Annotated in this window: 43 protein-coding genes and 1 tRNA gene (1 of these 44 running past the window's edge); 20 read left to right on the top strand and 24 right to left on the bottom strand. The window is 55.5% G+C overall.

Annotated elements, in window-relative coordinates:
* Positions 1 to 324 precede the first annotated feature (324 nt).
* Positions 325 to 792, bottom strand: a complete 468-nt coding sequence (locus SFX18_13970) for a hypothetical protein (protein ID MDX1964256.1) — start codon at positions 790 to 792, stop codon at positions 325 to 327.
* A gap of 229 nt (positions 793 to 1021) precedes the next feature.
* On the opposite strand from SFX18_13970, the gene SFX18_13975 reads away from it, so the two are divergent.
* From SFX18_13975 to SFX18_13990, 4 genes are all read left to right on the top strand, one after another.
* The gene (locus SFX18_13975) at positions 1022 to 1228 is read left to right on the top strand and encodes a hypothetical protein (GenBank protein ID MDX1964257.1); all 207 of its coding nucleotides are present in this window, start codon (positions 1022 to 1024) and stop codon (positions 1226 to 1228) included.
* Between the two features lie 395 nt (positions 1229 to 1623).
* Positions 1624 to 2718 (top strand): isocitrate/isopropylmalate dehydrogenase family protein, encoded by a 1095-nt coding sequence (locus SFX18_13980; protein MDX1964258.1) that lies wholly within the window; start codon positions 1624 to 1626, stop codon positions 2716 to 2718.
* Positions 2719 to 2835: 117 nt separating this feature from the next.
* Entirely contained in the window at positions 2836 to 3024 is a 189-nt protein-coding gene (locus SFX18_13985; protein MDX1964259.1) for a hypothetical protein, read from the top strand.
* 630 nt (positions 3025 to 3654) lie between these two features.
* Entirely contained in the window at positions 3655 to 3837 is a 183-nt protein-coding gene (locus SFX18_13990) for a hypothetical protein (GenBank protein ID MDX1964260.1), read from the top strand.
* On the opposite strand, the gene SFX18_13995 is transcribed toward SFX18_13990, so the two are convergent.
* Positions 3820 to 5526 carry a glycoside hydrolase family 30 beta sandwich domain-containing protein gene (locus SFX18_13995; GenBank protein ID MDX1964261.1) on the bottom strand — a complete coding sequence of 569 codons (1707 nt, stop codon included), beginning with the start codon at positions 5524 to 5526 and terminating at the stop codon, positions 3820 to 3822. The two genes, SFX18_13990 and SFX18_13995, sit on opposite strands and share 18 nt — an antisense overlap.
* A 438-nt stretch (positions 5527 to 5964) precedes the next feature.
* Between SFX18_13995 and SFX18_14000 the strand changes: the two genes are divergently transcribed.
* Positions 5965 to 7083: an alkaline phosphatase family protein gene (locus SFX18_14000; GenBank protein ID MDX1964262.1), complete on the top strand. Its 1119-nt coding sequence runs from the start codon at positions 5965 to 5967 to the stop codon at positions 7081 to 7083.
* 282 nt (positions 7084 to 7365) lie between these two features.
* Here the strand turns inward: SFX18_14000 and SFX18_14005 are convergent, their stop codons facing one another.
* From SFX18_14005 to SFX18_14015, 3 genes are all read right to left on the bottom strand, one after another.
* A complete protein-coding gene (locus SFX18_14005) occupies positions 7366 to 9924 on the bottom strand; it encodes a bifunctional YncE family protein/alkaline phosphatase family protein (GenBank protein MDX1964263.1) in 2559 nt (852 codons plus the stop codon).
* 116 nt (positions 9925 to 10040) lie between these two features.
* A complete protein-coding gene (locus tag SFX18_14010) occupies positions 10041 to 11189 on the bottom strand; it encodes an ABC transporter permease (protein MDX1964264.1) in 1149 nt (382 codons plus the stop codon).
* Positions 11190 to 11568: 379 nt separating this feature from the next.
* Positions 11569 to 12330, bottom strand: coding sequence for a helix-turn-helix transcriptional regulator (locus SFX18_14015; protein ID MDX1964265.1), 762 nt, complete (start codon positions 12328 to 12330; stop codon positions 11569 to 11571).
* Between the two features lie 1213 nt (positions 12331 to 13543).
* Between SFX18_14015 and SFX18_14020 the strand changes: the two genes are divergently transcribed.
* The gene (locus SFX18_14020) at positions 13544 to 14689 is read left to right on the top strand and encodes an aldose 1-epimerase family protein (protein ID MDX1964266.1); all 1146 of its coding nucleotides are present in this window, start codon (positions 13544 to 13546) and stop codon (positions 14687 to 14689) included.
* Positions 14690 to 15103: 414 nt separating this feature from the next.
* Positions 15104 to 15637, top strand: coding sequence for an NUDIX hydrolase (locus tag SFX18_14025; protein MDX1964267.1), 534 nt, complete (start codon positions 15104 to 15106; stop codon positions 15635 to 15637).
* A gap of 197 nt (positions 15638 to 15834) precedes the next feature.
* On the opposite strand, the gene SFX18_14030 is transcribed toward SFX18_14025, so the two are convergent.
* The 5 genes from SFX18_14030 to SFX18_14050 all read right to left on the bottom strand — a co-directional run bounded on the left by SFX18_14030 (position 15835) and on the right by SFX18_14050 (position 21798).
* Entirely contained in the window at positions 15835 to 16071 is a 237-nt protein-coding gene (locus SFX18_14030; GenBank protein ID MDX1964268.1) for an acyl carrier protein, read from the bottom strand.
* Positions 16072 to 16302: 231 nt separating this feature from the next.
* The gene (locus SFX18_14035; GenBank protein MDX1964269.1) at positions 16303 to 16773 is read right to left on the bottom strand and encodes a TspO/MBR family protein; all 471 of its coding nucleotides are present in this window, start codon (positions 16771 to 16773) and stop codon (positions 16303 to 16305) included.
* A 19-nt stretch (positions 16774 to 16792) separates the two neighbouring features.
* Complete coding sequence (locus tag SFX18_14040) at positions 16793 to 17413, bottom strand: GNAT family N-acetyltransferase (GenBank protein ID MDX1964270.1); 621 nt, start codon at positions 17411 to 17413, stop codon at positions 16793 to 16795.
* An 841-nt stretch (positions 17414 to 18254) separates the two neighbouring features.
* Positions 18255 to 20816 carry an ATP-dependent Clp protease ATP-binding subunit gene (locus SFX18_14045; GenBank protein ID MDX1964271.1) on the bottom strand — a complete coding sequence of 854 codons (2562 nt, stop codon included), beginning with the start codon at positions 20814 to 20816 and terminating at the stop codon, positions 18255 to 18257.
* Between the two features lie 337 nt (positions 20817 to 21153).
* Complete coding sequence (locus SFX18_14050) at positions 21154 to 21798, bottom strand: hypothetical protein (GenBank protein ID MDX1964272.1); 645 nt, start codon at positions 21796 to 21798, stop codon at positions 21154 to 21156.
* A gap of 312 nt (positions 21799 to 22110) precedes the next feature.
* Here SFX18_14050 and SFX18_14055 point away from each other — a divergent pair, with 312 nt between their 5' ends.
* Both SFX18_14055 and SFX18_14060 read left to right on the top strand, forming a co-directional pair.
* Complete coding sequence (locus SFX18_14055; protein MDX1964273.1) at positions 22111 to 23199, top strand: thiamine phosphate synthase; 1089 nt, start codon at positions 22111 to 22113, stop codon at positions 23197 to 23199.
* Between the two features lie 193 nt (positions 23200 to 23392).
* Positions 23393 to 26122: a hypothetical protein gene (locus tag SFX18_14060; protein ID MDX1964274.1), complete on the top strand. Its 2730-nt coding sequence runs from the start codon at positions 23393 to 23395 to the stop codon at positions 26120 to 26122.
* A 403-nt stretch (positions 26123 to 26525) separates the two neighbouring features.
* Here the strand turns inward: SFX18_14060 and gyrA are convergent, their stop codons facing one another.
* On the bottom strand, positions 26526 to 29231 hold the full coding sequence (gyrA, locus tag SFX18_14065; GenBank protein MDX1964275.1) for a DNA gyrase subunit A: 2706 nt from the start codon (positions 29229 to 29231) through the stop codon (positions 26526 to 26528).
* Between the two features lie 668 nt (positions 29232 to 29899).
* Between gyrA and SFX18_14070 the strand changes: the two genes are divergently transcribed.
* Entirely contained in the window at positions 29900 to 32845 is a 2946-nt protein-coding gene (locus SFX18_14070) for a hypothetical protein (GenBank protein MDX1964276.1), read from the top strand.
* A gap of 328 nt (positions 32846 to 33173) precedes the next feature.
* On the opposite strand, the gene SFX18_14075 is transcribed toward SFX18_14070, so the two are convergent.
* On the bottom strand, positions 33174 to 34502 hold the full coding sequence (locus SFX18_14075; protein MDX1964277.1) for a hypothetical protein: 1329 nt from the start codon (positions 34500 to 34502) through the stop codon (positions 33174 to 33176).
* 321 nt (positions 34503 to 34823) lie between these two features.
* On the bottom strand, positions 34824 to 35264 hold the full coding sequence (locus SFX18_14080) for a hypothetical protein (GenBank protein ID MDX1964278.1): 441 nt from the start codon (positions 35262 to 35264) through the stop codon (positions 34824 to 34826).
* A gap of 466 nt (positions 35265 to 35730) precedes the next feature.
* On the opposite strand from SFX18_14080, the gene SFX18_14085 reads away from it, so the two are divergent.
* From SFX18_14085 to SFX18_14110, 6 genes are all read left to right on the top strand, one after another.
* Complete coding sequence (locus SFX18_14085) at positions 35731 to 36042, top strand: hypothetical protein (protein ID MDX1964279.1); 312 nt, start codon at positions 35731 to 35733, stop codon at positions 36040 to 36042.
* A 61-nt stretch (positions 36043 to 36103) separates the two neighbouring features.
* On the top strand, positions 36104 to 37138 hold the full coding sequence (locus SFX18_14090; GenBank protein ID MDX1964280.1) for a hypothetical protein: 1035 nt from the start codon (positions 36104 to 36106) through the stop codon (positions 37136 to 37138).
* A 107-nt stretch (positions 37139 to 37245) separates the two neighbouring features.
* Positions 37246 to 38604 carry a PQQ-binding-like beta-propeller repeat protein gene (locus SFX18_14095; GenBank protein MDX1964281.1) on the top strand — a complete coding sequence of 453 codons (1359 nt, stop codon included), beginning with the start codon at positions 37246 to 37248 and terminating at the stop codon, positions 38602 to 38604.
* 376 nt (positions 38605 to 38980) lie between these two features.
* The gene (uvrA, locus tag SFX18_14100) at positions 38981 to 41890 is read left to right on the top strand and encodes an excinuclease ABC subunit UvrA (protein MDX1964282.1); all 2910 of its coding nucleotides are present in this window, start codon (positions 38981 to 38983) and stop codon (positions 41888 to 41890) included.
* A 126-nt stretch (positions 41891 to 42016) separates the two neighbouring features.
* Positions 42017 to 42397: a four helix bundle protein gene (locus SFX18_14105; protein ID MDX1964283.1), complete on the top strand. Its 381-nt coding sequence runs from the start codon at positions 42017 to 42019 to the stop codon at positions 42395 to 42397.
* A 69-nt stretch (positions 42398 to 42466) separates the two neighbouring features.
* Positions 42467 to 43534 (top strand): DNA polymerase III subunit, encoded by a 1068-nt coding sequence (locus tag SFX18_14110; protein ID MDX1964284.1) that lies wholly within the window; start codon positions 42467 to 42469, stop codon positions 43532 to 43534.
* Positions 43535 to 43903: 369 nt separating this feature from the next.
* Here SFX18_14110 and SFX18_14115 read toward each other — a convergent pair whose 3' ends face one another.
* Positions 43904 to 44764, bottom strand: coding sequence for a hypothetical protein (locus SFX18_14115; protein ID MDX1964285.1), 861 nt, complete (start codon positions 44762 to 44764; stop codon positions 43904 to 43906).
* Positions 44765 to 44787: 23 nt separating this feature from the next.
* Entirely contained in the window at positions 44788 to 45855 is a 1068-nt protein-coding gene (locus SFX18_14120) for a DUF1559 domain-containing protein (protein ID MDX1964286.1), read from the bottom strand.
* A 447-nt stretch (positions 45856 to 46302) separates the two neighbouring features.
* On the opposite strand from SFX18_14120, the gene SFX18_14125 reads away from it, so the two are divergent.
* Complete coding sequence (locus tag SFX18_14125; protein ID MDX1964287.1) at positions 46303 to 46887, top strand: DUF1579 domain-containing protein; 585 nt, start codon at positions 46303 to 46305, stop codon at positions 46885 to 46887.
* Between the two features lie 290 nt (positions 46888 to 47177).
* Here SFX18_14125 and SFX18_14130 read toward each other — a convergent pair.
* The 3 genes from SFX18_14130 to SFX18_14140 all read right to left on the bottom strand — a co-directional run bounded on the left by SFX18_14130 (position 47178) and on the right by SFX18_14140 (position 49178).
* Positions 47178 to 47251, bottom strand: a tRNA-Arg gene (locus SFX18_14130).
* Between the two features lie 212 nt (positions 47252 to 47463).
* Complete coding sequence (locus SFX18_14135) at positions 47464 to 48315, bottom strand: lipase family protein (protein ID MDX1964288.1); 852 nt, start codon at positions 48313 to 48315, stop codon at positions 47464 to 47466.
* Complete coding sequence (locus tag SFX18_14140; GenBank protein ID MDX1964289.1) at positions 48312 to 49178, bottom strand: class I SAM-dependent methyltransferase; 867 nt, start codon at positions 49176 to 49178, stop codon at positions 48312 to 48314. The genes SFX18_14135 and SFX18_14140 overlap by 4 nt, the downstream gene beginning before the upstream one ends.
* Before the next feature lie 138 nt (positions 49179 to 49316).
* On the opposite strand from SFX18_14140, the gene rnpA reads away from it, so the two are divergent.
* The 3 genes from rnpA to SFX18_14155 all read left to right on the top strand — a co-directional run bounded on the left by rnpA (position 49317) and on the right by SFX18_14155 (position 52533).
* On the top strand, positions 49317 to 49730 hold the full coding sequence (rnpA, locus tag SFX18_14145) for a ribonuclease P protein component (protein MDX1964290.1): 414 nt from the start codon (positions 49317 to 49319) through the stop codon (positions 49728 to 49730).
* A gap of 101 nt (positions 49731 to 49831) precedes the next feature.
* Positions 49832 to 50074, top strand: coding sequence for a membrane protein insertion efficiency factor YidD (gene yidD / locus SFX18_14150; protein ID MDX1964291.1), 243 nt, complete (start codon positions 49832 to 49834; stop codon positions 50072 to 50074).
* Positions 50075 to 50265: 191 nt separating this feature from the next.
* Positions 50266 to 52533: an SHD1 domain-containing protein gene (locus tag SFX18_14155; protein MDX1964292.1), complete on the top strand. Its 2268-nt coding sequence runs from the start codon at positions 50266 to 50268 to the stop codon at positions 52531 to 52533.
* A 58-nt stretch (positions 52534 to 52591) separates the two neighbouring features.
* Here SFX18_14155 and SFX18_14160 read toward each other — a convergent pair whose 3' ends face one another.
* The 6 genes from SFX18_14160 to SFX18_14185 form a co-directional block, all read right to left on the bottom strand.
* On the bottom strand, positions 52592 to 53386 hold the full coding sequence (locus SFX18_14160; protein MDX1964293.1) for a type 1 glutamine amidotransferase: 795 nt from the start codon (positions 53384 to 53386) through the stop codon (positions 52592 to 52594).
* 169 nt (positions 53387 to 53555) lie between these two features.
* Positions 53556 to 54098 carry a hypothetical protein gene (locus tag SFX18_14165; protein ID MDX1964294.1) on the bottom strand — a complete coding sequence of 181 codons (543 nt, stop codon included), beginning with the start codon at positions 54096 to 54098 and terminating at the stop codon, positions 53556 to 53558.
* A 105-nt stretch (positions 54099 to 54203) separates the two neighbouring features.
* Positions 54204 to 55499, bottom strand: coding sequence for a phosphopyruvate hydratase (gene eno, locus SFX18_14170; GenBank protein MDX1964295.1), 1296 nt, complete (start codon positions 55497 to 55499; stop codon positions 54204 to 54206).
* Positions 55500 to 55894: 395 nt separating this feature from the next.
* Positions 55895 to 56281 (bottom strand): hypothetical protein, encoded by a 387-nt coding sequence (locus SFX18_14175; GenBank protein ID MDX1964296.1) that lies wholly within the window; start codon positions 56279 to 56281, stop codon positions 55895 to 55897.
* A 124-nt stretch (positions 56282 to 56405) separates the two neighbouring features.
* Entirely contained in the window at positions 56406 to 56798 is a 393-nt protein-coding gene (locus tag SFX18_14180) for a hypothetical protein (protein MDX1964297.1), read from the bottom strand.
* Between the two features lie 545 nt (positions 56799 to 57343).
* Positions 57344 to 57671, bottom strand: the final stretch of a protein-coding gene (locus tag SFX18_14185) for an NAD(P)-dependent oxidoreductase (GenBank protein MDX1964298.1). The gene runs 596 nt beyond the window's last position; only the last 328 of its 924 coding nucleotides appear in the window; the start codon falls outside the window, past its right edge; the stop codon is at positions 57344 to 57346.

Raw genomic sequence — 57671 nt, forward strand, 5'->3', positions numbered from 1 at the left:
CCCACCTCCCATCTCCCGTCTCCCACCTCCCACCTCCCGTCTCCCGTCTCCCGTCTCCCATCTCCCGTCTCCCGTCTCCCGTCTCCCGTCTCCCGTCTCCCGTCTCCCGTCTCCCGTCTCCCGTCTCCCATCTCCCATCTCCCGTCTCCCGTCTCCCACCTCCCGTCTCCCATCTCCCGTCTCCCGTCTCCCACCTCCCGTCTCCCGTTTAACCGTTCAGCAACAAAAACAGCCCAGGGGAGGTCACCCCTGGGCTGGCGAACATTTCGCATGCGGTCTGCTGGCTTCTGGGTAGCTGTCAGCGTTGTTCCACCGCCAAGTTCACTACGGGGCGTTGCCGCCGGGGATGAACGGTCCGGGGCCGGGGAACGGGGGAGCCACCGGATTGATATAAATATTGCCAATCAGCACCTGTTGCGTGCCGGTTTTGATGTATCGGACCTGGGTCCAACTGTAGTGGTTCTCCAGTTGGGCCAGATTATCCGTGCGGATTCCGTCCAAACGGGTAATCACATCGCCGGGTTGCAGGCCCAAGGCGTTCAGCGGAGAGTCAGGCGCGGGAATCGAAACCAGCCGGACGGCGGTAAAGTTGCCAAACGCGGGGAGGAAAAAGTTTTCCACGCGGAATTGGGCCTTTAACTTGAGGGATGTGTAGGCGGGAGTCCCGGTGGAGGGGTCCAGCAAAGCATATTTCTGAACGGGGTCGTTAGCCAGGGCGGAAGTCGCGCCTAAGCCAAGGCCAGCCACCATCGCCAGAGCCACCATCAAAGCCGCACGAAGGGAAGTAAACATGATCGTAAGTCCTTATAGGAAAGTGAGTTGTGTTTTGCAGTCAGGTATGTCTGACTCGCTTCTGAGATTCCCAGCGGACGCGGACCGCCGCACGGACAGAAAATTCTTGGGAACTTGTTGAAAAAATTTAGAAAGTTAAAGTATTAAACTAGTGTCATAACCACGGGAATTCAGGCGATTTTAATAACCTGAATTTATTTCTTAACACCATTTCGTACGGGGTGGATCTATGACAGAACTTTTTATTTGTGGTCGAAGAGGCGGTGGAGGGGGATTTATCGCGCGCGCGATTGGTCCGTTCCTCGTAACAGAGGCCGTTAACCTGGAAGAGCTGCGCGCGAATGTCCGGGAAGCGGTGGAATGTCACTTTGAGGAAGGCGGTGCCCCTCAACTTTTGCGGTTGCACTTTGTACGGGATGAGTTAATGGCACTATGAGGCTACCACGCGACTTGTCGGGCGCGGAATTGGCGAAATTGCTTGCGTTTTAGGGATACAGCATCACTCACCAAAAAGGTTCTCATCCGCATCCCATAACCACACAACAAGGGGAGCATCATTTAACAACCCTGATCACGATCCACTGCGAATCGGTACCCTGGGACACATTCTTAACGAAGTAGCGACTCACTTTAAACAAAGCGGCCAGCAAGTCTGAGACAATCTTTTTATTGAATGACAATTCTATCTTTATTGTATAATATTCTTTACTGGTATGTATGCTTCCCTGTAGTATTTTTTCTTGGTAGGATTGGCTAACATAGAATCGCTACAGCTTTGTTTATGCAAAGCAAATTGGCAAACAACACGACCACCTCCAACCACAAACATTCATGCCTTACGAAGTTACCCTGATCACTGGCGATGGTACTGGTCCCGAACTGGCCGAGGCCGCCCGCATGTGCGTGGACGCCACCGGCGTGAAAATCAACTGGGACGTGCAAGAAGCGGGTGTGGATGTTATGGCCCGCACCGGCACGCCGTTGCCGGACGCCGTGCTGGAAAGCATCAAACGTACCAAATGCGCGCTCAAGGCCCCCATCACCACGCCGGTCGGCACGGGCTTTCGGTCGATCAATGTCTATCTGCGGCAGGCGTTTGGACTGTATGCCTGCGTGCGCCCCTGCAAAATTTACCCCGGCGTGCGGACCTATTTTGACAAACTGCCGGTGGACCTGGTCATTATGCGGGAAAACACCGAGGACCTGTATGCCGGGACCGAGTTTGAACGGGGCAAGCCCGAAACCGCGGAACTGATCGAATGGATCAACGCCCATAGCCAAACGGGCAAGATCAAGACCCCCCCCGGCGAAACCGGCGTCAGCATCAAGCCCATCAGCGTAAGCGCCAGCGAGCGGATGTTTCGGTACTCGTTTGATTATGCCCGGGCGAATGGCCGCAAGAAAGTCACCGCCGTGCACAAGGCGAACATCATGAAGTTTTCGGACGGCTTGTGGCTGGAAGTCGCGCGGAATGTGGCAAAGGAATATCCCGAGATCGAGTTTGAGGACCGCATAGTCGATAACATGTGCATGCAACTGGTCCAAAAACCCGAACTGTACGACATGCTGGTCCTGCCCAACCTATATGGCGATGTGCTGAGCGACCTGGCGGCGGGGCTGGTGGGGGGCTTGGGCGTGGCACCCGGGGCAAATATCGGCCCCAATGGGGCGGTGTTTGAGGCGACGCACGGCAGCGCGCCCAAGTACAAGGGACTGAACAAAGTCAATCCCACGGCGCTGATCCTGTCAGGCATGCTGATGCTACGCCACCTGGGGGAGCTGGACGCGGCAAATCGACTGGAACAAGCCGTGGCGCGCGTAATTGCCGCTGGCCGGGACGTGACCTACGACCTCAAGGCCGACCGCAACGACCCGACGGCGGTCGGCACGCGGGAAATGGCGGCGGCGGTGTGCGGGGAGTTGTGATCTTGTAAACTATAATGTCAGCATCACTGGAACATGCCTTACCCAGGCATCGCTAAAGCTGGGCATACGCGCAACAACATAGTAAATAAAGTCCAGAGCATACTTTATGGGAATACCATGACTGCCAAACAAAAAATCTTGGACGTCCTGCAACAACGCCTGCCGGAGGAAGCAACCTTTCACCAAGCTATTCAGGAACTCTATACGTGGGCAAATGTGGAAGAAGGATTAGAGCAACTTAAACGTGGTGAGACGATACCCGATGAAGAAGTTTGGCGAATCGTACTCAATTTGAATCCACGCTAATGGCTAGGATTATCTGGTCCAATCGCAGCTTGCAAAATTTATTGGCCATTCGCGATTACATTGCGAAAGATGCACCGGAAACGGCTTTGCGCTTTATAAAAAAGCTCCGTGTTCGAATCCATAAACTCAAAAAATTCCCGTATTCAGGCACGGTGTTACAAGTTCGTGATGGAAGTAAATTACGGGAACTATCTTTTGGTAATTATCGCATCTTGTTTTAATCATCCGATAAACTTGTGGAAATTGTTACCATACAGAGCACATTTACGGATTTTGATCAGGACATTGCTAATGGCTTTTAAAGTCTCATGCAATCTTGTGAAATTGTGTGTGTATTGTGTTGTTCGCTCTTTCATTTACAAGAACTCAACTCGCAGGCGAGTGTATGGACGGACATGCGGAGATTCAAGATGATCACCAATCAAAAATACTGGTTGCGTTGGAGAAATTGCCCGATGTTGCCACATCTGAAGGCGCACTGGAAGCACTCTTTTTTTTCACCTAATAGAAGCTGGTCAGCAAGATATTAATTCTGACAAGACCCATACCCATGAGGAAATCGAGCATTTTTTTGCCTAGCCCGGTTACTAGAATGCAATGCACTCACTCTAACGAGAAAGCTTGCCAATGATGACCGCAAAACAACGAGTGTTGGCCACTGTCCAAAATCTGCCCGATGACACCACGATTTATGGCTTTATCGAGGAACTCTATGTGCTAGCCAGATTGGAGGAAGGCATTGCCCAGGCAAGTCGCGGGGACTTGATTGCCGACGAAAATGTTTGGGATGAATTCCTAAGTGATGAAGCCTAATCCATCGAATTTTAGGACAAATTGCTGCTTATGGCAAATATATCCCGCTAACATCACTAAAATCGCCAACCCCCACGCCCAAATGCCCGGCTCGGGAATAAACCGCACATTGGCCTTGCGCGCCAGCAGGTCGGCGCGGTTGCCCGTGGTTTGATACACCTCGACGGGGGAGCTGAGCAGGTTTTCTTGCCAGCGAAAGGTCACCGCGCTTTGCGGGGGAAGCTGATAGGTAAAAAATCGCCCTTTCCAATTAAACCGAAAAATTTGCGATTGGCCGGCGTCGTTATACGCGATCAGGGCCAGTGTCTGATCGGGATTGAGAAAGGCCACTGTCTTATTTGCGTTCGTATCGATGCGCACGGCGTCCGGTTGGACAAACTTGGCGATATGCCCCAGCGCGTAGTATTCCTCGTTAAAAGTAATGGCCCCCGTGATGCTATTAATGGTGACCACGCCCCGCGCGCGGTTAAAGCCGCTATCCGCCGTCACGGTATTGCCACCGCCATTATCAAAGGTGATCGTGCGGATCTTGGGCCCGCTGGTTTGATCCAGGGCCAGGTTGAATTTGACAATGGACGAGGCCCAATTGCGCGTCCCCCCCACCACCAGCGTCCGCATGTCGTACATCAGGTCGTTGCCAAAGTTAGAGCCCACCGTGCCGGTCTGCTCGGTAAAAAACGTCGCCTTATCGGGATAGGCGTTATGCACGATCGTCTGGGCGGACACGTCCCCCCCATAGCCATGAAATGCCACCCCATGCACGTACTGCGCGATGGCGGGGTTATTCAGTATGGCCGTGATATTGGTGGAGGGGGCGTTGCCGGTCACGGCGTCGCTCCAATTATGATCGTGCATGACGATTCTGGTCGTTTGCGAAAGATAAGGATTCGTAACGGGATCGTGCGGCAGGGCCGGATTGACCGTGGCCGTGGCAAAGTTTTGACCGATGGCGCGAATAAGATTTCCCTGCTGCGTCGGCGTGAGGGTCATGGCCGGATAGGCAAAGCCGCCGTTGAAATAAGGCTCGTTTTGCGGCGTAACGTAGTCGATCTGAAGGCCCTGGGCCGCGTAGGCCTGCACATATTTGGCAAAGTAGTTGGCGTAGGCGGGGATCGTTTGGCTATTGTTATTGAGCGTGCCGGCGTACAACGTCTGGTTGACGCCGGGTTGCGGGACGATGTTTCCCGCTGTGCCGGCTTTCATCCAGCCGGGGGCCGTCCAGGGGGAACCCATGATCCGCAGCGCGGGATTATGTGATTGAGCGCTTTGTAACAACGACACCAACGAGACATTGGAGTTAGGGTAAAGCGCCAGATCTCCATTGATGTTAAACTGCGTCATGGCGTAATCGCCCAACGTGTCGTTATAGGTGTAATCCGCCCGGCGAAAATCGCTCACGCCCATCGGTTGCCGCAAAAAGCTGAGTCCGGCCCCCGCGGCGGGATCAAAGAGTGCCCGCATGAGATTTTCGCGGGCGGTGGGATTGAGCGTGGCCAAAGCCGCGCCGGCTGAATCCGTCAATGACGCCCCAAAACCAGCCATTCGCTGATACGTTTGGTTTTGATTGATTGTCACCTGGGTTTGGGCGTTGGCGGTAATTACGATTAACGCCCAGGCACAGACTGCCGAGGCGAAATAGCAAGCATTTTTTTTAGGCCCAGATACGCCGCGAATAAAGCCTTGAAACATAAAAATTTCCCCAGTTGAAGATCGGGTTGATAACGTTCAAGTTGTCTTGGCAGTATAAATAATGGTCCGCGGGCCGATTGTCACAGCGGCGCAACAACGACTCGGGCGACCGCATTAAAATTAGCTTCGGCGGCGGATGTTACAGTTAATTACTTTGCCCCGTTACTCATCGCGCGCCAGAGCATAGTTCGCAAAGCTCGCCAGTTGGTTCCGAAAAAAATTTGGCATCCACCAAAAATTTTCTCCGCACGTGCAGTTCTAGTCCTCTAGAATCGCGGATTGTTAAGATATTGTTAGCAATTCGCGCTCGCGTGTTAATCTTCAATTCGAGGGGTAACTTTTTTTGGAGGGGAGGATCGATCAATACTTGCTATTAAAAAAATTTTCACCTACAACACCGTTATCTTATCAGCCCCCTTCATTGCTTACACATTCAACATGAAATTCCACTCCTTCCCGTGGCTGCTGTCGATCATAATTGCTTTAAGTTTTTGCCGGGAAATCTCCACCACAGCGGCGGATCATCCGACCAAGACCAAATACGTCCTGTGGGTGATGCTGGACGGACTGCGGTGGCAAGAGGTTTTTCACGGCGCGGATGAGGGCCTGATCAACAAGGATCGGGGCGGGGTGGAAAAGCCGGACCAGGTCAAGGCGGAATTTTTACGAGGGACGCCCGCCGAAAGCCGCGCCGCCCTGCTGCCGTTTCTATGGACGGAGGTCGCTAAAAAAGGGCAAATTTATGGCAATCAGTGGGAAGAAAGCGTGGCCACGGTCACGAACAAAGAGCTATTCTCTTATCCCGGCTACAACGAGGTGCTGTGCGGTTTTGCCGATCACAAAATCACCAGCAACGATAAAAACTATAATAATAATGTGACCGTGCTCGAGTGGCTGCACGCCAAGCCCGAGTTTGCGGGGCGGATCGCGGCTTTTACCTCTTGGGAGGTGTTTCCTTACATCATCAACGACCGCCGCAGCGGCATCATGGTCAATGGCGGCTTGGCACCGCTGACGGGAATTACGGAGACCGCCGAAGTGCGGCTGCTCAATCGACTGATGGCCGAAACGCCCCTTTACGCCGACGAGACCCGCCCCGACGCGCTCACCTTTCACGCCGCGCGGCTGTATTTAGCCGCCAAAAAACCCCGCGTGCTGTTTGTCAGCTTTGACGAAACCGACGCCCAGGGGCATGCCGGCCGATACGACCGCGTGCTGGGCGGGGCCAAAAAGAACGACGCCTTCATCCGCGAGTTATGGGAACTGGCGCAATCCCTGCCGGAATACCGCGACCAAACGACGCTGGTCATCACGACCGACCACGGCCGGGGGGACCCGCCGGTCGAGTGGAAAAACCACAATAAAAACACGCCCGGATCGGAAAATATCTGGCTGGCGGTCATGGGGCCGGACACGCGGCCCCTGGGCGAGCGGCAAAAAGTGGCTCCCGTGACGCAAAGCCAAGTGGCGGCGACCGTTGCGGCGCTGTTAGGCTATGACTACCGGGCGTACGTCCCGCAAGCAGGCGAGGCGATTAGGGAAGTGTTGGGCAAGTAGATCCCGAACGCCGGGCGGGATCAACGCTATATCAAAATCGGTCCTAATTCCCGTTCGGCGAACGGGATGTACCCGGCGGTATAGTAGATCCCGCCCGCGGGGCGGGATTAAAGTAGATCCCGAACGCCGAGCGGGATCAGGCCTATATCAAAATCGGTACCAACTACCGTTCGGCGAACGAAAGTACATCCAGCCCGCCGGGCTGGATCAAGGGTGATTCTAACAAGGCTAGCGTCTGAATAACAATTTCGTTCTTTGATGATCCCGTTCGGCGAACGGGACCTACTCCTCCTCTTCCTTGACCACCCGCACAAAGGATGCCCGGACCGGCGGGGGCATTTTGCTGTGGTTCCCCCGGACGCTGCGCCAGATGATCTCGTTAAAGACCAGATCGTCAGCCGCGTCTTCCTTGCTTAGATCAAGCTTTTCGCTCTCCGCCGCGCCATACACGCCCGGCATGTTCAGCTCATTCAAATCCACTTGCGCGGGCAAATGCTTAAATGGCGTCAGGTCCGGCTGCGCCGTAAAACTGTGGTACATGGGCGTGGCCGCGGCGTCAAATTGGCTCAGCGGTTTTAATCCTAAAATCAGACCCATGCTGCGCAACATGCTGGCCGTGCTGTACATCGTGGAGTCCACATGCCGCCGCTTGCAATAGGGGCTAATGACATAGGCCGTCGTGCGGTGGGCGTCCACATGGTCGGACCCGTTTTGCGCGTCGTCCTCGATGATAAAAATCGCCATTTGCGGCCAGAATCTGCTATGGCTCAGCAGTTCCACAAACCGACCCACGGCCAAGTCGTTCTCGGCCACCATTGCCGTGGGGGTGGGCTTGCCCAGACGGGTCCCCAATGTGTGGTCGTTCCCCAGGCGGGCGATGATAAACTGGGGCATTTCCCCCTTTTCTTCAAATTCCTTTAGCTCCACCGCAAACCGGTCGACGCGGGAATTATCCGTCACGTTCAGGTCGTAGCTGCGAAATAGCGGGTCAAAGTGCCCCTCTAGGCCGGGGACGCTGGCCGTGCCGGGGTCGCCGGGATTTTTACCATTCTTGATAAATTCGCCATAGCTGCGGTAAGTCACGCCGGCTTCCTTGCAGCGATCCCAAATGTAACCCCCGGCCGAAGGGGCGATCTTGCGATAAGAACCCTCAGCCGGATAGCCGATCTTGTCCGAACCAGGCCCACCCCGATAGTTGATCGGCCAGGTTCGCTCGACAAAATCGGTCGCATACGCGGCCGTGGACCACTCGTGCCCATCCGCGCTCACTTCGCTCTCCACATAAAAATTATCGAGCAGCACAAACTGCTTGACGATCGCATGCTGGTTGGGCGTAACTTTTTCCGGAAAGATGCAGAGTTGCGGATCGCCATTCCCCTGGGGGAGATCGCCCAGGACTTGATCGTAGGTGCGGTTTTCTTTAATGAGGTAAACGCAATATTTGATGGGGCTTTTTTCGCCGACGGCCGCGGGAATGGGATTGTCCGACTCGCGCGGTTGCACGGCGGGACGGGTGTCGGGGGTCAGGGGGGTACAGGCCCGCGCGGTGGTGGAGTAGACCGCCATCTGGTCGGGAGATGGCGGGGGAATGACACTCAGCGTGCCGCGAAATAATCCGCCAATATACTGCCGAATCGGGGTGTTCCCCCGCTTTTCGGGCATCGGCCCCTGGGGATTGGCCAGCGACTGGCTCCCCTTGCCGTTAGTAATATAAATTTTTTCGTCCTTGCCAAAGCGGACCGCCGTGGGATACCAGCCTGCCGGGATATGCCCCAGCGAGTTCGACTTGCCGGGAATACTGACATCAATCATCGCGACGTTGTTATTGTCGGCGTTGGCAATGAGCAGCACCTGGCCATTCGGCGAAAGGGAAATACTGGTGGGCGTGCTCCCCACGGGCAGGTTGGGATAGAGCGCGCTGGAGATGACTTCTTGCAACTGGCCGTCGGCGGTGCTGAGCACGGCCACGGTGTTGGAATTGGCGCAGGCGACAAACAGCCGCGCGCCGTCGGTTGATAACACCATTTCGGTGGGATGGTCGCCGCCAGTTTTTTCACCAGCGGGCTTGGTGGGCCAGGTGGCGGTGACTTTGTTATCGACCAGATCGATGACAGCGACCGCCGCGCTCCCCCACAAACTGACATACAGCCGCTTGCCATCAAGACTAAGCGCCGTCGCATAGGGAAAGCTTTGCTTTTCCAGGGCAATCACCGTTTTTTCGTCCGGCTTGGCGGTGGGGATGATTACCACGTTGTCGCCCCAGGTTTGGCAGGCATACAGCGTGTTGCCGTCTGCGGCGCAGGTCAGCCCGCAGGTGATCAGGTTGTCCCGCGCGGAATCCCCCAGCACGATCTTTTGCTGATCGGATAACAACCCATCGGCAAACTTAAACGCATGGACCAATTCACTGGTGCCGCCGCTGGCATACAGCCGATCGCCAGCGGGGTTAAAGGTTATCCCCCAAAATGCATTGCCCAGGTTGACGCGGCTAACAATCTTACTGGTTTTTAGATCGACAATAACCACCTCGTGATCGCCATAGCCCGAATGCATGACCGCCGCGTACGGCTGAGTGGGGTGTAGAACAAAGTTGGAGGGGAACTCGCCCAAGAGGATTTGCCGCCCGGCCGGACGCAGCGACCACTGATTGGGAAGCTGCACCTTGCCATCGGCCTGCAGTCCCGGCAGCACGCGGGGAGTGGTGCGCAGCTTGTGGGCTTCTTCCAGGGAAATATCAGCCGAGGCCGCCGCAGCGCCGGGAGTTGCCGGTGCGGCAGTGGGAGCGCCGGGAGTCGTGGTGGATTCCTCGGCCGCAGCGATTGGCAAAACCCCCCATGCCACAAGAAATAATCCCAGTAAACATGTCAGCAACAAATTTGACGCGCGCATAGATGAGAATGATCGAGGAACTAAGATTAGTTACAAAGAGACTAGCCCCATCCTAACCGCTGCGTGGTTTAATTCCAACGAAAGAGCCGCAACGCTAACCAAAAACTCACAATCCCCCAGCCCAAGACGTTGGCAAATTCCCCTGGATGGCTGAGGATGGTTCCCCCTTCCTGCATCACCGCGCGGAGCATGTTATTTAGCGATGTCAGCGGCAGGGCCTGGATAAATGGCTGCAAGCCCTCGGGGTATTTTTCGGAACTAAAAAAGATGCCCGAAAACAGCCACATCGGCATCATGATGACATTCATCAGCCCCGACACCATTTCGATCGTATTGGCCCGGCTGGCGATTAACAACCCAATACCGGAAAACGTGAACGCCCCCAAAAGCACCAGGACCAGTACTTCCCATAACGAGCCATAAATCCGCACGTCAAAGATCAGCCAGGCAAAGAAGATTAGCAGCACGACTTCGGGAATCAGAAACACCAACCGGGCGACCATGACCCCCCCCAAGAACTGCGATTTGCGCATGGGCGTGGCCAAAAATCGCTTCAGGAGCTTGCGAATCCGCATATCCACCAAAACAAAGCCCACGCCAAACAGCCCGCCCCCCATGATATTCATGCCCAAAAGTCCCGGCACCAAAAAGTCGATGTAGCGACCCCCTGGTTCTTCCATCAGCGCGTTTTGGTGCGGGATGACGTCCCGCCTTCCCGCGGCGCGTTGCAGCAGATCATCGGCGGAATTCCGCGCTAGCAGGCTCTTGGGCTGGGTGGGGTCAAAATGGTAGGTGACGGCCAGTTCCCCCAGTGGGGAGGTTGATTGCGCCGGTGTACTAATCGCGCTGGATTCGCTCGTGGCGGCATGTTCGGCGGCTTGGGGGCGAACGCGAATGATCAGATCGGTCTTGGCGGTGCGCAGGCGGATCGTGGCCTGTTCGGCGCTCGAACGCTTGACGATAAACTGTTCCGGCTCTTTTTCTAGTAATTCGGCCAAGCGGGGGGACGCGGCATCGGTGGTAACCAGATCAACCACCACCGGATCGACTTTTTTGCTGCGAAAGGCGATCCCCAATAAGATCACCATCATCACGGGAAAGATGCAAACCCAAAAAACCGCCTCTGGTTCGCGTATAAACTCTTTGATACGTGCCAGGACAATCTGCGGTAGGGGGGACTGGAGCCAAGGACGGGCAGGGGTAAATAACTGAGGCATGGGTAAAATCGCTCAGCCCCCGCCTGCGGAAAACCGCGGCTCATAGGGCAAGTGGAAGGCGTGGTTGGCGGCGGGGAAATGATTTTATCACTGGCCGAAAGAAAACAGCCAGCGGGGCAATTGCTCAAATCTGACACGTGGGCGGGTCCCAGACAAGTGTTCCCGCCCTAGGGTTCGCCAAAAAAAGCGTGAACTTGGTCAAACCCGCCCCAGAGATTGTAAAAAATGCACGGGCGCAAGCGAGAGGGGTAGAGAAGCCAGTGACCACCCTCCGTCTTCCCGGCGAAAAAAACAACCCGCCGTGGCAAATAGAGCGCGGCGGGCTGATGGCAAATACAAAGGTAAGGGTTTTCCCTGGACTGATTGAGTGCTCCCGATGTTACATGACTCCATGGCGAAACACATCGTCCGAGATGGGCTGCTCGGCGACGCGGCCATAATCATCCAGGGTGCGCCGCTGTCCGACGGTATGCCAGGGGCCAACATCCTTTAATTCCGGCATGATTTCCTGGAGCTGCTCCATCAACATGGCGACCAACCGTCGAATGGAGTTATTATCGGCCTTTTCCTGGATGGCGGCGGCGGTTTTCATTAGCTTGACTAACTGCGCACGCTTCATGACGGGGGCGGACAACGGCGCGTCGTCATCGACTAAAAGCTCCATCACCGGCACTTCCAACACTTGCTGCCAGGCATACAGCACACTCAAGGAAATATCCGAGCGCGGATGTTCCTGGGCACGGATGGTTTTTACATCGCAACCCATGCGGCGAGCCATATTGCGCAGGGTCACGCCTTGTTGTTCGCGAACTTCGGCTAAACGATGTAAAGCCCGGTTGGTGACCGGTTTTACCATGGGCAATTCCGCGTTATCATCGTCTTCCTCGCCATCCAGTTCGGGGGCGTGGGGCAGATCCATTTGCCGCAATGGGACGCCCGGCATGGTCAAGCCCCCGTTGTCGGCCAGGGGGGGAGAATATTCGCCAGGTTGAATAACCACCGCCGGGGCCGCCGGCCGGGACTCGGGACCGACTAATAATTGTGACGGCAGCGCATGGGTGGATTCCGTTGCGGCTGACAACGAATCCCATTCCACAATGTTCATGGTTTCCTCAATCTTTCCGCGTGTGGGCGAAAACATTTTGAATGGATGGAAACAACTTTGCCAAGTTCCTGTTGGCCGCCGAGTCAATTTCGCTTTTTGGTTTCTGCCCCTGTAAAAAAACGCGTGGCGCGGGGAGGCGTCCTCTGGACCAAAATCCATCCCGCATGCTCATTTATTGTCCGCGACGATCAAGGAACCTTGACGATTCGCGTGCGCGTTTGCCGTTTCTTCCCTGCTCCCGCGTCTGATGACTCCGCGGGAATTTTTTTGGCCAATCTCCCACTGGTTCTTCGTGTAGTAAATTTCCAATGGTCATTGCCGACCGCACGCGCTGACCTGACACACAGTTTCCGGGCTGGTGGGGCCGCACGCGCAATCAAAAACACGACACAGGCTGATATACAACCCTGGCTGGAGCGATGGTTAGATCAAAATCCTCTTAGTTGAACATCAACGTTGTGTCACTCATGCGCAGCGCTTGCTCCTGGCCTAGAACCAACCCACGGTCAGACTGTCTAACCGCCTGGCTGTTTACCATGGCTTGGTTATTTTCCCCCATCGCCTCATGCCTCGAGAGCCGTATGGCCAACGAAACTGACGAAACATGTTGAAAAATGGCCCACCAAGCAATGGCTTTGGCCGCTGCGAACGTACTCCTCAAGAGTGCGAGAGATAAGGCTGATTTGCACTCCTGCAAATCATACTAATCGGCTATGGAACGACAAGCAAGTGTAGATTGACAATTTTTGCAATCTTCTCATAACTTTCAAACTTTTGGCCCCCTGCTGGCAATAATGCCCGCAATCAGCCCAAGCGTCCCGTCGCGGAAAATTCCCTTTATCTACAAAAAAAAGCATCCAGGAAAAAACGCCTGGCGAACTCCAACGCCAAGCCGGAAAAAGGGGGGTAGTTCCATACGCCCCAACTCAGTCGCGCCGCCGAAACCGGCCATACCGCCCGTCCAGCATTACCAACCGGCTGACTCTTCCCCAGCTTTCCAAAAATGCGGTTTTCTGCAACAAAGGATCTTGCCTCTGTTCTCTTGTTCCCTCACTCTGTGTTACTGACGTCCAATCCAGGATAATCTTTGATTAAAAGTCCTTGGATTTCCAAATTTTTTAAATCCGGTATCGCGGTTGCATAGCTCTCTCCCCGTGTTCCCCTTGTGATAAATTTCACAGTATGCTTGCTAGTTTTTGATAGTTAAAAATCGCGCTTCTCCTGATACAATGCCAGCAAGGATTACCCCATGCCGTTACCTAACACTTCCTTCACACGCGCTCCTTGGATATCTGATCCGGCTTTACCACCGGTTGGTGAAATTCCCCATTGCACCGCTCATCTTTTGCAGTGGAATTCCGGCCTGTCCGCCGGAGTACAAGGGATCGAACTGGGTAATGGCCGCCTGCGCTGCGTGGTCCTCCCCACACGGGGCCTGGGCCTGTGGAAGTGTTACCTTGACGACTGGGAAATTGGCTGGCGGTCCCCTGTTGCGGGACCGGTCCACCCCTCCTTTGTCCCGCTCTATGATCCCAGTGGGTTGGGCTGGCTGGACGGATTTGACGAACTACTCTGCCGCTGCGGACTGTACAGTAACGGCGCTCCGGAACATGACGCCCAGGGGCGACTGCTTTACCCCTTGCATGGCAGAATTGCCAATACTCCAGCCAACCACGTCGAGCTATTCAGCAATTCAGACGCCAAAGAGCTAATTTTACGGGGAACTGTCACCGAATCGCGGTTTCATTTTCAAAATTTGCGGTTAACCAGTTCGGTCATCTTGCAACCACTGACGACGAGCTTGCGGATTGTCGACGAAGTGACCAACCAGAGTGGTCGTCCGGGCGAAATGCAGTTGCTCTACCATCTTAATCTGGGTGATCCGCTAGCGGAACCAAATGGCAGCATCGTAGCCCCCATCAAAACCCTGGCCCCGCGCAACGCCCACGCCGCCGCCGATCTCGAGTACTGGCAAACGCTGGGTCCACGGAATTCCAATAAAGCCGAGCAAGTCTATTTTTTGGAATTGATCCCCGACGAAGCGGGCCGGGCAACCGCGCTTCTCAAAAACGCCGACTCCACCCGCGCGGTCAGTGTCACCTTTGCCGTGGCCCAATTGCCGTATTTGATTGTCTGGAAAAGCACGGCGGCTGGGGGGGATGGTTACGTCTGTGGGTTGGAGCCGGCACTCAATTTTCCCAATCCGCGTAGCTTTGAAGCCCGGCAGGGGCGGGTGCGCCAGCTCGATCCCGGCGAAACCGCCACATTTGAATTGGAATTACGCTTTTATAATACCGCCGACGAAGTCCGGGCCGCCGAGCAGCCGTTGATTGAACTGCGTCAAAGCCAGCCTCCCCTGGTTTTGACCGAACCGCGACCGGAATGGTCGGCCTAGCTGGGCCAATGGCGTTTCATCCTGACTGGCCAACGACATTTTATCCTGGCGGGCCAACAGTGTTTTAACCTTGCGGGCCAACGGCCCGACCTATCCCAGCCTAGGGCAAGCGCAGCATCGCCCTAGGTTAAGAGTATGAACAAAATTAGAAGGGCCAACGGCCCGATTCAACATCATTACCAACGAATACTGCTAGTCGCAATTCGGATCGACATATTGTTACGGTTAAAAGACGGAATTCCGCCTCACCTTAACTTTAACGAAGGTGTATTCACCGGCAAAACTCCTGCATTGCACAATCCAAATCCGTGGCCCATAATTGGCTAACAATTTGAGACATTTAAACAGTTTTTGCAAGACTCTATCCAATGGAGTCCCCTGCCCCGCCGCAAATTTTTACCGTTAAGAGGAACTGTGACCGAGCTGCCCGCAAAAATCCTGGCCGAGGGGAAATTTCTGCGTTTGATCGCCAAGGGGCATTGGGAATATGCCGACCGCACGCAGGCCAGCGGCGCGGTGACCATTGTGGCGGTAACACCGGAAAATAAATTGGTTCTGGTCGAGCAGTACCGCATTCCCCTGGGCCGTAACGCCATCGAACTGCCCGCCGGACTGAGCGGCGACATACCGGGGGAGGAACACGAGGCCCTGCAAACCGCCGCCGAACGGGAACTGCTGGAGGAGACCGGCTACACCGCGGCGGAATGGCAGTGGTTGACCGGCGGCCCCAGTTCGGCCGGTCTATCGACGGAACTCATCACGTTCTTTTTGGCGCGCGGACTGACCAAGGTGCATGCCGGTGGCGGCGACGACCACGAAAATATCATCGTGCACGAGATTCCGCTGGCCGAGGTCCCCGCGTGGCTGGCGCGGCGACATGCCGAGCACGTGGCAATCGACCCCAAAGTGTACGCCGGACTGTACTTCGCGGGAGACTGTAGATCATGACTGGCGGGCAGGAAGAGTACGTTCTGACCGCCAGGCAAAAAGAGGAATAACAAACCTTAAATCGACACAAAGCCGCCGATGGTATCGGCGGTGCGGGGGAACGCCTTAGACAATCAGTGGCAATGTAATCGCGATTTAGAACAATACACTACTGACACAGGTTCAAGAATTCTCCCATCTTCTAAATTAAATTATCGCTACTCTGTATCAAACCGGCGTTTTTCCTGGATATAGCGGATCGCGTCGCCAACGGTTTTGATTTGCTCGGCGGCATCTTCCGGGAAGGAAATATCATATCGCTCTTCTATTTCCATGACGAACTCGACGGCATCTAGCGAATCTGCTCCCAGCTCATTCAGTGACGTCGATAAAGTGAGGCTATCACTAGATATATGGGACTTGCCCTGATAGTAATTCCGAAACCACCACAGCAGTTGACCGCAACTGGGACAGCACGAGTCGCCGCCAGGAAAAGACGGGTCGAGATTCGCGATTTCGCCACAGACCGGGCATTCATGTGGTAGTCCTTCCGGTGTACGCGACGATATAGTCATGGCCTACCGCGGAACATAAAAAACTTAGAATCGAGCTTGTTGCTTTGTAACCAATAGCTTGAACATTGTGCGGTGTATTTCCGTGCTTACTACTAAGTGTTGCTGATTTACTTAATTCATCCGCCATAGCCAAAAATTCAGCACGCTTGCGTAGCTGACCCACAATAAATACGGCAACTGCAACAAGCCCGCCACTTGGTCGCGGCGGCTAAACAGCTCAATCATCGTCACGATCGCCAGCCACAAGATCGCGATTTCTAGCATCGCCCAACCGGGCCGCTGGGCAGCAAAGAACAGCCCCGACCACAGCAGATTCAGCCCCAACTGCGCTAGAAACACCGCAAGTTCCACCACTGCCCCCCGCCAGCCAAATTTGCTCGAGATGCGCGCGGCGGATACCGCCATCAGCACGTACAGCGTCGTCCAGACCGGCCCAAACACCCAGTTGGGAGGATTAAACGACGGCTTGTTCAGCGTGGCATACCAGGTCCCGATTTGCGGCGTGGTCAGTTGCGACCCGGCAAATCCAACCGCCAGACAGACGACTAGCCAGCCACCAAGATGAATCAAAAATTTTTGCATGGATTATTCACCGGCAGGCTTACGCCAGCCGTTCGCGTTTTCCTACTCTGCATTCATCATTCATACTTCTGCATTCGTCACTCGCCATCCACTCATACACCCGATAATGGTCCCCGTTCATCCCCAGCCGCTCATACACCGCCTGGGCCTTGGTATTGCGTTGGTCGACATACAGGCGGATACCGCGAACCTCGGGCGTCTGGGCGGCCAGTTGTTGCAAATACCGATACAACCCCGCGTACACGCCCAGGCGACGGAATTGGGGGGGGACATACACGCTTTGAATCCACCAGACGACGCCGTTGCGCCAGTCGCTCCATTCATAGGTGATCAGCAGCGAGCCGGCAATTTGCGTAGCGGCCGCTGCGGATTTTCCGTTGGCAAGACTCTCCTTAAAGGATTCATCCCCCTCGGATGCAATCCGCTCAGTTATCGCCCCTGCCCCGCCATCTATCTGCATTTCCGCCACATAATACCTGCCGCGTCCCGGATCGGCAAAGACCGCTTGCACGCCCGCGCTCACCGTGTCGGCGTCGAGCGGCAGATTTTCGGTTTCGGCGGCCATGGCCACTTGAAATTCGGCCAAGAGCGGAGCTTCGGCGGGCGAGGCGGGTCGATAATGAAGCGTCGCGGCGGACATGGGCGTACCCTGGGGGCGGAAAATGGCTTCCGCCGGAAAGCTGGAACAGTTACTTGCTGGTGGCGGGAAGCTGGAAATTGCGAGAAACTTGCTCAGACCGAGCCACCCAGAAAAGGGGCCACCACAAATAAGGGGGCCACTAATAGCATTATAGGCAAAGTCGCGCTTCGGGGCGAATGGGAGAGGGGGAGCGGTGTTAGAGTTAAAGATTCTCTTGCTGGGTGAGAAATTCGGCAAATGTCCCGTCGAACTCGATATAAGGATAATTCGAATTAATTTCAGTGCAACCAACCCATGTCAAATGAACGACTGTAAATCTTTCTGGTTCGGCACTGTGACGAAGTAACACATCATCTGTTGCCCCGGCACGCCATGCAAAAGTAGTAACTTCTTTATCGTAGAGCAAATGACCTGGCGACAACTCTCGTCGTAACTCGGCGAGAAGACTATGTGAGATTTCAGGTTCTGTGTAATACCAACCCGAAGGTAATGGGGGAAAATGAGATCTGTGGCTCATAGATTGTAGGAGACTAAAAGTCTTATACTTTATGAGGATGACATTCCCAGGGTAAAGCGTCGAGTGTTGGCAAATACCGATCTCGTCAGGGATCATCGCCCATAGCCGGTGGTTGAGCGCAGCGATACCACCGGACGGCGATAGAAATATGCTTCGCCCCGTTGGGGCTAGAGATCTCTCCCTTTTGCATACCGTGGGCTTGCGCCCACGGCTACGTTACTGCACCGCTGCGCGGTGCGTTACGGCAGCGGGACGCTGCCTACAACAATACAGCGGCTGCGGGACGCAGCCTGCTACAGTAGAACGGCTGCGGGACGCGGCCTACTACGATGCGGTTTCGCTCCCCGCGCCGGCGGTGGCCAATTCGGGTTCCCCCTGCATACCGGTAAAGAACAGTTGCTTCTTGCCGGCGACTTCTTTCACATCGACAAAAATCGTGTCCTTGCCGTTGAATTCCCCCTTGAGCAATTCTTCCGACAGGGGATCCTCGATGTTGTTTTCGATCGCCCGGCGGAGGGGCCGCGCGCCAAAGTCCGTGTCGGTGCCGCGCTTGATAATCAGCTTTTTCGCCTCGTCGGAAAGGACCAGCTTCAGTCCCTTCTCGCCCAGGCGTTCGCGGACCTTGGCCAGTTCGATGTCGATGACCGACTTGAGATCCTCGACCGTCAAATGGCGGAACACAATAATGTCATCCACGCGGTTCAAAAACTCGGGGCGGAACATCTTGCCAATCTCGTCCTTGACCCGGGTCTTCATGCCGTCGTAGCTGGCGTCCTGTTCCTTGCTGGTTTGAAAGCCGAACGCGGATTCGTTTTTGATCGCCTCGGCCCCCGCGTTGGTCGTCATGATTAAAATGACGTTGCGGAAGTCGATGTTGCGGCCAAAGCTGTCCGTCAAACGCCCTTCCTCCATGACCTGCAGCAGCATGTTGAACACATCGGGGTGGGCCTTTTCGATTTCATCCAGCAGCACCACGGCGTACGGGCGGCGGCGAATCTTTTCGGTCAGTTGGCCCCCTTCCTCAAAGCCCACGTATCCCGGCGGCGCGCCGATCAGGCGGCTGACGTTGTGCTTTTCCATGTACTCGCTCATGTCGATGGAAATAAGCGCGTCGGCGTCGCCAAACATAAACTCCGCCAGCGCCTTGGCGAGCAGCGTCTTGCCCACGCCCGTCGGCCCGGCAAAGATGAAGCAACCCGTGGGCCGCTTGGGATCCTTTAGCCCCGAACGGCTGCGGCGAACGGCCTTGCTGATGGAGGTGATCGCCTCGTGCTGGCTAATGACCTTTTTGTGCAGGTCTTCTTCCATCTTCATGAGGCGAATGCTGTCCTCGGTGCTCATCCGCGTCAGCGGGATGCCCGTGATCTTGCTAACGACCTCGGCGATGACTTCTTCGTCGACCACGCCTTCCCCTTCGCGGGTTTTTTCGCGCCAGTCGCGAGTGATCTGCTGTTTCTTCTTTTTCAGTTTGTCCGCGGAATCGCGCAGCGAAGCCGCCTTTTCAAAGTCCTGGTTGGCGACCGCTTCCTCTTTTTCCTTATTCAGGCGTTCGACCTCTTCGTCGATTTCCTTTAGATCCGGGGGCTTGGTCATGCTTTTCAGCCGGACGCGCGCTCCCGATTCGTCAATGACGTCGATCGCCTTATCCGGCAGGCAACGGCCCGTAATGTAGCGGTTGGACAATTCCACCGCGGACTCGAGCGCATTATCGGTGATCTGCACGCGGTGATGCTGTTCGTACTTGTCGCGCAGCCCCTTCAGGATTTGAATCGTTTCGTCCTTGCTGGAAGGCTCCACGATGATTTCCTGGAACCGGCGGGCGAGCGCTTTGTCCTTTTCGATGTATTTGCGGTACTCGTCCAGCGTGGTCGCGCCGATGCACTGGATTTCGCCGCGGCTCAGCGCGGGCTTGAGCACATTACTGGCGTCAATGGCCCCTTCGGCCCCGCCAGCGCCGACCAGGGTGTGCAACTCGTCGATGAATAAAATCGTGTTTTTCACGCGGCGAACTTCGTTCATCACCGCCTTGATCCGTTCCTCGAACTGGCCGCGGTACTTGGTCCCGGCCACCATCATCGCCAAGTCCAAAACGACAATGCGCTTGTCGGACATGATCTCGGGGACGTTGCTATCGACCACGCGCTGGGCCAGCCCCTCGACAATGGCGGTCTTCCCCACGCCAGCCTCGCCAATGAGGACGGGGTTGTTCTTGGTCCGGCGGCAAAGCACCTGGATCGCCCGTTCGATTTCCTTTTCGCGGCCAATGACCGGGTCCAGTTTTCCCTGGCGGGCTAGTTCCGTTAGATCGCGGCCAAAGCTGTCCAGCGCGGGCGTTTTGGATTTACTGCTGCGCGAGGAACTCCCCGACGAGCTTTCGCTGCCGCTCCCGCCGCCGCCACCGGCCCGTTCCATACCTCCCCGTTCGCTTCCCCCTTCGCCCCCTTCCATGCCGTGGCCCAGCAGATTCAGCACTTCCTCGCGGACGTCTTCTAACTTTAGCCCCAGATTCATCAGCACCTGCGCGGCGACCCCTTCTTGCTCACGCAAGAGACCCAGCAGGATATGTTCGGTGCCGACATAGTTGTGGCCCAGATTGCGGGCCTCGTCCATCGAGTATTCGATGACCTTCTTGGCACGGGGAGTCTGGGGGAGCTTGCCCATGCTGACGATCTCAGGTCCGCTTTGGACCAGTTTTTCGACTTCCAGGCGGATCTTACGCAGATCGACATCCAAATTCTTCAGCACATTGGCGGCGACGCCGGAGCCTTCCTTAATCAGGCCCAACAGGACATGCTCGGTGCCGATGTATTCATGGTTAAAGCGTTGTGCTTCTTGATTGGCAAGCTGCATCACTTTGCGGGCACGGTCGGTAAAGCGTTCGTACATGGCGGTGAAATGTGGCTAATGGTGTGCGAAACTATTCTCTGTTTGATTGATTAACGGACGTTCCCTTGGCGGGACGAATTCAAAAAATGGTGGGGGGTGAATAACCTTTATCTAAAATGGGAAACCTACGGACCTGCATTGAGTTATGGCAATCCAGCGGCAAAATGGCAAGTCTGGGAAGTTTTTTGCGGGGAAACAGGGGTTTTTGCTAGCACGTTGATAAGCAGCGATGATTGGTACAAGGAGGATAAATGCAACCTTTGTGCCATGTGTTAAACTGTCACACTGACAGGGACAGTTAAGTTTTTTGGACAATTGCTGCGGGGCTCTTTGATCTCTACGCGGCTGACGCGGTTATTGGTTGGATGGTGGGAGTGTTGGGGGGGATGTCGGAGGATGCTAGCGGAGTGTTTGCCACGGTGGGGGGGAGGACGGACAAGCTTTGCAAGTATGCCTTTTCACGTAATATTTCAAATCTCCACCCTGCCGCATCCGACAGTGTTTCCACAATGGCCAATTCCTGCGTGGCAGCCTGAAAATGCCCACTTTCCCGGTAAATGGCGACCAATAACAGGCGGGCTTCAACATCATTGGACCGTCGTTGCAGCAATCGCTCGACATGGTTTTCCGCCTCAAACCAGTTGCCCCGCAGGTATTCCGTTTGAGCCTGGATAAACAAGTTTGCCGACGTTTCGCCGCTAGAAATATAGGCCAATTTTTGCAGTGCACGGGCGTTGCTGTAACACGAAATAATCCAAAAACCCGTTAAAATCAGCCAAGCCCCGATCCAGGCGGCCCCGGGCAATAAATCCAGCCAAACCCAGGTGGATAAAATGCACAAATTGAGCAATCCAGAAAATATCACCGCCTGGATAAGGGCGGAAAAATCCCCTCCCTGCCACAATTCCGGCAATCCAGGCCACAAAATGGCCCAATGCGCGGGTTGCATCCATCTGCGATAAAAGGGGGGAGGAGAATCCACAAAGGCGAATCCAAAAAATCTTAAACCTATAAATGATATTAGTTTACGAATATGCACCAGCGGCCATGAGCGGACCTTTGGCAATCGTTACCCTAGCGAAATCTGGAAATTCGGGCAAGATAAACTGGGGGAGTACGTGCGCCCCCCCCGTCATCCAAATGCGGGAAAATTTGCCCGGTAAACAACCCCCGAGGCATAAGTCGGAAAAAATAGGGAAGCTGGGTAGAGAATTTTTGGCATCTGATTTTTTCATGCCATTTTGGCAGGCATCTATCATTAGAATTCTTGCGAATTCTGCTACGAGTTGAATCGATGGAAACTGTAACATTTCGCATTCTGGATGCCGCCGCCAATCGGGTTCGCGAGGGGCTACGCGTGATTGAGGACTACGCTCGCTTTGGCCTGCAAGACGCTTTCTTGACGGCGGAATGCAAAAATTTACGGCATGAGTTGGCGGAATTACTGAGCGCGATCGACCCGCGACGACTATTGGCCAGTCGCGAAACGTTGACTGACGTCGGGACCAGCCTCACCACCATGAGTGAAGCGGTGAGGCTTGACCAACACACGGTGGTGGCGGCCAACTGCAAACGGATTCAAGAAGCGCTGCGCAGTCTAGAGGAATATGGCAAAACCATTTCACCGGCAATTGCCGCCAGCTTGGAACAATTGCGCTATCGCAGCTATACGCTGGAAAAAGCGATTTCCAACGTAGGCCATGCCGTCGCCAGCCTGGATCAATGCCATTTATATGTATTGATACCCGGAGGGGAGTCGATCGCAAAATTTACAGAGCTCGTCACAGCCCTGCTTGATGCCAACGTGGATGCGATTCAATTGCGGGACAAGCGGCTCGCGGATCGCGAATTACTAGAGCGGGGAGAAGTGCTGCGCAAGTTAATCGATCAACGACTTCCCGCGGCTGATTCCGCTTTATCTACAAGTAAGCGAGTGCCGCTCATGATTTTTAATGACCGGCCGGACCTGGCGGTCCTGGCCAGGGCGGATGGCGTGCATGTCGGCCAAGAGGAACTGACTGTCAGTGCGGTGCGGCGCATCGTTGGTCCGCAAATGCTTGTGGGCGTGTCCACGCACACGATCGCGCAAGCCCGCCAGGCGGTGTTGGACGGGGCGGACTACATTGGCGTGGGGCCAACGTTTCCTTCGCGGACCAAGCCGTTTGAGTCATTCGCGGGATTGGATTTTTGCCGCGAGGTGGCCGCGGAACTGGCACTTCCCGCGTTTGCGATCGGCGGGATTAACGCCGACAATCTGGCGGAACTTTTGGCCACGGGGATTAAGCGCGTGGCCGTGGGAGAGTGCCTGAATGATCCGGCCACGGTCGGGGAGAACGCCCAGCAACTGCGCGGATTGCTCACGCGGGGCACCATCAGCGGATAAAATCGCGAATGGGCAGATTTCTTGGTAGATTTTATTTGTAAGTGGCGGGGTAATCTATTGGCAATGTGTAGTCCAGCACAGGCAATTATTAGATTCACTGGATTTTAATATAAATATGGAGGAAACGGTATTAGAATGATTGAGTATTCTCTTCTAAAGTACAGCAGACATTCCACATCTTTGGGGAATAAGTATGAGTAAGCTCGTTTACCGCATTTTTTGCGGGGTTCTGGTCGGGGTTGGTTTTTGCGGCTGGTCGCGCGACCTGCACGCCGCGCCGCCGATCAAACTGAACGGTCCATTGGTCGCCGGAGGGACTGTTTCCTCAAATGGTTTGCAATTCAGCCCCGATGGCAGCCGCGTGTTGTACTTGGCCGATCAAACGACTGATGATGTCGATGAAATTTTCATTGTGCCGAGCACCGGCGGCACGGCGATCAAGCTCAACGGCCCGCTTGTTGCGAATGGGGATGTTAATTTTCTCGGCTTTCAATTCAGCCCAGACGGGAGCCGGGTGTTGTACTTGGCCGATCAAGAGACCGGTGGGGTTGATGAAATTTTCAGCGTCCCCAGCGCCGGCGGTGAGGCGGTCAAGCTGAATGGCCCGCTGGTGCTCAATGGCGATGTTTCTGGATTTGGCCTGCAATTCAGCTCGGACGGCAGCCGGGTGTTGTACCTAGCCGATCAATCGACAGATGAGGTTGATGAAATTTTTAGCGTCCCCAGCCTCGGCGGTGTCGCTGTGAAACTAAACGGCCCGCTTGTTGCTAATGGGGATGTTAATGTTAACGGCCTGCAATTTAGCCCGGATGGTAATCGCGTGCTGTACCTGGCCGATCAGTCGATCGATGAGGTTGATGAAATATTCAGCGTCCCCAGCGCCGGCGGTGTCGTTGTGAGACTGAACGGCCCGCTTGTAGCAAATGGTGATGTTTATTTTAACGGTCTACAATACAGCCCGGACGGCAGCCGGGTGTTGTACCTCGCTGATCAAACAACCAATGGAGTCAATGAGCTATATATTGTTTCTAGTGTTGGCGGTGCGGGGGTGAAGCTGAACGGTCCTCTTGTCGCGGGGGGAAATGTTTCATTCGGCGGTTTTCAATTCAGCCCCGACGGCAGTCGGGTGTTATACCTGGCCGATCAAACGACCGATGAGGTCAATGAAATTTTTAGTGTCCCGCGCGCCGGCGGGATACCTGTCAAGCTGAATGGCCCGCTCGTCTCTGGAGGGGATGTTTCATTCGGCGGTTTTCAATTCAGCCCGGATGGCAGCCGCGTGCTGTATCGGGCGGATCAAACCACTGTTGGCGTCACTGAACTCTTCAGCGTCCCCAGCATCGGTGGCGTTGCGGTCAAGCTGAATGGCCCGCTCGTGGCAGGGGGGAATGTTTTTAGCCAACAATTCAGCCCAGACGGTAGCCGCGTGTTATACCGCGCCGATCAGATGATCGATGAGGCGTATGAGATTTTCAGCGTTCCGAGCGCCGGTGGTGTCGCTGTGAGACTGAACGGGCCGCTTGTTGCAAATGGTGCTGTTTTTGCTAACGGCCTGCAATTCAGCCCGGACGGCAGCCGCGTGCTGTATTATGCCGAACAAGAGTTCATTGGAGTTAACGAACTCTATTTGGTCCCGAGTGTCGGCGGGACACCCGTCAAGCTGAATGGCCCGCTCGTTGCCGGGGGAGATGTTTCATCCGGCGGCCTGCAATTTAGCGCGGATGGCAGTTTGGTGTTGTACAATGCTGACCAAGACACCGACGGAGTTTTCGAGCTTTACACCCGGATCGTCAAACAAACCTGGAACGGGGGGAGCGGCAGTTGGAACACTGGATCGAACTGGCAACACGGATATGCACCCGACGATGTCATGCAGATCACCGTTGGCACCGCCGCCGACGCGATCCTGTCGGGCACAACCAACCAACTAGTGAACGAATTGACCATTGGTGGCGGCGGGGCGGGCGTTACGTCCATCATCACGCTGCAAGCCGGTTCCAGCATCACCACAATTCACGGTCTAACTCTCAAGGCAGGCGGCGTCATTCGGGGTGACGGCCAGATCAACAGTACATTCAATTCGGCAAATCTCGGCTCGCTCCGCGCGGGTGCCGGCGAACAACTGCTGGTCAACACACCGGCACTGACCAACTCGGGCCGGATCGAGGCGATCGGCACGGTCAACGCCCTGGCGGAAGTGGAGATTTCGGGAACAGTCACGAATACCGCTGGAGTCGGCGTAATTTCCTCGCGCAGCGGCATCCTGCGCTTTAATTCGGGTTTGACTAATCCCGGCGGATTGACATTCAGCAGTGGCTTTAATGAAGTATTTGGCGATATTACCAATACGGGCGTCATCAGCGTGACGGGCGGCGCGCACACCACATTTAACGACGATGTCATCCAAAACGGCACGCTGCAAGTCAGCAAAGCGGGGAACACAACCAGTGTCGCGGTCTTTTTAGGCTCATTCTCCGGCTCTGGCGGCAGCACCGGCGGCGGGGATATCTTCTTTGAAGGGGATGTCCTCCCCGGCAATAGCCCCGGCCGGGCCGAATTTGACGGCAGCGTGGGCTTTGGACCGGCGTCGCTACTAGTCATGGAACTGGCGGGGACGCAGCCGGGAATAAACTACGATCAACTGGCAGCCCTGGGAGATTTGGGCTTGGGGGGCGCGCTCGAACTACGGCTGCTGGATGGCTACACGCCGCGCGGGGGGGAAATCTATGACCTGCTCGATTGGGGAAGCCTGAATGGGCAATTCCAGCGAATCGATCTACCACCGCTGGCGGAAGGCTTATCCTGGAACACCACCACCCTCTATTCCACCGGCGCGATCAGTGTGATACCAGAACCAAGTCTGCTAGCCTTGGTCGCGCTCGTGGGGATGGGAATGCTGGGCCGTAGGGCGAAACTGATTTAAACCCGCGTTCTTTGAAATAATCCGTTTTTAGTACCATTCGTGCGCGGATTTTGCGGATGATGGCGGTGTTTGCGGATGTTAACGACAGCGTCCCTTGCATATGAAATGCAATAGAAAGTGGTACGGGCTTCAGCCCGTAACCCAAGGAATTGGCTGATGAAACTACTGTTGGCAAAGTAGATGAATCGGGCCGTTGGCCCTTCCATTTTTGCTTCCCATTGACCTAGGGCGACGCTGCGCTTGCCCTAGGCTGGGATAGGTTGGGCCTTCGGCCCGAAAGAATAAATCGCAAATGACCCGCAAATAAATTACGTGAAGGCGTGAATTAAACTTACGCTTTTCTGATTATTGCAGTACGCATAAAACAAATCTGCGTTCTTTTTCCACGCCCGCACCACGCGCTTTACACGCTTACCCCTGGTTCCACCGGCACGCAGACCACCGCCGCGACGGTGTCGTCATCATCCATGTTCATGATCCGCACCCCCTGGGTGTTGCGGCCAATGACGCTGATCTCGCGCACGGCCAGCCGCTGCAGCTTGCCCCCCTTAGTCATGACTAAAATCTCGTCCCCGTCATTCACGCTGACCACATCGACCACCGGACCGTTGCGGTCGGTGGTTTTGATATCGCGAACCCCCTTGCCGCCACGACGTTGGGTGCGGTAGCGCTGCCCACTGGAGGCGTCTTCTTCCCCTTCGGGTTCGGCGTCTCCCGGGGTTGCGGCATCACGTTCGGGGGCTGCGTCAACTGGCTCGTCGGCTGGCCCCCCCCCGGAGATCTCTTCAGCGCTGGAGGCTTCTTCACTGGCTTGGGCGGCGATCCGTTCGTCATTGGGGCCAAAGAGCGTCCGCTTGCCGTAACCCTTGGCACAGATGGTCAATAGCGTCGCCTCGGGATTGGCAATCACCATGCCGACCAGCATGTCCCCCTTGCCCAGGTTGATCCCCTTGACCCCGCTAGTGTTGCGTCCCATTGCCCGCGCGTCGGTCTGGGGAAAGCGAATGGCCATACCCCGGGCGGTGGATAGAACGACTTCATCGCCGGTGCGGGCGATGACCACATCGACCAGTTCGTCGCCATCCTTGAGCTTGATGGCGATCAGCCCCCCTTTGAGCGGGCGGCCATAGGCGGAAAGCTCGGTCTTTTTGACCAATCCCTTGCGCGTGGCCATCAGGAGGTAGCAGCCTTCCTCATTAAAGTTGCGCACCGGCAGGCAACTGGCGATTTTTTCTCCTTCGGCCAAGTTGAGCAAATTGTTAATCGCCCGCCCCTTGCGGTCGCGGTCAAGTTGGGGAATACCGTACACCTTTTGCCAATAAACTTTGCCAAAGTTGGTAAAAAACAACAGATAATCGTGGGTGCTGGCCGCGAATAACAGCGCGATTGGATCGTCGTCCTCGCTCTTGGCCCCGGTGATCCCCTTGCCGCCGCGGCGCTGGGCGCGGTAGGTGTTGGCGGGTGTCCGTTTGATGTACCCCTGCGAGGAAAGCGTGACCACCATGTTTTCCTCGGTGATCAGGTCCTCCATATCAAACGAGCCTAGCTCTTCGCCGTTAATTTCGGTCCGGCGTTCGTCGGCGAATTTGCGTTTTAGCTCGAGGCAGTCATCCCGAATGATCGCCAAAATATTGGTTTCATCGGACAAGATCCGCAAATGCTCGGTGATTTCCTCCAGCAGTTCCCGATGTTCGGCCCCGAGCTTTTCTTGTTCCAGATTGACCAACTGGCCCAGCGTCATCCGCAGGATCGCTTCGGCCTGGACGGCCGTCAGGGTGTAGACGTCGGCCGCGCCCCGTTCCGACTGGAACACGGCAAACCCCCCCGGCCCCAGCGCCCGCTCCAGCATGGCGGCGGGGCATTCGATCCCCATCAGCCGGGCTTTGGCCTCGGCCTGCGTGGACGAAGAGCGGATGGTGCGGATGACTTCGTCGATATTGGCCAGTGCCAGCAGCAACCCTTCGATCGTGTGCTTGCGGGCGCGGGCCTTCTTTAGCAAAAACTGCGTCCGGCGGCGGATCACCGTCACGCGGTGCCGCAAAAACTCTTCCAGCAACTGTTTAAAGCTGAGCGTGCGGGGTTTGCCATCTACCAGCGCTAGGAAAATGATCGAGACGGACTCTTGCAGCGGCGAAAACTGATAAAGCTGGTTAAGCACCACATCCGGGTCGGCTTGCTTGTCCAGTTCATAGACCAGCCGGACCGGCTCTTTAAGGTCGCTTTCATTCCGGGCCGAGCGGATGCCGGAGATTTTGCCGTCGTTGATCAGCTCGCCAATCCGTTCTTCCACCCGGTCCCGCGCCTGCTGATAGGGAATCTCATTGACGACAATCTGAAACCGCCCCTTCCCCATTTCTTCTATCTTCGCTCGGGCGCGAAGCGTGATCGTCCCCCGGCCGGTATGGTACGCCCGGCGAATCCCTCCCCGGCCCATGATTTGGCCCCCGGTGGGAAAGTCCGGACCAGGCACAATCTCTAATAATTCGTCAATCGATACTTCCGGTTCGTCTATCACGCGCACCAACGCGTCGCAGACTTCGCCCAAGTTATGCGGCGGCAGGCTGGTCGCCATCCCCACCGCGATGCCCTGCGCCCCATTCACCAGTAAATTAGGGAACTTGCTGGGTAGTACGGTCGGCTCCGTACTGCGCTCGTCATAGTTGGGGACGTAATCGACCGTGTCCAGCTTTAAATCTTCCAGGATGAGCGACGCTGTCTGTGAAAGGCGGGCCTCGGTATACCGCATCGCCGCCGCCGGCAACCCCGCAATACTGCCAAAGTTCCCTTGTTTATCTATCAGTACGTACCGCATGTTCCATTCTTGGGCCATGCGGACCAGCGTGGGATAAATGACCGCCTCGCCATGGGGGTGATAATTTCCGCTGGTATCGCCGCTGATTTTTGCGCATTTGACGCGGCTACTGTTGGGACCCAGATTAAGGTCGTTCATCGCGACCAAAATCCGCCGTTGCGATGGTTTTAGCCCGTCCCGCACATCGGGTAAGGCCCGACTCACGATGACGCTCATCGCGTAATTGAGGTACGCGTCTTTTAACTCATCCACAATCGGCAAGTCTACTAGCCGGCCCAGGTGGATATCCGTCCCCACCGGCAGATCCCCCCCCGGTACAAAATCGTTCGGGAGATCGCCACGAGAAAGGTCGCCACCGGGTAGGTCGCTGTCGGATCCGCCGTTACCGCCGTCGTTTGGGTCGCTGGCCAAGGGTAAACTTCCTGTGTTAAGATTTTGCAAGAAACACTGGCAATCATGAAAAAGTGACTTTTCCTAACCACCGGTGATCGAACCTTAAATATACCCGGTGGCGTCGGCTTTCTCAATTGGCCAAACGGGGTAAATTATGGCAATAAGTGCTTAGAAATAAACAACTTAGAGAAACGCTTTGACTGCCTCTAGGAAAGTGACTCGCGCACGGCTTAGCGACTGCCTTTTTGAAAGAAACTTGCAAGTGTCGCATAAGCCTGCGCGGCTAATTGCCAAAATTCTGGACGGCCCGCTAGATCATCATCTTATCCATGAATAATGCCCTTTCGGTATTAGCTCCCCATTTCCCCCAGATTTACCAGCAATCCCGCAGACGAGCCATTTCACCAAAGAAAGGAATTCGATTCGACCCAAACTTTCGCCGATGAATACCAGAAGCGAGGGATTCGCTCACAAATAAAGTCCACCTCACAACTTGACGTTATCGCTGGGGTGTCTGGACTCTGGTAAATGCTGGTCCGCCGGCAGGCGGCATGCGCTAAAGGGAATTTGGCATGGTGAAATCGAACCAACCGCAGGGTTTGTGGCCATATTTGGTTATTCTTAGCCTGCTGTTTGCCCTTTGCATGAGCATGCCGCGTAGCTGGCGGAAAACCGCCGAGCACTCTGCGCGAACGATCGCCGCCCAGCGACCCGACCCCCTTGCGCGGTCGCTTATGTCCCCCCTTGATAAGCCACAGGCGCAATCCGGTGCGGTGGGGTCCAACACCAACCCTCCCGTCTTGGGTAAACTGCTTTCCAGCGAAGAGTATCTATCGCAAACCTCTTCCTCCCCCGATACAGTCACTTCACCTCTTCTGGCAGCGGAACTTTCCCCGTCAAAAAAATCAGCAACATTGCAACCCGTGGAGTTGCCGCTGGCGAAAAAAATAACCGAACAGTACCAACCGGTTATCCAATCCGCCAAACCATCGCAAAATCGCCATATACCCCAGATTCCCACTGACTCGGTCTGGCTCGCGCAAGTCGATCGTTTGGTCGATCGGGTGCGGATCAATTTACGCCCCGTCGATTTTCGCAATGTGCTGCACTGGTCCCGCAAACTGCCACAAACGTCTAATAGAGATGGCAACAAGATCGTTCCATTGGAAAACAACCCTCTTCATCCCTCCCTGTCACGCACGGATAATAACGCCCCCCTGACCCCGAGACCGCTTGCGATTCCCGAACAACCAGAAATACTCGCCGCAAATTCGCCGCAAAATCTCGCTCCGCGGCATCAGCCTTCCACAACTCCCCTGACGCCCGATCAACCCGGCCCTTTGGCCGATGCACCGCTCCCCCTCTCTGCTATTCCGCAGCCAAATACCCATTGGCCAAAAGCCTGGGCGTTAGTCCAGCGATGTGAAGTATTGCGCGGAGAGGAAACATCACGGTTATGGGCGAACCGGGTGTTGGCTTGCCTGGAGAACCTAGAAACACTGTCCCTGGTTGATCATCGTTCGCGGGAAATTTTGGCGGAATTGCGGTACTTATCCCAAGAAGTGGGCCGACTGCCAAATCTTAAGGATGCCCCCGCCCTGGCCAAACTGCTGCATCAGACGCAGTATGATTTGGTCCGCCGATTGGAATTGTGGGATGAAATGTCCGCCAGCGCCACGCAGCGTGGCATGCAGGCGGGAGCCCTGGGAACCGACATTAGTCCCGATACAGAGATACTGCAATTACTACAAGAAGTCCAGGCGTTACTGGCAACCGCGCCGCAAGGGGAGACCTGGCGCGTTTATCTGCGGATTCCGGAACTGGCGGAACTGGCCCAGGGAAATCATTCGCGGCAAAATTCGGCGATTGCCGGTTTGCAGCCCGCCAGCCATGGGTTTGGCGGGATAGGCCCCGACCAAGCGACCATGGCCATTGATTTGACCGCGCGGCGGCGGCAGCTAGCGCGGCAAATTGTCAATCGCCTGCAAAGTGCGCAACTGGACCAGGCGCAACGGACGTTCATTCAAACCACGGTGGTGGGCAAGCTGGCGGACACGCTAGATCGGTGGCTAGTGGAACCCCTGTCGTTGGCAGATATTGCGGCCCAAATCGAACAATACGAGGCGACGCATTTCCCCGCCGAGGGGCGGCGCTTGGGCTACATCACACGGCAATTATCGTACTCGACCGATCCGCGCGACCAGTCACTCGCGCGGTTGCTCGACTTGCATTATCGCAATGCGAATTTCCGGGTCTCGCTAAGCGAGCAGATTTTAAATCGTCTGATCCCCGCCCAACCGGCCGAGACGGAACAGGTCCGCGAGCGCGTGGCCGGCGTGGCCGCCAATGGTCAAAGCACCATGTTCAGCGATGTGCGGGTGCGGCTGCTGCCGCATAATTCGGCGTGGAATTTTTCGTTTGATATTACGGGCCAGGTTGATTCACAAACCACGTCGCGCTCGGGTCCGGTCACGTTTCTCAATCGAGGGTATTCCAATTACTACGCGCAAAAAAATGTGCTGATCAGCCCCGCGGGCATTCATACCCAGCCCGCCACGGTCAGCGCGGATAACCGGACCCGGCTGGCGCGGCTGCGGACTGATTATGACAACGTTCCCATTATGAGCTCGATTGTGCGCAATTATGCCCTGCGGGCCCACGAAGAATCCCGCCCCCTGGCGCAGCGTGAAGTCAGCCAAAAAGTGGCCGTCAAAGCTAGCCGCAAGGTTGATAGCGAAGTTGATAGCCGGATGGCCGCGTTGGAGAAACGCTTGACGGAGCAGTTTTTACCACGGCTGGAGCGTTGGAGCCTAACGCCGCAAGTGGTTGATTTGCATACCACGCCCACGCGGGCTGTGGCCCGGCTACGGCTGGCGGGTGACCTGCAGTTGGCCGCGCATACGGCCCGGCCGCTGCTCATGTCGGACAGTTTGGCCAGCGCGCAATTGCATGAGACGCTGCTTAATAACATTTTAGACCAAATGGAGGTGGCGGGGCGGTCTTTTACCGTCGCGGAGCTGCTGACTCATTTGCGTGAAAAAACGGGGGCGATGCGCGCTACCCTGCCCGCGGACCTGCCCGACGATGTGCGGGTGACCTTTATTGACGAGGATCCGCTGTCGATTCGCTGCCAAGAGGGGCGAATCGAACTGACCTTGGCGATCGCCGAGTTAAAACAAGCGCAGCGCGTGTGGCGCGACTTTGAAGTGACCGTGGCGTACCGCCTGGTCCCGCGGGGTTTGCAATTGCAGTTGGTCCGCGACGGCACGATCGACTTGGGTGGGGAAGCGCATACCGGCAAGTTGGATGTCGTTTTACGCGGCATCTTTGCCAAAATCTTTGCCCGTGAACGGCAATGGGACCTCTTTCCACTGGCACTGGTGGATGATCCCCGCTGGCAAGGCTTGGCCTGGCAAGAAACCATCAGCGACAATGGCTGGCTCGGTTTGTCGTTGGTCACCGGGGCGAGTCTCTCCACGGCAACTCAAGCTGATCGCGCCACGCACCCCCAGCGCTAGACGTCCCGTCAAGATTCTCAATATCTTATTGTTTTACCTCTATTCCGCGGGGAGAAGTTGAGGTGTGTGGAGGAGTGGAGTTTGGAGATTGCTTAGGCGAAACGCCTTTCGTAGCGGCGACGTTCCGTCGCCGATCAGGACGTAACGGCGACGTTTCGTCGCCGATCAGTACGTAGCGGCAAGTTTTACTCGCCGGTCAGGCCGTACCGCCGATCAGGACGTCGCAACTACGCGGAGAACGGCGAATAATACCCGCCGGTACCACTCGGCTAAGAACTTTGATTTTCGCGGGATAGGCCTGGATGAGTGAAAATTGAAGCAGGCCCGCCTACTTGCGCTTGGTGCTTTTGCTTTCCACTTCTAAAAAGTGGGCTAGGACGGCGATCCACGTGCCAATTTCGTCCCATTCGCGCACCGGTCGGCCCCCTAAAATGATCCCCGCCATTTCATCGGCACTTTGTTCGCCATGCAGCACTCGCACTGGCGGATTGTGGGGATTACGGGGATTATCCGCCGAGTTATCCCACACAAATTCCGCCCGGATCACCGTCCCCCGCGGTAAGATAAACCGCCGCTGGTAATGGTAGGTGTCTTGCCAGTTAAAGTCCCAGTCGGGAATAAACAGCAGATTCCGCGTGGTTTTATTGGGTAACTCGGCCCATACTTTTACCTCTTTGCCAATCAAATGCAGATGCGCCCAGATACTGCGAATTTCATAATCAGCGGGCAGGATAAACTTGTCAGTCCGCTTATAAGCCGCTTCGCCGGGAGGAATGTCAATCTCCGACGAGCCTAAAAGGAGCACGCCCAAGTTGCGCGGAGGGGCCTTATCCGTAAAGTACAGGCCCACCTTTGTTTGATCGGTTTCTTCCTTGCCGCTGGGACTATAATGCATTTGCAGCACCAAATCAGTCCCTGGCTTGAGAGTGAGCGCTTCGTCGGGGGCAAAAAAGTTAGCGCCCTGCCCCGGTGCATAACCGGGTGTAAATCCCGCGGGCAAAAACCCGGGGTCGTTGCCGGGATAGCCCTGGCCATCATGCTTTTTTGCCCGGCGGCGGGCGGTGCCGCTCGTATCCAGAATTCCCACGGCGTGATGCGTCACGCGACGGTTGCCGGGAAGTACTTCAATCCCCTTGAGGTAGGTCTGTTTTTTTAACTTCAAGGGAAAAACAAAATGGTGGTAGACGTCACGCCCCTCCGCCGGAACGGTAAAGGGTTGCGGCAGCGCAAGAATCAAATCCGGTTCGCCGTTTTGCCAACCCGTGGGATACTTGGGCTGGGGAGGGAGATCCGTGGCTTCCCCTTCGGGCGCGCCGACGGACGCCCAAGCGACAAATTTAGCAATCTGGGCTTCTGTGAGGGAGCGGTCATTTTTAAAGTTTCCCCAGTCGGCGTGCGGCATCCAGGGGGGCATGATTTGCCGCTTTGTGATTTCGGCCAGTTGATTGGCCCGTTTTTTGGCGTCGGCATAGGTCAAGAGCGAAAACGGGCCGACATTGTCCGGCCGGTGGCACGCCGCACAATGTTGGAACAGCAAAGGGGCGATGTCTTTGTTAAAGGTGGGGGGAGCTTCGTCGGCGTTGACGGTGGCAGTGATGTTCTGCGCAAGTAATGTAGCAGCGCAAAGAAGCGACCAGGGAAGAAAAGGAATTCGCATACTTGGGGCAGGGTTGAAGGCGTAGGATGGGACCAGCCGCTTATCATTCTTGCTAGTTTTCAAACGGCGCTACGGCGCAGTCCCAACATGAATAATCGTGGGACAGCGCGGACGGTAACTTCAATATCGTCATCATGAACCCGCCGTTTGTCCCACGCTAGGGTAAATCCAGCATCTCACGGAGTGAGATCAGTACATTGTTGTCCTCTCACTCCGTGAGAGGAACTAGCGGCTATCTTGAGTTAGTACGGCCTAAGTTCAATTCAAAATCCGATTGAAATTTAACCCTCTCACTACATCTCACGGAGTGAGATGAGTACATTAGGGCATATCAATATCACACCCAATCGCCGTGCTGCGGGGGACGGCAATTTCTTTTCCTTGCTGGATGGCCCGAAGCGCGTCGCGCAGTTCGGTGGCGGTTAGCTGTTCACGGCGTTTACCAAAGTCGGCATAACGATCATCAATTCGCCCCCGGTACAGCAACTCCCCCGCCGCGCTCATCACCGCGACTTCCGGCTTTTTGGTCGCACCGGTCCAACGGGCCAACAGGCACTCGGGGTCCAATATCGCCGTGCATTCAAATCCATACTCCCGTGCATGCGTTGCCGCGGCCTCTGGCGTGAGGTCCCGATCGGCATAGACCAGACAAAACGCGAACTTGGCTCTGTCATTTGGCCCTGCAACTTGGATATCCTGTTGTTTCACTTTTCCAAATTCCGCATAAATCCGCTTGATCTCTGCCGCATATCCGTTGGACATGGGACAGTCATGGCCGTAAAAAATGAGCACGGTGGCGGATGCGGGAGTAGCATTTAGTCGAAAAGTATTGCCATCTAGTGCCTTAAATGGCTCACTGAAAATCCCCTTTGCTGAAATGCTATCAGACTGCATTTCCGTTGCAAATAACGGAATTAAACCTTGAAGGTTTGAAATAAAAACGATGAATAAACAAAAGAATTGCCACGACCGCATTTTTTCCTCAAAAATCACGAAAACCGCCAAACTCTTACCTTACCTGGGAATTTTGCGTCTGGTTTCGGGCTAACGGGCATGATTGTGAATCAATGTTCTCGAAAATTAATGACAAATTTGCGAAAAATCTGCCAACTTCTCGCAAATTTTCAGCAAATATTCACTTTTCACGAAATCTTTGTCCGGTTACTCCGTCGCTTATCGCAATGAGGAGTGGAAATGATTTCAACCCCTCAAAAAAAGGAATGTTACGATGTCCAATCAAATCCTTCGCTCGCTTACCTGGACCAGTGTTTGCTTGATTGCCTTGGCAGGAACTGTAAACTTAAGTTCCACGCAGGTAGTGCAGCGGGATGGCGCCCTGCCGACGATTCAGGTTGCCTCCCAGGGCGGAATCGCTCCTTCCAAGGATGTATTGAGCAGCAAATTCGGTGACTTACAGGCCAAGTATGGTGACCTTCAAACCAAAAATGGTGACTTGCATACAAAATGGGGTGACCTGCATACAAAAATTGGCGACTTGTATTCGAAAATGGGTGATTTATCAGCGGACTTCCCTTACTAGGGGCCTAGAGCATCCCCGCAACATTCAAAGTTTCAACACGCCTCACCGATCCCGGAGAGGCGTGTTTTTTTTGTGGTTTGTAGGAACTCTTGGCTTTTTACTTATTCAAGTTCCGATTTTGCGTGCCACTGAAAATCCGCCAGAAGTGCTTATATGGTATGTTAACGAAACAGCCCCCCTTGCCGCGGAACAGCGCAACTATGATCAATATCTAGAATGGCTGGATGGATCTGAACTATCAAAAGCACGGGAGCTAGCGGCGAACCTTCGAAAGGACCTACGAGAATTTCGGGAATCAGTAGCCAAGGAACAACAAGAAATCGAAAATGCCACCCAGCGTCATGCCGGGAAGTTACCAGTGGTCATTGCCACAAATCAACTTGCACAACAAGGTATCTACCGGTTGTATGACCCCCAGACACTACAGTTTGTGAATGTGCCTTGCAAGTTCCCGACTACACATGACTATATTCTGGCGAGCAATCCCTTGGTAATGGCGGATTCCCTGGCTCTCATATTAACAGAAACGGCCCGCAAGTTTGATCCCGCCCGCTATCGCTTTGTGTTAATAACCAAATCCCACGGTAGTCCAGAGTACGCCTTGACCGTGAGATTACCTCGCCATCACGAGGATATCACTCGCGAGCAGCTATTGGCGTCCTTGGCAGGCACATTAACCGTCAGTCATCCCAAACCAAAGATTGGTATTTCAAAACAAGAGTATCTGCGTCTCCTGCACAATGCTGGCTCACGTTACAAAATGAAATTTCAGTTGGTTTTTATCGAAGCCTGCCAAGGCGTGTTCGCCGAAGTCGAAGCAGAGTCCTTGCCCACAAATGTAGAAGTTCTTTTTTCCAGCGGAAATCGAGGACTACAATATCAGACTTTGAATTATCCCAGCTTGTTAAGCGCGCCTGATGATTCCAAAACTTCCCTCTCCCAAAAATTGAATGATTTTCTAGCCCCCAATTATTTGGCAATTTATCGAGTTACCAGCTGGAATTGGCTGGCTTGGGCGGCACTCATTCCCTTGTTGCTTATGCTGGCTTGGACAATTTTTAAATTAATTCGTTCCAAAACCATCACTAACCGATAGTCGAAATTAAATCCTGTCAAAATTAACTGTCAGCACCCTTGTCCGCTTGCCACAATTGACAACAATCTTTTTGATAAACTTGCTCTCTTCCAGATTGGTTTTTCCTTATGCAATTCAAAATAACTTGCTGCATTTTAAGCCTGCTTGGATGCTTGGATTTGACACCAGCCGCCGCCGACTGGCCCCAGTTTCGCGGGCCGAACAGCGACGGCGTCCTGGCCCTGCCGGCTGGGACCAGCCCGACCATTCCCCGCGAATGGAGCGAAACGTCCAACCTGGCCTGGAAAGTCCCACTTCCCGGTCCTGGCTGGTCGCAACCGGTCGTGGTGGGAGATAACGTCTATGTCACCGCGGCCGTCAGCCAAAAACTCGCCCCGCCCAAGGGTTTTAGCTCTGGCAGTGGCGATTTTTCCTCTTTTTTAGGTGGATTAAAAAAAGCCCCGGATATCACGATCGATTGGCAGGTCCTATGTTTTGATTTGGCCACGGGAGAAAAACGGTGGCAAAAAACCGCCGTCGCCGCCAAGCCGCAGCACGCCATTCACCCCTCCAATACTTATGCCACCGAAACACCCGTTGCCGATCAACATGGAGTCTACGCCTATTTTGCCCCGTCGGGAAAGGTGGTCGCCTTTGATCCCGCGGGCAAACTGCGGTGGGAGCGGGACCTGGGTGCGTATAAAACCATGCAAAACCTAGGCCCGGGCAGTTCTCCCGCCATTTGCGATGGAAAAATGATCATTAATTGCTTTAACGAGGAAAAAGCATTTACCGTTTGCTTAAATACGGCGGATGGAACTCCACTCTGGCAGGTTGACCGTAAAGAAACAGGAACCTCGTGGAGTACACCTTTGGTCTGGCAAACCAGCGCGGGGAGAGAACTGGTGATTTCCGGTCAAAAGTTAATGACCGGCCTGGACCCTGCCACGGGAAAGGAACTCTGGCGGATTGCGGGGTTTGAAATGCCAGGGGCATCCTCCCCCACGTGTGATGCCGAACGCATTTATTGGGGGTATGTCAGTCCGTTTGCCCGAACGCCGTTGTATGCCGTTCCCGCGGGTTTGCGGGGAGATTTATCCCCGGCCAAGGGGAGCAAGGATATCCAGGATCAAGCCTGGTCGGTAAAGAATGGGGCGCCCGACATGCCGACGCCACTATCGGTGGGGGGAAAGCTGTACATCCTGAACGATAACATAGTGCGTTGTTTCAACGCCGCCACGGGCAAAGAACTGTATAAGCAGCGATTACAACAACTGCAAAATGTGGCGGCCTCGCCGGTGGCGGTGGGAAATCTGGTGCTCATTGTCGATGAAGCGGGGAACGCCGAACTTTTAAGCCAGTCCGAAAAGTACGAACGCGTCGGCGGGGGAAAGCTGGCAGATATGTTTTGGTCGACACCCGCGGTCACGCCAGACGCGATCCTCTTTCGGGGGCAAGAGCACTTATTTTGTGTCCGGGCAAAATAATTGATCCCGCCGTATTGTTTGTAAAAGCACGCGAAAAAAAACAACAGACCGCGATTCGCATGGAAACGCGGTCTGTCGAAACATTCTAGCTAACACGTTCTAAAAGTTGTGGCCGCCCGACGGTGACCTGTCACAAAAGCGGATCAGGTCGAGCGTACCCGTCGGCCGCTGGTCAAGCGAGCCACCTCTGGTTATGACTACACATGGTAGAGACCACCTCCTTTACATTGCGAGATCACCGCCCGGCCTGTTGCTTAGCCCGCGTTTGATCCCAGACTCCCCACGGTTGGAAACCAGTTTCCCTCCCGTAGGCTCCTGTTTGGTTAGGCCACGTTTGCCCAACACACGCAACACTTGAATTATGGTAAGCCCATTCATGAAGTCAAGACAGCTTCCTCCGGTCGCGGGTTCGCCCAATTTTTTGGAATTGCGCGGCGCGGCGGTGCATAATTTGCGCAACCTCAATCTGGATTTGCCTTTACAAAAATTCATCGTGCTCTGTGGGGTCAGTGGCAGCGGTAAAACCAGCCTTGCCCTGGACACCCTTTATGCCGAAGGTCAACGCCGCTACATCGAAAGCTTTTCCACCGATATCCGCCAATTTCTGCAAAAACTGGAAAAGCCCAATATCGCTAGCATCCGGGGGCTCCCCCCTGCCGTGGCAATCACCCCGGATCACCGCGCGACAGGCAGCCGGGGGACCGTGGGGGGAGCGACCGAGCTGGACGAGTATCTGCGACTGCTGTTTGCCCGCGCGGCGGTCCCCTCTTGCCCCAACTGCCAGCGTCCCTTACGGGGTTGGACTCCCGCGGATGCTGCGGCATTCCTCGGCCAGCTTTCCCCGGATGTGCGGCTGCTGGTGACGATCGTGTCGCAAATTCCTATGCAATCTCGGGAATCCGCCGACCATTTTGGTCAGTTTATCACCACGCAGCGCGAACAGGGATATTTGCGCATCTTGTTCCGGGGCAAGATTTATCATTTAGATGAGGGAGCGCAACGGACGGAACTGGAACAAGCGTGGCTGACAGGGGAAGATCCCGACGCGGAAGTGGAAATTGTCCTGGATCGGCTGAGGACTGGCACCGCCACGGCGGAACGGTTGCGGGAATCGCTAGAAGCGGCCTTTAGTAAGGGGAACGGCCACGCCCAGGTGTATGCCGCCGCGCGGGATCACTCGCTATCTGAAAATTCGCCCGAACCACGGCCCGTTAGTATATCTGGCGAGCCATACAGCCGCTGGAGTTTTTCCCGCGATATTCGGTGCTCTGTCTGCGGGGTTACTCTGGCGTCCCCCCAACCACAACTCTTTAATCCCCACAGTCCCCTAGGAGCCTGTTCCCACTGCCAAGGAAGCGGCAGCCTCGTGGATCTGGACCTGGCGCGGGTTGTTCCCGATCCGACCAAAACATTGCGTGACGGGGCGATCGCGCCGTGGAACGGAGCGGCATATAACCATGAATTGACACAACTGTTGTCGCTGGCGGAAGCATTGCAAATCCCCCTGGATATGCCGTATGCGCAATTAACCCCTGCCCAGCGAAAATTGATAGAACAAGGATCGCCCCAGCACAAGTTTGGCGGTTTGCGCGGGTTCTTTGCCAAGCTGGAAAAAAAGCGGCACAAGGCCGCCGTACGCACGTTTCTGAGTCACTGGCGGGGAAGCAGACCCTGCCCCGCGTGCCACGGATCACGGCTTAATTCCGCCGCGCTGGCTTATCGGCTAGCTGGACAGACCATCACCCAATGGCAGGGACAGACCGTGGACCAATTGCAATCGCTTTGCCAGGATCAATTGGAAAAATCCGCCAATCAACCCACGCAAGAAATGTTGCTGCGGCAACTCGCCAATCGTCTGGAATACTTGCGGCAGATTGGGCTGGAATATTTAACCCTGGACCGGCAATTTCGCACACTCAGTGGTGGCGAAGCGCAGCGGGTGCGGCTGACCGCGGCGCTGGGATCCAGCTTGGTCAATGTGCTGTATGTGCTGGATGAACCGGCGGGAGGCCTGCACCCCAGCGAAACAGGCAAGATGATCGCGTTTCTGGGCGCGCTGCGCGATCGTGGTAACACCGTGCTGGCGGTCGAGCACGCATCCTCGCTGCTGCTGGCCGCGGATCATCTGGTGGAAATTGGCCCTGGCGCGGGGGAACGGGGAGGAAACCTGGTCTTTCAAGGGACACCCGCGGAGATTTTAACCCACCCCAATAGCCAAACCGGCGCGTACCTGGCTGGCGAGGCGGGGCACGAATCGCGTCCCACCACCCGCCCCACCCAGCAGGGCTGGCTGCGGCTGACGGGCGCGCGGGGGCATCACCTACAAAATCTAACGGTGGAATTTCCGCTGGGCCTGTTATGCGTGATCACTGGCGTCAGCGGCGCGGGCAAAAGCACGCTGCTGGAACAGACGCTTTATCCCGCGCTTTGCCGCAAGAAAAAAATCTCGGCCCCACCCCCGCTCCCTTACACCGAACTGAGCGGCGATGGGCCGATCGAGGATGTGATCTTGGTCGATCAGCGGCCCATCGGCAAATCCCCCCGGTCCAATCCCGCGACGTATCTCAAAATCTTTGATGAAATCCGGAAACTGTTTGCCGAGACCGCCGATGCCAAGGCGCGCAACTTTGGGCCGGGGCATTTTAGCTTTAACGTCCCGGGGGGCCGCTGTGAAACCTGTCGAGGCGACGGGACGTTGCGCATCGATATGCAGTTTTTGCCTGATGTGTTTGTCAACTGCCACGAATGCCAAGGATCTCGCTTTCGCGACGAAGTCCTCAAGGTCGAATACCGCAACCGCAACATCGCCGAAGTCCTGGCCCTGACCGCGCGCGAGGCGTTTACGTTTTTTCGCGGAGCTCCGCACATCCAGGCCCGTCTGAAACAACTGCTGGATGTGGGGCTGGATTATTTGCGTCTGGGCCAGGCGGCCAACACCCTTTCCGGCGGCGAGGCGCAACGGCTTAAGTTGGCCGGTTACATTGCCGCGCTCAAGCGCTCGCGCACGCTGTTTTTGTTGGATGAGCCGACCGCCGGACTGCATTTTTCGGACGTGCGGCAATTGTGCGGCTGCTTTGAGGCGCTCTTGGATGTGGGTCATTCCTTGATTGTGGCCGACCATCACCCCATGTTGCTCTCCGCCGCCGATTACGTGATCGAGTTGGGGCCCGGTCCCGCGCGCCTTGGGGGACGGATCACCGGCACCGGTACACCAGGGGACTTTATGCAAAAGCCAGAGAGCCTGACGGGAAATGTGCTGCGGGAATGGCGAATCATGAGTGGGTAGTGGAAAGTGTGTAGTGGATAGTGGGAAGGGGATAGTGGGAAGGACAGAGCGGCTAGTGTATGGTGGAGTGGTTGGTGTAAGTGGGTCATTTTGGGAACTTTCATCACATTCTTTTGAGGAAATAACATGGGTACGGAAGTGCGTAATTTTCGCGAACTCCAAGTTTGGCAGCGGGGGATGGATTTGGCCGTGAGAGTTTGCCGAGCGGTTTCAACTTTTCCAAACTATGAAATGTATGGCTTGGCATCGCAACTGCGACGGGCCGCGATTTCCATCCCCTCAAACATAGCCGAAGGGAGTGCTCGCTCTGGAACTCGCGAATTCCTCAATTTCTTGTCCATTGCCCAAGGTTCCCTGGCTGAAGTGGAAACACAACTGGAAATCGCGTTCAGATTAAACTATGTTCAAACCACCACCTTTGAGGAATTTTTGTCCGAAACCCAACAATTGACAAGAATGCTGTTTGGCTTACGCAACTCATTGCAAAAAAGGTTGGAACAAAAATAGCCTTTCACTTTTCACTACTCACCTTTCCACTCTCTACTGTTCACTACCCACTACCCACTCCCCCTCCCCATGTGGCGCAATATTTACGGACACGATCACCTGGCGGAATATTTCCAAACCGCCGTCGCGCGGGGGCGACTGGCCAGCACGTTCCTCTTCGTCGGCCCCACTGGCGTAGGGAAGCACACGTTCGCCAGACAACTGGCCCAGACGCTGCTTTGCCATCAACGGTCGGTGGAACGGTTTGTCCCGTGCGACATGTGTGAAAGCTGCCGATTGTTCCTGGCGGGAAACCACCCGGATTTGCATGAAGTGCGCAAGCCCGAGGATAAAAGCGAAATTCCCGTCGCGCTGCTCATTGGCGATTTGACCCGCAACATGCGCATGAAAGAAGGCTTTAGCTATGAAATGCATCTCAAGCCCTATCTGGGAAACATGCGCGTCGGGATCATTGACGATGCCGATTATCTCAATCAAGAAGGGGTCAACTCGCTGCTCAAATTATTGGAAGAACCCCCGCCTCATACCGCGATCATCCTGATCAGCCACGACGTCAACCAGCAGCTACCCACGATCCGCTCCCGCGCTCAACTCATTCGCTTTCGCCCCCTCTCGACCGAAAATCTGCGCGCCGCCCTGGGGCAAACGGATCTAGCCGCCGATCCCGCCGCACTCGAGCGCGCGTTGCAACTGGCCAACGGCAGCGTGGGCCAGGCACTCGAAACCTCCCACCCCGATTTTTGGCAGTTCCGCCAGCGATTGTTTGCCTCCCTGGCCAAATTGCCGCTGAACAATGTCGCACTCGCCCGCGAGGTGCTGGAATTTGTCGAAGCCGCCGGCAAAGAGGCCCGCGATCGACGTCCCCGCCTGATTTGGGCGATGCTGCAAACCGCCGAGTTTTATCGGCACTTGGCCCGCGCGCTATGCGGACAGGCCGATACCGCGGATCCAACTCTTGCCGCCGCGCTCGCCACCGCGCAGCGGCAGGAGGGGTGGGATATCGAGGCCGTGCTACACTGCGCCGAACGGTCCCTTGCCGCCACCGAGCATGTCGAACGCTACCTCAACCAAAACATCCTCTGCGAAGCCTGGCTCGAGGAACTGAGTGTTACGCTAAGCCCCGTGGGAAGTGCGTAGTGGGAAGGAAAATGGTTAGTGGGTAGTGGATCTGAAGAATTATACGCTATCTAGCTAAATATAGCGCAGCTAGCATTTTGTAAATGCGTGAAGACTTAATGCATAATAGTGACATGACGCAACCGCGTTGCGGTAGATGGGGTACCGCAACGCGGTTCTGCATCATAGCCCACGGGTTGGAGCGCAGTGAACAACCCTGGGAAAAATGGCAAAAATAAGGGCTCCGTACTCCAACGGAGTTCCGTAAATTCTGGGTATACTGGGTAAAATCCAGGCTACGTTTACTTGCGATTGGTATTTCTTAGCCAGTAGTTTATGCGTGCAGAAGAATATGCCTGAATCAATTCGTAATTCGCAATTAAACTGCCTTCACTTCACATAGGCCTTTGGTTCCAAAATCTTCTCCGGCGATTCCTTGGCCAGTTTGACAAATTCATCGATGCAGGGGGGGCAACAAAACAGATACTTTTTACCATCGATGATCCAGACGCACTGCGCGTTGGCCTTGGTTTGGGTGATTGGGCATATAGGGTCCCCCGGTTTAGGGCTAAAATCATGCTGTGACTTAAACCCGCGGTATTTTTCCGACGCGGTGATGCCGCCATTCGCCTGAATATCCGCCGCCGTCAGCTTTCCCCCCGGTGTCAGGTACAAATCCCGCTCCGCCTGTGCGGTAACTTTTTGTGGCATTTCCGCCTCGTGCGGATCCACGGTCTGAAAGCTAAACCGATTCCGCGTGCCGTCAAAAATCATCTGCGGTACCACGACCAACAGCCGCGCGCCAATGTACTCCGCTGGCAGCGTCCCCTCGAGCAGCGACGTCTGTCCCGTTGGATCGTCCGGTTGTGGTCGTGATTCCAGCTTGACCGCCACTGCCTGCGGTTTATCCGGAGTGCTGACATACGCGGTCACTGTTTGCTTTGGCACCGGCACGACCTTGCTTTGGTCCTCCCCCAGTGTAAAGAATTTCATCACGCCCCCTTCGGCAAAGATCACCTCGATATGATGATGATTCTGCCCCACCGCCACGATGATTCCCCCATGCGCGCCGGGATCGTGGGCGTGGTCGGAAACCGCCCCTAGCTTTCCCCACCAGCCGCTGGTGGCATAAACGGCTAAAATCAACACGCCCAAGGCTATGCCGGCCAGGACCGCCAGCCGCGCGTTCCCCCGGCGCGGGTGGCGTAAATTGGGCGAAATATAGCTGGGAGATAGACGCGTTGGGGGCATACAAGCATATCAAAGCGTAGGAGCTACGGCTGCCAACTAGGAACTTCCTGGCCATCTTTGCGGCGGGCCAAACGCTGGAACACGCCCAGTTTGGCGGGATCGGCGGAGTTGGCGAATTGAATTTCATCGCTGAGGAAATGGACGCTGCCGTCGGCAAAGACAAACTGCGCCCCGCCGGTGTGCTGGCTGCCATAACCCGCCGCCCCGCGTGGGTCGCAACTGAGATAATACGGTTCCGGGGGGATATTTAGCGGATAAAAGGCGGTGGCCAGCACATTGGGAATCCCCTCGCGCTCACAGCGGTCCCACCCTTCGGCACCGGCCCAAACCGCGGCAAAGGAGGCCGAACCGCGCTCGCCGATGGCCAGGGTTTTGCTGGTGCCATCGGTCACTTCCCGGATGCGCACGACGGTATTCCCGCCAAACAGGCCATTGCCGGCAAAGTCGGCGGGTTGCCAATCGGCAGAGTTTGTCAGCCAAAAATCGCCAAACGAGCCAACATAGTGCGACACCGCCACCCGCACGCCAAAGTCATTAGAGTGCGAATGCCCGCCGCTTGAGCCGTCAGGCAAAATATGCCCAAGGAGCGCGGGGCCAAAGCCGCCGCCGTTAGGTCGGCTCGGTGATTGGCTATTAAACACAAAGCCGCTCAGCGTGCGGCTGTCGCTTTGCAAGACTTCAATCGGGTCGGCGGGGCAGCGATACACGCTGATCCACTTGCGGAGGTGCTTTTGGGTAAAGGGATTGGCCAGGATCCATTGCAGGCGATTCTGGCGCGGGTTGATTTGCTTAAAGAGAGGTTCTTCCTCGATGAATGGCAACAACAGCGTCCCCCAGCCCCACGCCTGCCGCATCACGGGGTCGTCCGTCGGCCCCCAGCACCCTTCGGGGAAGGACTTGTTGGCATTGTGATAGTTCGCGAGCGCGGTGCCGATCTGCCGTAAATTGTTCTGGCACTGGGTGCGGTGTGCCGCGCTACGAGCCTGTTGGATCGCGGGTAATAAGAGCGCGACCAACAGGCCAATGATGCCAATTACCACCAGCAGTTCGACCAGGGTAAAGGCGCGCGACCGCGCCGGGCGGATGCCCATTCTAAAGATGACATTTCTTTTAGCGAACACCCGTGGCGCGCAAACGCAAGTATCCGCTTCTAAGACAGAGCAACCAGCCTGGTGATCGGTAGGATGTTTCACACGCGGCATTAACTACCCCGTTTGTTTACGCCACAGCGGCGTGATTGCGCACACTGGTCGTAAGGATGATTTCCCTCCATGCTCGAATAACTGTATTTTAGGTTGCAATTACCAATAGGACAAGAATTTGCGCGGAATTACCGCTTTTTTTGCGGCGGTGTACCCTGATGTTTGGCAATTGTTTATCGCCAACGCCCCCCCTGGTGGTGCCTGGCGGTGGTCGGCGCGTTATAATCGCAGGCGGCTAAACACCGGTCTGAGAAGTGTGCGGAACGGGTCATTTCCGCACAGAGTGTCAACTAGTCCGCGAGGACCAGTCACAATCTTTACCCTTGGGAGGAACTTATGAGCTTACGCACAATTTTGCCTACGACGCTTTTGGCCTGTTGGACGGTCGCGGCCGTGTACGCCATCGAAGTACCTAAACCAGATCCGGGGCAAAAGGAACACGCGTGGCTCAAGCAGTTGGTCGGCCCCTGGGAAGTCGAACTAGAGGCCAAGGATACCGAGGGGAAAGTGTTGATGCAGTGCAAGCAAAACATCAGCTACCGGATGCTGGGCAATCTGTGGGTCGTGGCGGATATTGAAATGCTGGATGGGCAAAATACGATTCTCGGGTTGCAAACGATCGGCTACGACCCTAAGGCCAAGCAGTACGTCGGCACGTGGGTGGATTCGATGCATAACCATTTGTGGAACTATAGCGGCAGTGTCGATGAGGCCGGCAAGAAGTTGACGTTGGAAGCGACCGGCCCGAATATGTTACTGCCGCCAGGAGCTGTGCCGCAGATGGTCCAATATCGTGATGCGTACGAACTGGTCTCGCCGGACGAGATGAAGGTTGAGTCGTCGATGCAGATGCCGGACGGCAAGTGGATGGTATTTATGTCCGGCAAAGCCGTGCGCAAGCAGCAACCCGCGGCGAGGTAGGGAACGCTGCCGGGGAAGCAGGTAGGCAAGAAGCCAGTCAGTTAAGGCCTGTTGTCGAATGCACCAATTTACCCCAAAAGAGATTCATCCTGGGGCAATGCTGTGTAGGTGCGTGGCTGGGGATGAGCGTAGCGAACACTCCAGCGGGGCACTAAGCCACCTTTGTTTCCTCCATTAGCAGCGTAGGAGAATTCGCAAGAATTCTGATCTCTCCGCCTGGCCCGAAACTTTAGCAAGTTCCGCAACGAAAGACCGGAACTTTGGCAAGTTCCGCTACAAAAAAAGCAAACTACACCCAAGAGGGCTCGAACCTCTAACCTTCGGTTCCGTAGACCGATGCTCTATCCAATTGAGCTATGGGTGCTTGTGTCAGTATTTAATTTATTTATCGACCGCTTAAACCATTACTACCACACATTTTGCGGCTATTTACAACCACATTTTAACGGATTTTGGCCGCAGAACAAGCCCCGTCACCCCACCCCACGCTTGCCGCATTTACCGTAAAAAATAAGACGGCTGGATCATGGCGAAGGTTCATTTGGGGTAATTATCATAAAAATAATATTTACTCCATTAGACAATCAACTTGCGATAGGCGTTCATTTCGTGCGCCTGGACGCGGGCTAGGATTTCCGCCCAGAGTTCATTCATAAGGTTTAAATTCAACACCCCCTGGATCGTCTTGGCGGCAAATTGGCGAAACATTTCGGCGGCGCTGCTGGCGGTCGTGGCGGTAACAGCCAGAGCCATCTCGCGGTCGCAATGGGCAAACTCATTGGCGATCAGGCTCAGCGTGGGAAGCTTGGGCACGGGATCCGGGTCATTAACATACCGAAAAATCTTTCCTTTCAGCTCCTTATTAAAAGCCCGCATCGCCGCCTCGTTGCCGATCATGGGTGAGCCAAACGTGTAAACCTGGTGCACGTTGATCATTTTTCGCTGCAGCAACCACGCCGACAGATGCGCGAGCGCGCCCCCCAGGCTGTGCCCCGTGATCCAAATCGGCCGTTCGGACTTTTTCCATTCGGCCTCGATCCCCGCAAACACTGGATCCCAAATCTCGCCAATCGCATGCACAAACCCCTGATGAAAGCGCGCTCCCACTCCCGCCGCCATCAGGTCCGTCCCCAAACGCCCCTCCGGCACAATGAGTAAATTCAGCGCATCGGTCAAAAACCAGTCCTTTAGCCCGTCAATGCTGGTGGGGGACTCTGTCCCGCGAAACGCCACCACAATGTGGTCCGCGTTGGTTGCCACATACGCCTGGGTGTTGTCCACTTCATAGAGCTGGGCGTCCAGGCCCAGGTCGTCGGCAAATTTTTTACTGGCGACGGATTGGGGGGAGTAGGAATAATCCGCGGCCAACGCTAAAAATTGCGCATTAGCCACGGAACCCAGGTCATCTTCGGTCAGGATGTGACTCATGGTTGAGTGTTGCCAGGGGGGGCGGGGGTGGGTTGAAACTGGGGATCGGCCTCAAAAAACATGACATGCTGCCAGGGGAGCTTGTCAAATTGTTCGACGAGCTTGAAACCGTTGGGCTCTAGTTCCTTAAGGATTTGCTTTTTGCTCATTTTATGCAGTTCCTTGATTGGCACGTTGGGGTCTTCCAGGCGAAATTCCACCAGCACCAGCCGGCCCCCCGGCGCCAGGGACCGCCGCATGGCGGCCAGCATCTGTTCGGGATGCGAAAACTCATGATAAACATCCACGCACAAAATCAAATCCACCTTCCCAGCCGGCAACCGCGGATCAATGGGCGAGCCCAAGATCAACTCATAATTGGAAATATTTTCCTCTTTGGCCCGCTCCGCCAGTAGTTTCAGCATTTCCGACTGGATATCCACACACAGGACTTTTCCCTTTTCGCCTAGTGTCGGAGCGATTTTTAACGCATAAAAACCGTTGCCGCAGCCCATGTCGCAGACGACCTGGCCGGGTTGCAGCTTCAGCGTTTTTAACAGCGTGCTGCATTCCTCTTCCCGTTCGCGGTTTTCCCGCGTCAGCCAGGGAGCCCCCGCGTAATGCATAGTTTGGGCGATGGTGCGCCCTTTGTACGCTTCCAGCGCGGGGGGAAGTTCCTCCGGCGAGGAGAGCGTATTGTCAGTGGTCGGCTCCGCGGCTGAGGCGGTTTGCGACGGAGAGGTTGTCGCGGCAGGGGGAGCGGCCGCGGCGGGTTCTTCCGCCCCCCAACTGTAATGCCATCCGCCGCACAATTGCCATGCACCGCACAAAATGAGCGCAATCGCTATCCTGCCACATACAAACATCGTAATAAATCGTTTCATGGCCGGGGTTTCGATTGCGAGAAGGAAAATTCACCAACTAGAATAACGAGCGAACCTCTTGCCTGGTTCCGCTGACGATCATTATTCCCGATTTCACCGCCGCTTCGCAACTCTTTACTCGTATTTCCACCAAGTTTCGTGCCCCCCACCCCCCCCACGCCCGAGAGTTTTCCCCCCCGGCTACGCCTGCGCAGCCCACGAGAGTACGCGCGGGTCTACGCGCGCAAGGTATCGGTCGCCCAGCCATCGCTCTCCGTTTGCGGTTGCGAAAACGACCTGCCGCACCCTCGATTGGGTTTGTCGGTTTCACGTAAAGTGGGCAACGCGGTGGCGCGTAATCGCTGGAAGCGGCTCTTGCGCGAGGCGTTTCGGCTGGAGCAGACCGCGTGGCCCGGCGGTGTGGATTACGTGGTGATCCCGCGTGCTCCCGAACCGCCGGAACTCGCGCTGTTACGGGCGGAGTTGGCCGAAATGGCCCAAAAACTCGCCCGGCGGTTGACCAAGTTCCCCCCCCGCGCGGATCAGCCGCGGCGCAATCCCCAGCAGCGTTAATAATGTTAGAAAGTACAGCATCAACCAACAGCCGCCACGCGCTAGCGTCCGGTTGATTTCTTAACATGTCAAAGAACTAAACTATTACAATTGTCATCGCTATGTTGATTCATCTCTGGCAATTTTTACTTTCGCTTCCCGCGCTCGTGCTCATTGGGCTGGTGCGTCTGTACCAGTGGACGCTTAGCCCGTGGATTGGGCGGTACTGCCGGTTCTCCCCCACGTGCAGCAATTACTTTATCCAGGCGGTGCGCAAGTACGGCGCGGTGCGGGGTGCGTGGCGGGGGACGCTGCGGATCTGCCGCTGCCATCCGTGGCATCCGGGGGGATATGATCCGCCGTAGGGGGCAACATAAAAATGAATCGCAAAAAAAATTAACCACGGAAAACGAGCCAAAGTATTTCTGGAGTAACAAAGTTTAGCTTTTTTGGGGGAATAGTACGCTATTCACAGACAAAGCTTGTTTCTGGCCGTGGACAGCGATAACGTACAATCATGTTGTGATGGGCAGATTCGACATTCATGAGGTTCATTATGCGACATCATATTTTGGCCTGGACTGTGTGCGCATTGCTATTGATGGGTGTGGCGCATCCCGTGTCCGGGGCGGAAACACGCAAATGGCAATCCCACGACGGCAAATATAACGTAACAGGCGAACTGCAAGAATTTCGCGAGGCCACCGGGGAAGTTCTGATTCACAAGGAGAATGGCAAGACGATTACTGTGCCCTTGTCCGTTCTTAGCGCAGCGGATCAAGAATACGTAAAGGCGCAAACAACTCAACCCCACGACGCGGAGCATCCTCCCGCCAAGGCCGCTACGGAGTCCGACGAACAACTTGCCAAAGAATTGGTAGAGCAGTTTCTGGCGGCGCATCAACCGATCCAACAACCAACTTGGGAAAAAATCTGGGCGGAACCCGTTAGTTCAAAGCCGCGTGAGATCGTTTTTAGCCAGCAAGGCGATCTCTGTGCCATATTGGACGAAGCCGGGAACTGCGTGGTGCGGGATTTGATTGATGGAACTATCGTGGTCCAGGGGGAACGCGCGCTGGTGGGAAATGTCCTAGCATGCGCAATTTCACCGGATGGAAAGCTGGTCCTGACAAGTTCTCTCGAGCAACCCGCGATCTTGTGGGACGCCCGTAGCGGAAAACAGCTTCATCTGTACAAGACGCCCCGGGCACCGATAAAAGTCTCCCTGCCGACGGCGGACCGCGTTGTCATGCTGTTTGAGGATGGCAGTTTCTCGCACGGTCCCCTGCGGCAAGCAAAACTCACCAATATCTTACCGCAATTTCCAGATGGAGAACTTCCCGCCGACAGTCTGGCGGTATCACCCAACGGACTGGATGTGCTAATTTGGAAAAACAAGGGAAGACTCGCGCAGCATTACCAGTTTCCGACCAAAGCGGCTTCCAAGGCGGGGGTACGCAAGTATCGCACCCCGCAAGAGTTCGAGCCGCTTACGGGGGGGCTGATCACAAAACATTTTCAGGCGCTATTTGACTTAAGCGGCAGAATGCGGTGGCTGGGTACGATGGAAGCTTCCCGTCCCGGCAAATCGCGTTTGGCGTGGACACGGTATACGACGCTCCGGACACATCTCGAACGGGGAGTTGTTTCTCCGGATGAGCGTCTGGGGGCCTTTGTAAGCGAACATGGCGTGCTGGCATTTCCCGCCGAAAATCCCGCTCTGTGGAAAATGTTCGCCCCTCCGGCATTCCAGGAAAAAAGCAACCTGCTCTGGCTAGCGCCGGATTTTCAGCGATTGGCCATGTATGATAGTGGGCGCTTGACGCTGTACCGCGCGGACTTGACCAACCAAATTCGCGATGTGCCGCTACTCCGGAAATGTGTGGAGAATAAAAAATTCCAGGCGCTGAATCAAGCGTATCTGCTGTTGGATCAATCGCCCGCGTATTCAGCGCGGTCGCTCATCCAACCTTATACCCAGGATTATCTGCAATTGGTGGATGATGCACTGAATTATCAGTCGGAACAGACCAATGGCGAGTTTCTGGCCGAGTGGGATAACTGGGCAGCCGCAGCGGAGGACGCTACCCTAGGCACGGTCTATTATGCGCAAAAGGCCGCTGCCGCGGCCTGGGCCGCGCGTGGCGGTGACACGGCTGCTAATGTCAAGCCCGGGGATATGAAAAAATTTCTGGATAAGATGGCCGAAACCCGCAAGCTGTTGTTGCCGCTAATGCAGCGCAAGCATGTTCCCGCGGAAGCTGTCTATCAGTGGTTAAGAGCTTGTCAAGCGCTTGGCTGGGAGGAAGAGGATGTCGCGCTGGGGATGGAAAAACTGCTAAAGTCGCATCCCTATCATGCGGACTCGCACCGAATGATCATGTTCTCCCTCTTGCCTCGCTGGCATGGCGAGCCGGGAGACGCCCAAGCCTATTCCGAAAAAGTAATCGAAGCCGTGCCGCCCGAATATCAGGATGCCCTGTACTGCGTCATGCATTTATCCATTTTGCGCCAAAAGCAAATGATGCAACCCGACATCCTATTTGACGAAATTAAAAATCCTCCCCGCGTCTTGGATAACCTGGAACTAGAGTGGGAACGGCTGCTTAGCGGCGCCGATCAATTAAGCGAATTGCTGCCGGATGATCCCTATGGCCCCACTTTGGGCCTCTATCTAAGCATTCAAATCTGCGACGTGCCAAAAACAAAACACTATTTAAAAATCATTGATGAAAAATTTCGCGGCATTATCGCCCAGATCGAATATTTTAGTTATGCCGATATGTATTTTCTACGTGAAGCTCTCAAGGCAATTCCCGATTAGAAGGACAACTGCGATACAGAGCGCTTGTCATGCCCCCGTACGCCTTCTATTGGAGATGCTACCCCCCGTTCCCCTTGCCCCTTGCTTGCGCGACTTCCCGGCACAGTTTGCCAAAGCGGCCCAGGATTTTACGCCCGATGATCTGCGCGCCCGGCAGTTCCCGCGGCAATGCCGACAGTATCTGATCGCGCAGTTCCGGGCCTGGCGCGCAGCGGTCGTGCGGGTCGTACGGCGTCTTGGCCCATAGCTCAATCTGCTCGGCCCCGATTTCGGCGTGAAACTGGATCCCCCAGGCCAACTCGCCAAAGCGAAACGCCTGATGCGTGCACTGCCGGCCGCTGGCCCCGTTCTCCGTCCCCGCGGCCAAGAACTCCGCCCCGGCGGCCAAAAGCACCGCGCCGGCGGGGAGTTCAAATGTATCCCCATGCCACTGTAAAACCGTGGCCGGGCCCGGAATATCCGACAACAGCGGGTCCTGCTGGCCGGCGGCGGTGAATTCCACGCGGTGCCAGCCCACCTCTACCGCCGGAGCCGCCCCCACCCGCGCCCCCAGCGCCTTGGCCAGCAGTTGCGCCCCCAGGCACAGGCCCAGCACCGGCACCTTGGCCCGGACCGCCTCGCGCAGCCAGTGGATCTCTTGGGCGAGAAACGGATATTGCTCCACCTGGTCGACATTCATCGGCCCGCCGATGGCCACCAGCCCCGCCCAGTGCGGGGGGTGGAACGTCCGTTGCTGGCAGGCGGCCATATCCCATAGTTCGGTGGTCAGGCCCGCGGCGGCGAGCGCGTCGGCGGTCTGGCCGATCGGTTCGCCGGTGACGTGCCGCAGGATCAGGACCGGGGGAAGTGCCATGCGGAAGTTGGCCGCGTTAGCCGTGGAAATAAATTAGCCGTGGGGCGTTAGCCCACGGTTGAAGCGGAAAAACCTATAGCAACTCGAATTGCCTGACAAAAGAACCTTGGGCTAGCGCCTAGCGGTTGATCCTGCCAGCACTACGTAGCATAGCCACCCTGGCGGGAATTCAGATAGGGGGCGGGGCGGGGTTTTTCGGCTCCCCGGGGACAGGCACAGGCCCCTCGGCCAGGGAGCGCCCCTGCCACCAAAAACCGGCAATCCCCGTCAAAGCCGCCAAGGCCATCAGCCACTTAAGAAAGGTGAGCGTTTTGGCGTTTTCCTGGGTGACAAAATTTTCGTACCGGGCAAAATCGGCGGTCTCTGGGGCATTGCCGCTGGCGGGGGACGGGAGGGATTTTTCTGGCGGCGGCGCGCTTGCGGACGAAGGCGCCGCATCCACGGGAGGATTTACAACCGTGGGTCGACGACCATGCGGGTCGATCGCCTGGCCGCGATTGATCTGCTCTTGGGCCAATTCGCGACCGTGGGCCTTTAGCTCGATGCGCTGTTGGCGAATATTGAATTTTCCCTCAATGATGACAATGCCGAGATAGGCCATTCCCGCAAGGAGGGCGAGGTAAAACCAGGGGGAATCAAGCCTGTATCCGCGTAAGGGTCCTACCCCCGCCATGCCCGTCAAGATCGCCAGTGCAATGAGCCAGTCGAGCATGGGGGGAGGTTGGTGGACAGTGGTAAGTGAATAGTGGACAGAGTGAGAATGGAGAGCATGCCAAATGTCTCCATTCCTCCAGACTCTATATCTCCAGACTCTAAATTACCGTTTCTTCTTAAACAACGGACCGGCGTAGATCGCCCCCGCGCCCAGTTCTTCTTCGATCCGGAGCAGTTGGTTGTACTTGGCCATGCGGTCGGTCCGGCTGGCGGAGCCGGTTTTGATTTGGCCGGTCCCCAAGGCGACCGCCAGATCGGCGATGGTGGCGTCCTCGGTCTCGCCACTGCGGTGGCTGCTGATCGTGGTGTAACCGTTGCGGTGGGCCAGTTGAATCGCCTCGATTGTTTCGGTCAGGGTGCCGATCTGGTTGACCTTGATCAAAATGCTGTTGCCGATCCCCTTGTCGATCCCTTGTTGCAGCCGCTTGGTGTTGGTGACAAACAGATCATCCCCCACCAGTTGCACATTGGCCCCGAGTTTGTCGGTGAGCATTTTCCAACCTTCCCAATCGTCCTCGCTGCAGCCATCTTCGATCGAGCAAATGGGGTATTTCTCGGCCCAACTGGCTAGCATTTCGACCATGCCGGCGGGAGAAAGGGTTTCTTCCTTGCCCCCTTTTTTGCCTAGGACGTATTGCTTTTTGTGCTCGTCAAACAGTTCCGTGGCAGCCACATCCAGGGCAATCTGCACTTGCTCGCGCGGTTTGTATCCGGCTTGCTGGATCGCTTCCATGATCAGGTCGAGCGCCTCAGAGTTGCTTTTGAGGTCCGGGGCAAAGCCTCCTTCGTCGCCGACGGCGGTATTCAGCTTTTTCCCTTTGAGGACTTTCTTTAATTGGTGAAAGATCTCGGTCCCGCAACGCAGGGCCTCGCTAAAGCTGTCAAAACCCAGCGGCATCACCATAAATTCCTGAACATCGACGGAGTTATCGGCATGGGCGCCGCCGTTGATAATGTTCATCATGGGAGCGGGCAGCAACCGCGCGCCAGGCCCACCCAGATAACGGTACAGCGGCAGGCCAGCGTGGTCCGCCGCGGCGTGGGCGACAGCCAGCGACACGCCCAGGATGGCGTTGGCCCCCAGGTTTTTCTTATTATCAGACCCATCCAGTTCGAGCATGCGCAGGTCGACGCCGGTTTGGTCGAGCGCGTCCATGCCGTTCAGCTCATGGGCCAGGGTGGAGTTAATGTTTTCCACCGCCTTGAGGACGGACTTGCCCAAAAAGTGCTTGGCGTCGCCGTCGCGCAGCTCCCAGGCCTCGTGAATGCCGGTGCTAGCCCCGCTAGGGACCGCGGCCCGCCCAAATGAGCCATCAACCAGGGTGACATCGACCTCGACGGTGGGGTTGCCGCGGCTGTCGAGAATTTGGCGTCCGTGAATGTCAACAATCGTGCTCATGGGTGAATTAGGGGGTAAGTGGATATGCCGGGGATCAGCGCAGTGAGAGTCAGCACAGACGTGATCGTGGCGGGAGGACATAATTACAAATTAGGAATTACAAATTACGAATTGGGGGAGACCTGTCCGGGGGTTGGATGCGACACCGCTATTTTGACGAATTCGTGGGCGTTTGGCTAGGGCCGGGGGGAGGCATATCAATTAAGAATTAAAAATGAAAAATTAAGAATGGGGGGAACAATTTACAAATTACGAATTGGGGCAGGTGGTATGCTGGGCAGGTTGGATCATGATCCGAGAAAACCGGAGCGAGTCATAACCCGCTATGAATTATGTGCACTTGCGGAAGGCGGAGCTACAAAGCTGTAAATTTAATAAACTGTTTTGTGCATAGGTCAATGATAGGGTGGTGGAGGGTCGGCTTCGGTTGATGGGTTTAGTAAGTATTTATGGGGAAATGTAACGTTGCCTGTCATTTTAAAGATCACCCAGTACAAGATGATCGTGATATGACTTACAAAAAGGCCAACGATTTCCGTGGCGATGGACATGCCAAAACCCAAATTCCAAAATTGCTCCCAAATATGCACGTAATCTGCGCCGCGGATGAACATCCGCAGGCAGACGATGAGCGTTACCCCCCAAGCAATAAAGGCGGCTAGCCAGATGTTACGCCACAGCGTTTCCCATAAGAGCCGTCCCCAGGCAACCTGTGGCCGTTGTGCTTTAACGGCTGGTTCGAGTGTCTGCGGCGCGGCGTAGGGATTGTCGGCGGGAGGCATTTAAATTAAGAATTAAAAATGAAAAATTAAGAATGGGAGGGACAATTACAAATTTTGAATTGGGGGATGGTGCCAAGTAGGCGAATTGAGTCATCGCTTTCTTGACGGATTCATGGGCGTTTGGCTAGTGCGGAGGGGCGGTGGCTGAGTGCGCTTGGCTGGCAACGTACTCGCGATATTGTCGGTGGGCGCGTAGGTAGGCTAAAATGCCAAAGGGAAGGCCAAAGAAGAGGATAGCAATAACAAAGATTTGGAAAGGCGCTACAAATAGTAAAAAAGCAGTATAGTGAAACTCTTCGATTTTTCTCTGCCAAATCTCCGTGGCAGTAAGTATTTTCGACAGAATGTAAATATCTTCAATGATATAAAGTATGCCAATGACCATGCAAAATCCCGCGACCCACTTAATTGAAATCCCGCTTGTCTTTCGCAGATAGTAAAAGAACGGCCGGGGAGGCTCGACGGGGGGCCTATCGGGGAGCGTCTGCGGCGCGGCGTAGGGATTGTCAGTTATCATGGCCTGATCCTTGCCCGGGACCCGTGTTTTCACCAGGTTGAGATTTCTGTTCCAAGAGCCAACCGTCGGTTAACAATTGAGGATTACCGTGCAACTTGGCCCGAGAGTAATACATAGCGAAAGTCGCAAAAACCGTTGCCACGGACAATAATGAAAAACACCCCCAACAGACCAGCAGTTTTCCCGCATAATGCAAAAATAGAGTGCTCCAACTCGTTGCTTGCCATCTACTTCCTAAATCCGCTACGGTTAAGGTCCAGGCGACGGGTAACGCTATGATCAAGCATACCAATTGCAGAAATATCAGATAGTTGTAGCACATTCGTAGATGCTGCCCAACACCCTGGGACCACGCCGCGACCTCCCGTGGATCTGGTTCTAGCTGAGGCGGGGATAATTCCGTCTGCGGCGCGGCGTAGGGATTGTCGGCGGAATAACGCGGCTCGGTCATGGTCGGCGGTCATTTGCAAAAACAGCAAAATCAAATCGGCAAACCAATCGTCGGCTGTTCCGTCCATCTCCGCGATCGCGACGGCCCGGTAAACTTAATGATGGCGACCCCGCCAATCCACATTGGACAATGTGGCCAGCCCCAGCATCAACGCCTGGATCCCCTTGCGCCCGTAACCCTGCGACGAGAGCGCGATATACAACTGCTGGGCCAGCGCCAAGCCCGGCATGGATAAACCCAGCCGCTGTGACTCGGCCAGGGCCAGGCCCAGGTCCTTGATAAAGTGCTCGACATAAAAGCCCGGTTCGTAATTATCTTGCATGATCCGAGGACCATAGTTGGACAGGGACCAACTGCCCGCCGCACCGGGCGCGACCGACTGCATCACGGTCTCCAAATTGAGGCCGGCTTTGAACGCATAT

The organism is Pirellulales bacterium, assembly GCA_033762255.1.
In the GTDB taxonomy this organism is placed as follows: domain Bacteria; phylum Planctomycetota; class Planctomycetia; order Pirellulales; family JALHPA01; genus JANRLT01.

Coding starts and splice junctions, on each gene's coding strand:
- SFX18_13970 (MDX1964256.1), bottom strand. CDS start 792: ATGTTTACTTCCCTTCGTGCGGCTTTGATGGTGGCTCTGGCGATGGTG.
- SFX18_13975 (MDX1964257.1), top strand. CDS start 1,022: ATGACAGAACTTTTTATTTGTGGTCGAAGAGGCGGTGGAGGGGGATTT.
- SFX18_13980 (MDX1964258.1), top strand. CDS start 1,624: ATGCCTTACGAAGTTACCCTGATCACTGGCGATGGTACTGGTCCCGAA.
- SFX18_13985 (MDX1964259.1), top strand. CDS start 2,836: ATGACTGCCAAACAAAAAATCTTGGACGTCCTGCAACAACGCCTGCCG.
- SFX18_13990 (MDX1964260.1), top strand. CDS start 3,655: ATGACCGCAAAACAACGAGTGTTGGCCACTGTCCAAAATCTGCCCGAT.
- SFX18_13995 (MDX1964261.1), bottom strand. CDS start 5,526: ATGTTTCAAGGCTTTATTCGCGGCGTATCTGGGCCTAAAAAAAATGCT.
- SFX18_14000 (MDX1964262.1), top strand. CDS start 5,965: ATGAAATTCCACTCCTTCCCGTGGCTGCTGTCGATCATAATTGCTTTA.
- SFX18_14010 (MDX1964264.1), bottom strand. CDS start 11,189: ATGCCTCAGTTATTTACCCCTGCCCGTCCTTGGCTCCAGTCCCCCCTA.
- SFX18_14015 (MDX1964265.1), bottom strand. CDS start 12,330: ATGTTTTCGCCCACACGCGGAAAGATTGAGGAAACCATGAACATTGTG.
- SFX18_14020 (MDX1964266.1), top strand. CDS start 13,544: ATGCCGTTACCTAACACTTCCTTCACACGCGCTCCTTGGATATCTGAT.
- SFX18_14035 (MDX1964269.1), bottom strand. CDS start 16,773: ATGCAAAAATTTTTGATTCATCTTGGTGGCTGGCTAGTCGTCTGTCTG.
- SFX18_14040 (MDX1964270.1), bottom strand. CDS start 17,413: ATGTCCGCCGCGACGCTTCATTATCGACCCGCCTCGCCCGCCGAAGCT.
- SFX18_14045 (MDX1964271.1), bottom strand. CDS start 20,816: ATGTACGAACGCTTTACCGACCGTGCCCGCAAAGTGATGCAGCTTGCC.
- SFX18_14055 (MDX1964273.1), top strand. CDS start 22,111: ATGGAAACTGTAACATTTCGCATTCTGGATGCCGCCGCCAATCGGGTT.
- SFX18_14060 (MDX1964274.1), top strand. CDS start 23,393: ATGAGTAAGCTCGTTTACCGCATTTTTTGCGGGGTTCTGGTCGGGGTT.
- SFX18_14070 (MDX1964276.1), top strand. CDS start 29,900: ATGGTGAAATCGAACCAACCGCAGGGTTTGTGGCCATATTTGGTTATT.
- SFX18_14075 (MDX1964277.1), bottom strand. CDS start 34,502: ATGCGAATTCCTTTTCTTCCCTGGTCGCTTCTTTGCGCTGCTACATTA.
- SFX18_14080 (MDX1964278.1), bottom strand. CDS start 35,264: ATGTCCAACGGATATGCGGCAGAGATCAAGCGGATTTATGCGGAATTT.
- SFX18_14085 (MDX1964279.1), top strand. CDS start 35,731: ATGTCCAATCAAATCCTTCGCTCGCTTACCTGGACCAGTGTTTGCTTG.
- SFX18_14095 (MDX1964281.1), top strand. CDS start 37,246: ATGCAATTCAAAATAACTTGCTGCATTTTAAGCCTGCTTGGATGCTTG.
- uvrA (MDX1964282.1), top strand. CDS start 38,981: ATGAAGTCAAGACAGCTTCCTCCGGTCGCGGGTTCGCCCAATTTTTTG.
- SFX18_14105 (MDX1964283.1), top strand. CDS start 42,017: ATGGGTACGGAAGTGCGTAATTTTCGCGAACTCCAAGTTTGGCAGCGG.
- SFX18_14110 (MDX1964284.1), top strand. CDS start 42,467: ATGTGGCGCAATATTTACGGACACGATCACCTGGCGGAATATTTCCAA.
- SFX18_14115 (MDX1964285.1), bottom strand. CDS start 44,764: ATGCCCCCAACGCGTCTATCTCCCAGCTATATTTCGCCCAATTTACGC.
- SFX18_14120 (MDX1964286.1), bottom strand. CDS start 45,855: ATGGGCATCCGCCCGGCGCGGTCGCGCGCCTTTACCCTGGTCGAACTG.
- SFX18_14125 (MDX1964287.1), top strand. CDS start 46,303: ATGAGCTTACGCACAATTTTGCCTACGACGCTTTTGGCCTGTTGGACG.
- SFX18_14135 (MDX1964288.1), bottom strand. CDS start 48,315: ATGAGTCACATCCTGACCGAAGATGACCTGGGTTCCGTGGCTAATGCG.
- SFX18_14140 (MDX1964289.1), bottom strand. CDS start 49,178: ATGAAACGATTTATTACGATGTTTGTATGTGGCAGGATAGCGATTGCG.
- yidD (MDX1964291.1), top strand. CDS start 49,832: ATGTTGATTCATCTCTGGCAATTTTTACTTTCGCTTCCCGCGCTCGTG.
- SFX18_14155 (MDX1964292.1), top strand. CDS start 50,266: ATGCGACATCATATTTTGGCCTGGACTGTGTGCGCATTGCTATTGATG.
- SFX18_14160 (MDX1964293.1), bottom strand. CDS start 53,386: ATGGCACTTCCCCCGGTCCTGATCCTGCGGCACGTCACCGGCGAACCG.
- SFX18_14165 (MDX1964294.1), bottom strand. CDS start 54,098: ATGCTCGACTGGCTCATTGCACTGGCGATCTTGACGGGCATGGCGGGG.
- eno (MDX1964295.1), bottom strand. CDS start 55,499: ATGAGCACGATTGTTGACATTCACGGACGCCAAATTCTCGACAGCCGC.
- SFX18_14175 (MDX1964296.1), bottom strand. CDS start 56,281: ATGCCTCCCGCCGACAATCCCTACGCCGCGCCGCAGACACTCGAACCA.
- SFX18_14180 (MDX1964297.1), bottom strand. CDS start 56,798: ATGATAACTGACAATCCCTACGCCGCGCCGCAGACGCTCCCCGATAGG.